This is a genomic window from Enterocloster sp. (genome assembly GCF_057861365.1).
Genome location: NZ_DBMACH010000007.1, coordinates 1 through 57671, shown reverse-complemented (window position 1 = coordinate 57671; position 57671 = coordinate 1). Strand labels below are relative to the sequence as shown.

57 protein-coding genes and 1 pseudogene (1 of these 58 running past the window's edge) are annotated in these 57671 nt (G+C 43.7%); 46 read left to right on the top strand and 12 right to left on the bottom strand.

Going from position 1 to position 57671, the window contains the following annotated elements; all coding sequences use genetic code 11:
- From ACZM6M_RS09260 to ACZM6M_RS09250, 3 genes are all read left to right on the top strand, one after another.
- Positions 1–667 carry the 3' portion of a metallophosphoesterase gene (locus tag ACZM6M_RS09260; protein ID WP_118542820.1) on the top strand. The gene continues 74 nt to the left of window position 1, outside the view, so 667 of the gene's 741 nt are visible here — the last part of the coding sequence; its start codon lies beyond the left edge, outside the window; its stop codon occupies positions 665–667.
- A 456-nt stretch (positions 668–1123) separates the two neighbouring features.
- Entirely contained in the window at positions 1124–1966 is an 843-nt protein-coding gene (locus ACZM6M_RS09255) for a hypothetical protein (protein WP_118542821.1), read from the top strand.
- A 20-nt stretch (positions 1967–1986) separates the two neighbouring features.
- Positions 1987–2424, top strand: coding sequence for a DUF1810 domain-containing protein (locus ACZM6M_RS09250; protein ID WP_118542822.1), 438 nt, complete (start codon positions 1987–1989; stop codon positions 2422–2424).
- Positions 2425–2812: 388 nt separating this feature from the next.
- Here the strand turns inward: ACZM6M_RS09250 and ACZM6M_RS09245 are convergent, their stop codons facing one another.
- Together ACZM6M_RS09245 and ACZM6M_RS09240 are read right to left on the bottom strand one after the other, a co-directional pair.
- Positions 2813–3313 carry a hypothetical protein gene (locus tag ACZM6M_RS09245; RefSeq protein ID WP_489490212.1) on the bottom strand — a complete coding sequence of 167 codons (501 nt, stop codon included), beginning with the start codon at positions 3311–3313 and terminating at the stop codon, positions 2813–2815.
- Between the two features lie 26 nt (positions 3314–3339).
- On the bottom strand, positions 3340–4731 hold the full coding sequence (locus tag ACZM6M_RS09240; RefSeq protein ID WP_118656564.1) for a hypothetical protein: 1392 nt from the start codon (positions 4729–4731) through the stop codon (positions 3340–3342).
- Between the two features lie 678 nt (positions 4732–5409).
- Between ACZM6M_RS09240 and ACZM6M_RS09235 the strand changes: the two genes are divergently transcribed.
- The 21 genes from ACZM6M_RS09235 to ACZM6M_RS09135 all read left to right on the top strand — a co-directional run bounded on the left by ACZM6M_RS09235 (position 5410) and on the right by ACZM6M_RS09135 (position 26295).
- Complete coding sequence (locus tag ACZM6M_RS09235; RefSeq protein WP_489490210.1) at positions 5410–8025, top strand: ATP-dependent helicase; 2616 nt, start codon at positions 5410–5412, stop codon at positions 8023–8025.
- A 163-nt stretch (positions 8026–8188) separates the two neighbouring features.
- Positions 8189–8629, top strand: coding sequence for a hypothetical protein (locus ACZM6M_RS09230; protein WP_118542827.1), 441 nt, complete (start codon positions 8189–8191; stop codon positions 8627–8629).
- Positions 8630–8727: 98 nt separating this feature from the next.
- Positions 8728–8952, top strand: coding sequence for a DUF3791 domain-containing protein (locus ACZM6M_RS09225; RefSeq protein WP_118656560.1), 225 nt, complete (start codon positions 8728–8730; stop codon positions 8950–8952).
- Positions 8953–9018: 66 nt separating this feature from the next.
- On the top strand, positions 9019–9498 hold the full coding sequence (locus ACZM6M_RS09220) for a DUF3990 domain-containing protein (RefSeq protein WP_243032091.1): 480 nt from the start codon (positions 9019–9021) through the stop codon (positions 9496–9498).
- Positions 9483–9719, top strand: coding sequence for a hypothetical protein (locus tag ACZM6M_RS09215; RefSeq protein WP_118542829.1), 237 nt, complete (start codon positions 9483–9485; stop codon positions 9717–9719). The genes ACZM6M_RS09220 and ACZM6M_RS09215 overlap by 16 nt, the downstream gene beginning before the upstream one ends.
- 309 nt (positions 9720–10028) lie before the next feature.
- A complete protein-coding gene (locus ACZM6M_RS09210) occupies positions 10029–11726 on the top strand; it encodes a hypothetical protein (RefSeq protein ID WP_118542830.1) in 1698 nt (565 codons plus the stop codon).
- The gene (locus ACZM6M_RS09205) at positions 11723–12709 is read left to right on the top strand and encodes a hypothetical protein (protein WP_118542831.1); all 987 of its coding nucleotides are present in this window, start codon (positions 11723–11725) and stop codon (positions 12707–12709) included. The genes ACZM6M_RS09210 and ACZM6M_RS09205 overlap by 4 nt, the downstream gene beginning before the upstream one ends.
- Positions 12694–13605: an AAA family ATPase gene (locus ACZM6M_RS09200; protein ID WP_118542832.1), complete on the top strand. Its 912-nt coding sequence runs from the start codon at positions 12694–12696 to the stop codon at positions 13603–13605. The genes ACZM6M_RS09205 and ACZM6M_RS09200 overlap by 16 nt, the downstream gene beginning before the upstream one ends.
- Positions 13602–15203: a DNA polymerase III subunit gamma/tau gene (gene dnaX, locus ACZM6M_RS09195; protein WP_118656558.1), complete on the top strand. Its 1602-nt coding sequence runs from the start codon at positions 13602–13604 to the stop codon at positions 15201–15203. Before ACZM6M_RS09200 ends, dnaX begins: the two co-directional genes overlap by 4 nt.
- A gap of 108 nt (positions 15204–15311) precedes the next feature.
- Positions 15312–15557, top strand: coding sequence for a hypothetical protein (locus ACZM6M_RS09190; protein ID WP_118542834.1), 246 nt, complete (start codon positions 15312–15314; stop codon positions 15555–15557).
- Between the two features lie 305 nt (positions 15558–15862).
- Positions 15863–17269: a hypothetical protein gene (locus tag ACZM6M_RS09185; RefSeq protein WP_118542835.1), complete on the top strand. Its 1407-nt coding sequence runs from the start codon at positions 15863–15865 to the stop codon at positions 17267–17269.
- Between the two features lie 1139 nt (positions 17270–18408).
- Positions 18409–19440, top strand: a complete 1032-nt coding sequence (locus ACZM6M_RS09180) for a hypothetical protein (RefSeq protein WP_118542836.1) — start codon at positions 18409–18411, stop codon at positions 19438–19440.
- A 967-nt stretch (positions 19441–20407) separates the two neighbouring features.
- Entirely contained in the window at positions 20408–20965 is a 558-nt protein-coding gene (locus ACZM6M_RS09175; RefSeq protein ID WP_118542837.1) for a DUF4313 domain-containing protein, read from the top strand.
- Between the two features lie 330 nt (positions 20966–21295).
- Entirely contained in the window at positions 21296–22024 is a 729-nt protein-coding gene (locus ACZM6M_RS09170) for a hypothetical protein (protein ID WP_118542838.1), read from the top strand.
- Between the two features lie 25 nt (positions 22025–22049).
- Positions 22050–22487 carry a single-stranded DNA-binding protein gene (locus ACZM6M_RS09165; protein ID WP_118542839.1) on the top strand — a complete coding sequence of 146 codons (438 nt, stop codon included), beginning with the start codon at positions 22050–22052 and terminating at the stop codon, positions 22485–22487.
- Entirely contained in the window at positions 22465–22716 is a 252-nt protein-coding gene (locus tag ACZM6M_RS09160) for a hypothetical protein (protein ID WP_118656554.1), read from the top strand. Before ACZM6M_RS09165 ends, ACZM6M_RS09160 begins: the two co-directional genes overlap by 23 nt.
- Positions 22682–23062: a YodL domain-containing protein gene (locus tag ACZM6M_RS09155; protein ID WP_118585007.1), complete on the top strand. Its 381-nt coding sequence runs from the start codon at positions 22682–22684 to the stop codon at positions 23060–23062. Before ACZM6M_RS09160 ends, ACZM6M_RS09155 begins: the two co-directional genes overlap by 35 nt.
- Before the next feature lie 78 nt (positions 23063–23140).
- The gene (locus ACZM6M_RS09150) at positions 23141–23926 is read left to right on the top strand and encodes a phosphoadenosine phosphosulfate reductase domain-containing protein (protein WP_118542841.1); all 786 of its coding nucleotides are present in this window, start codon (positions 23141–23143) and stop codon (positions 23924–23926) included.
- A 175-nt stretch (positions 23927–24101) separates the two neighbouring features.
- Positions 24102–25364: a Y-family DNA polymerase gene (locus ACZM6M_RS09145; protein WP_118542842.1), complete on the top strand. Its 1263-nt coding sequence runs from the start codon at positions 24102–24104 to the stop codon at positions 25362–25364.
- Between the two features lie 18 nt (positions 25365–25382).
- Positions 25383–25697: a hypothetical protein gene (locus tag ACZM6M_RS09140; RefSeq protein WP_243032085.1), complete on the top strand. Its 315-nt coding sequence runs from the start codon at positions 25383–25385 to the stop codon at positions 25695–25697.
- Positions 25698–25707: 10 nt separating this feature from the next.
- Positions 25708–26295, top strand: coding sequence for an SOS response-associated peptidase (locus ACZM6M_RS09135; protein ID WP_118563161.1), 588 nt, complete (start codon positions 25708–25710; stop codon positions 26293–26295).
- 37 nt (positions 26296–26332) lie between these two features.
- On the opposite strand, the gene ACZM6M_RS09130 is transcribed toward ACZM6M_RS09135, so the two are convergent.
- The 3 genes from ACZM6M_RS09130 to ACZM6M_RS09120 form a co-directional block, all read right to left on the bottom strand.
- On the bottom strand, positions 26333–26470 hold the full coding sequence (locus ACZM6M_RS09130) for a methyltransferase (protein WP_489490204.1): 138 nt from the start codon (positions 26468–26470) through the stop codon (positions 26333–26335).
- A 167-nt stretch (positions 26471–26637) separates the two neighbouring features.
- Positions 26638–28008, bottom strand: a complete 1371-nt coding sequence (locus ACZM6M_RS09125; RefSeq protein WP_118542845.1) for a hypothetical protein — start codon at positions 28006–28008, stop codon at positions 26638–26640.
- A 112-nt stretch (positions 28009–28120) separates the two neighbouring features.
- Positions 28121–28387 (bottom strand): hypothetical protein, encoded by a 267-nt coding sequence (locus ACZM6M_RS09120; RefSeq protein ID WP_489490202.1) that lies wholly within the window; start codon positions 28385–28387, stop codon positions 28121–28123.
- Between the two features lie 226 nt (positions 28388–28613).
- Between ACZM6M_RS09120 and ACZM6M_RS09115 the strand changes: the two are divergent.
- Positions 28614–28940: pseudogene (locus ACZM6M_RS09115) on the top strand (PTS sugar transporter subunit IIB); the annotation flags it as partial.
- Between the two features lie 183 nt (positions 28941–29123).
- Here the strand turns inward: ACZM6M_RS09115 and rsiV are convergent.
- Together rsiV and ACZM6M_RS09105 are read right to left on the bottom strand one after the other, a co-directional pair.
- Entirely contained in the window at positions 29124–30020 is an 897-nt protein-coding gene (gene rsiV / locus ACZM6M_RS09110) for an anti-sigma-V factor RsiV (RefSeq protein WP_118542847.1), read from the bottom strand.
- A 20-nt stretch (positions 30021–30040) separates the two neighbouring features.
- Positions 30041–30538 carry an RNA polymerase sigma factor gene (locus ACZM6M_RS09105; RefSeq protein ID WP_118696812.1) on the bottom strand — a complete coding sequence of 166 codons (498 nt, stop codon included), beginning with the start codon at positions 30536–30538 and terminating at the stop codon, positions 30041–30043.
- A gap of 339 nt (positions 30539–30877) precedes the next feature.
- Between ACZM6M_RS09105 and ACZM6M_RS09100 the strand changes: the two genes are divergently transcribed.
- The 11 genes from ACZM6M_RS09100 to ACZM6M_RS09050 all read left to right on the top strand — a co-directional run bounded on the left by ACZM6M_RS09100 (position 30878) and on the right by ACZM6M_RS09050 (position 39733).
- A complete protein-coding gene (locus ACZM6M_RS09100) occupies positions 30878–31138 on the top strand; it encodes a hypothetical protein (RefSeq protein ID WP_118542849.1) in 261 nt (86 codons plus the stop codon).
- Between the two features lie 13 nt (positions 31139–31151).
- Positions 31152–31853 carry a hypothetical protein gene (locus ACZM6M_RS09095; RefSeq protein WP_118719065.1) on the top strand — a complete coding sequence of 234 codons (702 nt, stop codon included), beginning with the start codon at positions 31152–31154 and terminating at the stop codon, positions 31851–31853.
- Between the two features lie 3 nt (positions 31854–31856).
- Complete coding sequence (locus ACZM6M_RS09090) at positions 31857–33647, top strand: Mov34/MPN/PAD-1 family protein (protein WP_489490199.1); 1791 nt, start codon at positions 31857–31859, stop codon at positions 33645–33647.
- 16 nt (positions 33648–33663) lie between these two features.
- Positions 33664–34122, top strand: a complete 459-nt coding sequence (locus ACZM6M_RS09085; protein ID WP_118542852.1) for a hypothetical protein — start codon at positions 33664–33666, stop codon at positions 34120–34122.
- A complete protein-coding gene (locus tag ACZM6M_RS09080) occupies positions 34112–35533 on the top strand; it encodes a ThiF family adenylyltransferase (RefSeq protein WP_118542853.1) in 1422 nt (473 codons plus the stop codon). Before ACZM6M_RS09085 ends, ACZM6M_RS09080 begins: the two co-directional genes overlap by 11 nt.
- Positions 35517–36218, top strand: coding sequence for a hypothetical protein (locus ACZM6M_RS09075; protein WP_118542854.1), 702 nt, complete (start codon positions 35517–35519; stop codon positions 36216–36218). Before ACZM6M_RS09080 ends, ACZM6M_RS09075 begins: the two co-directional genes overlap by 17 nt.
- Positions 36212–36697 (top strand): hypothetical protein, encoded by a 486-nt coding sequence (locus ACZM6M_RS09070; RefSeq protein WP_118542855.1) that lies wholly within the window; start codon positions 36212–36214, stop codon positions 36695–36697. The genes ACZM6M_RS09075 and ACZM6M_RS09070 overlap by 7 nt, the downstream gene beginning before the upstream one ends.
- Positions 36685–37464: a hypothetical protein gene (locus ACZM6M_RS09065; RefSeq protein ID WP_118741123.1), complete on the top strand. Its 780-nt coding sequence runs from the start codon at positions 36685–36687 to the stop codon at positions 37462–37464. Before ACZM6M_RS09070 ends, ACZM6M_RS09065 begins: the two co-directional genes overlap by 13 nt.
- A 65-nt stretch (positions 37465–37529) precedes the next feature.
- Complete coding sequence (locus ACZM6M_RS09060; RefSeq protein WP_118741124.1) at positions 37530–38450, top strand: DNA polymerase III subunit delta; 921 nt, start codon at positions 37530–37532, stop codon at positions 38448–38450.
- Positions 38451–38714: 264 nt separating this feature from the next.
- Complete coding sequence (locus tag ACZM6M_RS09055; RefSeq protein ID WP_118542858.1) at positions 38715–39035, top strand: helix-turn-helix domain-containing protein; 321 nt, start codon at positions 38715–38717, stop codon at positions 39033–39035.
- A 182-nt stretch (positions 39036–39217) separates the two neighbouring features.
- Positions 39218–39733: a cysteine hydrolase family protein gene (locus ACZM6M_RS09050; RefSeq protein WP_118656540.1), complete on the top strand. Its 516-nt coding sequence runs from the start codon at positions 39218–39220 to the stop codon at positions 39731–39733.
- Positions 39734–40106: 373 nt separating this feature from the next.
- Here the strand turns inward: ACZM6M_RS09050 and ACZM6M_RS09045 are convergent, their stop codons facing one another.
- On the bottom strand, positions 40107–41768 hold the full coding sequence (locus tag ACZM6M_RS09045) for a hypothetical protein (protein ID WP_118656538.1): 1662 nt from the start codon (positions 41766–41768) through the stop codon (positions 40107–40109).
- Between the two features lie 294 nt (positions 41769–42062).
- Positions 42063–42467, bottom strand: coding sequence for a PaaI family thioesterase (locus ACZM6M_RS09040; protein WP_118586754.1), 405 nt, complete (start codon positions 42465–42467; stop codon positions 42063–42065).
- A gap of 246 nt (positions 42468–42713) precedes the next feature.
- Here ACZM6M_RS09040 and ACZM6M_RS09035 point away from each other — a divergent pair, with 246 nt between their 5' ends.
- The 9 genes from ACZM6M_RS09035 to ACZM6M_RS08995 all read left to right on the top strand — a co-directional run bounded on the left by ACZM6M_RS09035 (position 42714) and on the right by ACZM6M_RS08995 (position 53529).
- On the top strand, positions 42714–43898 hold the full coding sequence (locus tag ACZM6M_RS09035) for an acyl-CoA dehydrogenase family protein (protein WP_118586757.1): 1185 nt from the start codon (positions 42714–42716) through the stop codon (positions 43896–43898).
- Between the two features lie 161 nt (positions 43899–44059).
- On the top strand, positions 44060–45295 hold the full coding sequence (locus ACZM6M_RS09030; protein ID WP_489490195.1) for a CaiB/BaiF CoA transferase family protein: 1236 nt from the start codon (positions 44060–44062) through the stop codon (positions 45293–45295).
- A gap of 34 nt (positions 45296–45329) precedes the next feature.
- A complete protein-coding gene (locus ACZM6M_RS09025) occupies positions 45330–46472 on the top strand; it encodes an acyl-CoA dehydrogenase family protein (RefSeq protein WP_118586763.1) in 1143 nt (380 codons plus the stop codon).
- A gap of 24 nt (positions 46473–46496) precedes the next feature.
- Positions 46497–47285 (top strand): electron transfer flavoprotein subunit beta/FixA family protein, encoded by a 789-nt coding sequence (locus ACZM6M_RS09020; RefSeq protein WP_118656534.1) that lies wholly within the window; start codon positions 46497–46499, stop codon positions 47283–47285.
- A 21-nt stretch (positions 47286–47306) separates the two neighbouring features.
- Positions 47307–48317, top strand: coding sequence for an electron transfer flavoprotein subunit alpha/FixB family protein (locus ACZM6M_RS09015; protein WP_118542900.1), 1011 nt, complete (start codon positions 47307–47309; stop codon positions 48315–48317).
- Positions 48318–48449: 132 nt separating this feature from the next.
- Complete coding sequence (fadK, locus tag ACZM6M_RS09010) at positions 48450–50087, top strand: medium-chain fatty-acid--CoA ligase (protein ID WP_118656532.1); 1638 nt, start codon at positions 48450–48452, stop codon at positions 50085–50087.
- A 6-nt stretch (positions 50088–50093) separates the two neighbouring features.
- Positions 50094–50645 carry a hypothetical protein gene (locus ACZM6M_RS09005; protein WP_118531927.1) on the top strand — a complete coding sequence of 184 codons (552 nt, stop codon included), beginning with the start codon at positions 50094–50096 and terminating at the stop codon, positions 50643–50645.
- A gap of 82 nt (positions 50646–50727) precedes the next feature.
- Positions 50728–52020, top strand: coding sequence for a hypothetical protein (locus ACZM6M_RS09000; protein WP_243036762.1), 1293 nt, complete (start codon positions 50728–50730; stop codon positions 52018–52020).
- A 207-nt stretch (positions 52021–52227) separates the two neighbouring features.
- Positions 52228–53529, top strand: coding sequence for a GntP family permease (locus ACZM6M_RS08995; protein ID WP_118656530.1), 1302 nt, complete (start codon positions 52228–52230; stop codon positions 53527–53529).
- A 3-nt stretch (positions 53530–53532) separates the two neighbouring features.
- Here the strand turns inward: ACZM6M_RS08995 and ACZM6M_RS08990 are convergent, their stop codons facing one another.
- Positions 53533–54420 carry a LysR family transcriptional regulator gene (locus ACZM6M_RS08990; protein WP_118656528.1) on the bottom strand — a complete coding sequence of 296 codons (888 nt, stop codon included), beginning with the start codon at positions 54418–54420 and terminating at the stop codon, positions 53533–53535.
- 242 nt (positions 54421–54662) lie between these two features.
- A complete protein-coding gene (locus ACZM6M_RS08985) occupies positions 54663–55556 on the bottom strand; it encodes a LysR family transcriptional regulator (RefSeq protein WP_489490190.1) in 894 nt (297 codons plus the stop codon).
- Positions 55557–55729: 173 nt separating this feature from the next.
- On the opposite strand from ACZM6M_RS08985, the gene ACZM6M_RS08980 reads away from it, so the two are divergent.
- Positions 55730–56758: an MBL fold metallo-hydrolase gene (locus ACZM6M_RS08980; RefSeq protein ID WP_118656524.1), complete on the top strand. Its 1029-nt coding sequence runs from the start codon at positions 55730–55732 to the stop codon at positions 56756–56758.
- Here the strand turns inward: ACZM6M_RS08980 and ACZM6M_RS08975 are convergent.
- The gene (locus tag ACZM6M_RS08975) at positions 56712–57476 is read right to left on the bottom strand and encodes an ABC transporter ATP-binding protein (RefSeq protein ID WP_118656522.1); all 765 of its coding nucleotides are present in this window, start codon (positions 57474–57476) and stop codon (positions 56712–56714) included. The genes ACZM6M_RS08980 and ACZM6M_RS08975 overlap by 47 nt on opposite strands.
- Positions 57477–57671 lie beyond the last annotated feature (195 nt).

Here is a 57671-nt window from a genome sequence, read left to right as displayed (position 1 = left end):
CTGGAAAAAGCATGAAGAAAAACTCGAAAAGAATTGCAGAAAACTGATTGGAAATGAAGATACATTTGTCATCACTGGAGATCATTGCTGGGGCAAAAATCTGTCCGAAGCAAAAACAGATCTTGCTTTTATCGCAGATCTTCCCGGAAATAAGATTTTGCTGCGGGGAAATCACGATATGTTTTGGGATGCCAAGAAAACTGCAGTTCTAAATCAAGAATATGAACCACAGCTGCATTTCCTGCAGAATAATCACTATCATTACCAGGATTATGCCCTTGTAGGAACAAAAGGATATACCTTTGAGGGACCATTCTACATCAATTCAAAAGGGCAGATTGTCGGATGGGATGAAGCCAATGAGAAACAGGCCAAAAAGCTGGTAGCGCGGGAAGCGGAACGATTGCGGATTTCTTTTGAAAGCGCCAGAGAGGCCGGCTTCCGTAAATATATTATGTTTCTCCACTATCCGCCAACAAATATCGTGGAAGAGGAGAGTATCTTCACGCGGATGGCCGAAGAGTACGGAGTGGAGCATGTTGTATATTCCCACTGCCACGGAGAGTCCCGTTACGGCGACAGTATCCACGGAGTTCACCATGGGATCCGGTATCACCTGGTTTCTGGAGACTACCTCAATTTTAAGCCTGAAAAGATCCTGGATTAGATCTTCCACTGGAACGGTAGAATAGCATTATTTATGGAATTTTTCTTTCTATATGCTATAATCGTTGCTCATCTCCATAAAAGTTTACGTTTACGGCGTAAACGTAAACTTTTTGTTCTAAAATGCCTAAACAACTCCAAATCAAAAATATTTGCCGTACTTGTCTGCTGAATTATCACATGTGGGAATCAGTGACCACGTGCACTTTAAATTCAACATATATCGTGAAATTCATTGTGTATTCGCCTAATTGCAAAGTAAAATTGATGCTGCATGATATAGCCTTGGGCAAAAATGTCCAGGGCTATTTTTATTTACATTTCTCGCAATAAAAAGTTTACGTTTTTCACTAAAAATAAACTTTCTATTGTTATGTGGCCTGTATGATGCTATAATACAATTAAAGTAAACGTAAATAATGTAAACGTAAACATTTATATCAATCAGGAGCATCCCATGGAAGAAATCAAAGAAAAATCTGCCAAAAAGCCGGTCAGCATGCGCTTGACCGCAACAGCATCGGAACGGCTGATGCACATCATTGATCTGTATAAAAATCTGGAAGACCCAAAAGGCGAGCAGCAGGAGAATGCTATTCTGCGCATTCTTGATATTGCAGAGTCCGACAACATCAGAGGGACACATCCTGAGTTAGAAGGCCCCTTACTGGCAGTTGAAGCCACGATCTCTACATTAATTAAACAACTTAATGGTATAGCAGTCGGCCAGGATGCCAAAATTTCTAGGCTTCAGGAAGCATTAAATGCTGCGATTACAGAAAAAGAACAGGCTATTGCAAAGGCCCAAATTGATATGGATAGGGCCCAGCAAAATACTGATTTGGCTAACAGACTCCAAAAAGAGGCCATGGATACGATGAATAAAGCAGAGGAGGATGCCGCTGCCCAGATTGAAGCCATAAAAAAAGAAACCACTGCTCAAATTGAAAAAGTAATGAGTGAAAAAGAGCATGCATGCCGTGAGCGTGATGATGCCCGCACGATTGCCAATGAAAAAACTGCCAGCAATGATCTTCTTCTCAAAAAAATGACTGGTATGGAAGCCGATCTGGAAAAATACAAGGATTTACAGGAGCAGTACAAAGAGCTCCAGGACAAATTTTCAGCCCTACAGTCTCAGTTAAATGAAAGCAAATTGCGTGCGGAAATTGATAAAGAGCGCGCCGTCATGGATAAAGAGCGTGAAATGCAGGAGCGTATCAGAGAAGCGGATAGAGAAAATGCAAAGCTGCAGGCAAAAATTGAACAACTGTCACCTGCAGAAGCCTCGCCAAAGTAAATATTTTTAAGGAGCCATTCATGAAAAAATCATTAGATCGTTTCCTAATAGCACAGCAGAATTACTATCATGACGCTTATGAGGAATTAAAGGTAGGTAAAAAGAGAAGCCATTGGATGTGGTTCATATTCCCCCAGATTCGTGGTCTCGGATACAGTAATATGGCGATATACTATGCCATTGAAAGTCGTGAGGAAGCTGAAAACTATATTACGGATCCAACCCTCGGCCATAATCTGATTGAAATATCCACTGTCCTGCTGGAAATTAAAGACAACGATGCAAAGAAAGTAATGGGTGAACCAGATGATAGAAAGCTCCAGTCCTGTATGACCCTATTTGATACTGTAGCTCCGGAAATTGATGTATTTGAAAAAGTACTCAAAAAATTTTTCGGTGGAGAAAGAGATAATAGGACCCTGGAAATTCTGCAGAGTTGTGATCATAGGAATGAATAACTGAGTCAATCAACATATAAAAGCACATTTTCATTCTTGCATAAGCAAAGGCTACCGCCTAACAAATACCAGGACGGCAGCCTTTGCGATTATTCCTAGAAGCCCACTTTTTATCATTTATTGAATTTTCTTTTCTCAATGTAATAACACAAACTTATTAGGTAACCAACCACTCCAAAGGAGAAACACTTCATTATTCCGTATGGGAGTCGTCTCAAAAGATACGTCGGAATTTCAGATAATCTGAAAAAGGTGAAATGCCCCGTCATAAATATCATAAATAGATATAGCAACATTCCACATAGAAATCCCTTAGCTGCACTCTTCAATTTCTTATTACAAGAAATCATCTTAACTGCCTCCCTTCAAATTTGAAGTTGCTGAGGTTTCAGTTAAGTTCATTTCCTTCAGCATCAATAAAAACGTACTCCGATGGGACAGATGAACAATAGAACACATACGGATAGGCATCTTTTTCTATCATTTCTTCATGTGTACCTGCTTCATCCGTAATTTTTACAGAAACACAATTTGGATTGTTCACAATAAAGGCATACCCACGATTCCAGTTCAAAACAGCAATATCCATGAAAGGAGACATCGGTTTGTATGTCCGAACATAAGCATATTCTGCTTCTCCTTTGATTTCTACTTCCATAGGAAGGTAGTAATGCGTCTGATATTGATTGCCAGAAATAAACCAAACGAGTGCCGTATCATCTACGGTACACATACCTCCATACTGCATATCAATCGTATCCGCATCGGAAACTGGAATTTCTTCTCTGGCTTTTTCTATCAGTTCATCCGTACCTTTATATGTCTTTGTACAGCCTGAAATAGAAAGACATAATATGCAAGTCAGTAAAATGCATGTGATTCTTTTCATAAAAAACACCTCTGCAACTCCCTATTTTACATTCCTAAGCCGACAGAATTCTCACGTTCTCCCTCCGGTAACACCTGCAGCGCATCCTGCACAGTACTGAACACACGCTCATTCAGCCAGCCTCCCTGTTTTCTGTTCTGGGCCGCAGATATCACTGGGTACTGCCAGATGGTCTTTTGATGGGTGTAATTGAGCCAGGAATCAATCCACCAGTCACTTTCCTTTGCCTTGATTTCGTAAGCCACGTATCCGCGGCAGTTTTCCCCGCGATGTGGCATGGAAAATTCTGCAAAAATGCTGGCATACTGCTGGCTTCCGTAAAATGGAAAATTCTGGTTGGTATCGTATGCTTCATTTTGTAAAGACGCATACTCTGCGGTGTAAGAAGTCCCATCCTTATCGTAAAGGACCTGGCCGGTAAGTTCTCCCTGGGCAGTCCAACCGCCGTTCAATTCCTGGTATGCAGGATTGATCTGCACTGCCTCTGTCCCGCGAAAGCCCGAATTTCCGTTCCATAAGAAATGATGGATTACCTTCCACTGCCCTTCCTGTTCCAGTTCCACTGCCACGCCGTCAAGCTGCAGCCGCTCATCCCCGTCCCGCAGCAAATCATCGCTTTGATTCAGCAAAATCTGTCTGGCATTTTTGCATGCCAGAATATCTTCTTCCTTTAAATCATGCAAAATCTCTTCCGGAAAACCCAGGGATAACAGATGTGCTTTGATTTCTTCACTCGCCGAATCCTGCGTTTCTTTTGCAGTTGTCCACGCCATGTGATAGGAACCAAAACATGTATAGCCGATGAGCAGGCCTGCCGCAGTCAGAATTGCTGCTCCCGCTGCGTATCTTCCATCTGAAATCCGCACCGGATGCTCTTCCAGTACATATTCGGCCTGTTCCAGTTTTTCTGCTATATTCTTTAACTCCACAAGGATTCCAATATATGCGGCAACGATCGCCAGGCCAAGAATCCAGCCCTCATATTCCCGAACCGCAAGCACGGTCACCACCACATACCAGATGATGATATGGAGCAGGACCTCATTTTTTATTTCCGCCTTACGCTTTTCCAGTTCCTCACGCATACCAAGGAAGAGACAAACCATCAGAAAAACCGGCAAAATTCCGCCACAGAAAACAATCACTTTCCATACATATGAAACATAAATTTTCTCCCGTTCGAGCACACTTCCAATCACAATGTTCACGATGGTAATCACAACTTTGAGCGCGGCGCCTGCGTATCCGGCTTTCAGCCAGCGGTTTTCCAGTCTCAGTTTTCGGAATCCCGTAAACAGCAAAAGGGCACCAAGGAAGGGAAGAATCTGATTGAGAAAGAGAAAATTCAATGTAATCCCAAAGAGACCCATTCCAATCAGAATCTTCTCATATGTCTGTTTCCAGAAACTCTCTTCCATGTAATCGCCCCTTTTTCAAATTATTTGTTATAAATATGGTAGCACAAAAGTGAACCTTTATCTTTAATTCTCCATTACAAAACTATTAATTATAACAAACGATAACCAGATATTCATACAGCGATAAACGGGCATTCATAGGAATATTGACTTTTCGATGAAAATATAATAAAATGTAGGCAGCTAAGAAATGTGATGATTTCCCATGCGGCAAAACGAAAACCCCAGAGGGTGCCTCCTCTGGGGTTTTCTTGTTCATTACGGCGAACCGACCGTTTAGGCTGTTGCTGCCTATTTATCTCTGTCCAGCCATTTGCATATGTAGTAGCTAACTACACCTGCTAAAACAGAGACAAAAAATGTGATGATAAAATCTCCCATCCGACTCACCTCCTTTCTGCTGGAGGTTCGGCAGCCTTTTTAGCATAGCACATTTCTTCCCATTAATCTACATAAGTTGTCATACCATCATCTGATAATCCTTGATTTGCCCCAAATCCAATGGTAAAATACTCATAGATTCTTTCATTTCAACAACATTTGTCTCTGACAAAGCGCACGCCATTTTATGACCGAATGAGTGGGGGAATTCTGGAAAAATAAACAGAATAATATGTACGTTGGAGGAACTTCCTTTGGGAGGTTCCTTTTTTCGTGCCCAAAAGGAGGACTTAGCCTATGAAACTTACAATCAGGGATCTTATCCGGCTTCGCCACTGCGAAAGCCACTACCGTCTCGGAAAGCTGGGATTATATGCTGCATCAAAACGTACCCAGTTTTTTTATCAAAAGAAGGACTCTTTAATTTTAGCATTATCCAAAGGGCCTACTTCATTTTCAGAAGCACTCGAAAAAGCATTTCTGGAATACAGCAGAGACTGGTTCCTTAATAACCGCCAGTATGAAACCTGCCGGGATCAGGACCTTGCCAGGTGGCATCGCTTTGCTGACTGGTTCTTTGAGCAGGGTTATCAGATTTTGAAGACCAGGCTCTGCTCAGCGATTTCAGTCAATACAAGCTGCAACCACGTAGCGGTGTCTGAATTATCTGCACAAGCAGATCTGGTTCTTAAAAAGGGGGAGCATGTCTATGCTTTAAGTATTTTCCCGAATGAACCACAGTATTCTGTGAGAGCCAGGAAGCAAGAGACCCAGGCATATTACAGCCTGGAACTGTTATCACAATACCTGATCAGCGCTCCAGCCTATGGACAGGAAACGATTTCCATGATCTGCTACTTAAAATCCAAAGAGGATAAGGCTGATTTTCTGGCCTCACAGTATACGGAAGGGAAATGCTATCTTCAAATGGGATACGGCGGGATAGCGGAGGCCACCCAGGCTCTCCTGAGCACGATCCAGCTTTCCGTACCTCAAAAATGTGAATACTGCCGCTATACAGATGTATGCCATCAGCAGAATACTTCCGCATTGGCACCGGAAAAACAACCAGAAGAAACTTCCATCCCTGTTCCAGCGGAAACAGTCGATTTAGAGAAAGGACTGACACCGGAGCAGCGGAGAGTTGTTGAACACATGGATGGCCCTATGGCAGTCATCGCGGTACCTGGTGCCGGCAAGACTCACTGTCTGATTGCACGTATGGTACGAATGATCAAAAACGGGATTTTGCCGGAACAAATTCTTTTTGTCACCTTCACCAAAAAGGCCGCTGGCGAAATTCTGGAACGTGCCAGACGGGTGCTCGGTGAAGAAAGTGCATTGCCGGCCATCTTTACCTTCCACAGCCTTGGCTACACGATTCTTCGCAAACATGAGGACTTCATAGGAAAATCCTTAAAAATTGCAGAGAAGGTAGACTACTATCGTCTGATTTTGCAGATCATTGATGAAATCTCTCCATTGTCCGGCATTGACTATGACGGACTCACCGGTGATTTCGGCCTGCTGAGCAGGATTTACAACGCTGTACTTTCCATTGAGAAAGACGGACTGGAAGAGTGGAAAAAACATGCGGATTTTCCTGATCCGGATGGTTTAGGGTGCCTTTATCAGAAACTGAAGGAACGAATGAAAGAAGAGGGGTATATCTGCTTTGATGAACAGATCCAGCTTACCAACCAACTGTTTAGCGAATATCCAGATGTATTAAAAAGCTATCAGCAGCGTTTTCGCTATGTAATGATTGATGAATTCCAGGATATCTCGTCAGATCAGGTCGATCTGGTATACGCCATCGCATCCCATGAAAATATTGTGGTTGTGGGAGACGATGATCAGAGTATTTATTCCTGGCGCGGAGGAAGCAACTATTACCTGCTTCATTTTCAGGAGATGTGGAGCAACAGTAAAATCGTGATTCTTCCAGATAATTTCCGGTCGGTAGACCACATTTTGGAAGCTGCAAATGCGCTGATTGCCAATAATACGAATCGGTATCGCAAATCTCTGCGTTCCCATCACCGCGCTACGGTTCGGCCGATTTATCGGAAAAATGTTCTGGTAGATACCATCCGGGATCTGGTTGCATCCGCAGAACGCTCTGGTTATAAACCTGGAGATATTGCCATCATTGCGCGCAAAAATAAAGCGCTGGAAAAGATCAAAAAAAGTTTAGATGGTTTTTACCTTGCAACTTCACCCAAAACATTACTCATAAAGGATGAGGTATTTATTGCCATTCGTGACACATTTTCTCTCTACGTGACCAATTTTCATGATCCACTGGCGCTTTACAGACAGCTGAAACGTAATGGATATGAACTGGACATTCCTGTCGAGCGAGACCACATGTTGGAAAGCTTCTTAAAATATTTCAATCTTCCAGAACCAGATTTATATGATCCGGATCTGCTTGAAATATATGAAGCATCCGGCAGTCCCGGTATCGCACTTGCCAGGACACTTTCTTCCTGTAAAAAACTTCTGTATGCCCAGGATCTGTCCGATGCCGTTCGGTCCATTTACCAGTTTCTCTGGCAGAAGAAGGAACATCCGGCAGTAGAAGAGTTGTGCTCCCGCATCGAAATGCGGGCTATCAATACGGCTTCCGAATTTCTTAACCATATGAATGCCATGATCGAATTTTCTGATACAGCAGAGGTTGAATATCCCGCAAGCCCCGATACGATTACCCTTCTTACTGCTCATAAATCAAAAGGGAAAGAATTTCCCACCGTAGTAATTTATGGAGTAGAAGAGTTTGAAGAATCAGAAGAGGGCCGGAACCTACTGTATGTTTCCATGACCCGGGCCAAACGAAACCTCTTTCTTTTGCAGGGTAGTTTTTCCGATGCCCCACTGTATCCGGAGTTTAAAAACTATGTCGATTGACCGCTGCCGCGGCATCTTGTTCACGCACAGATATTGTGTTAAGATGGGGTATGGAAATAGTGGGGGGAGAATTACATAGCTCCCGGTCACCATAGAACCCTTGATCAAAAAAAATACTATATGGCATATACGGAAAGTAAAAATAACCAGGAGGAAAAGGATTATGAAATTTGAGTGGATTGAAGAAGGGGACGGCCGTTACCGTGTCCAGTTTTTTGACATGGATGAAAAGAAGGTATTCGACATTAAGATTACCGACTATAGTGATCCGTACTGGCAGCAATCAGACCTGGAACGGAAGATTCGTCGCGAATGCTGCTATGACGTTATCTTCTATGCCGGACACCGCAAGAGCTACTCTGACAACCCGAATTACGAAACGGAATATGGTTTTCAGGGTAAATCAGAACATGACATAATATATATCCGGGAACTGTGCAAAAATTTTATAGCAGATTCCTATGTTTTTGATTACGAAAAAGCATTGCGCGGCCTTCAAAAGAGGAAGGCAATGTCAGATTGGTTTCTGGCCAGTGGTTATACCGGAGATTATGAAGGAAAGCAGGAATATAAAAGATCTATTGTAGTTGACGAGCTTGACTAAAAAGCTTACTAAATTGGTTGCCACATCGTCATCTTGTTCACGCGCAGATATTATGTTAATATGGAGTATAGAAATAGCTCGGAAAGGAGGATTTCGCGATGAGCGAAAAAGAAGAGATCATATTCATGCAGACCCGATTGGTACGTTTAGCATCAAAGGAATGGCATCTTCCTGTGGATGAGATTTTTAACATCTTCGGAAAAGCAGATGTACTTGGCTATATCGAAAAATGTTATGGGATTTTTCACTGCGAAGGAGATGATGCTGTATTAGAAGACATCACGGAATTTCTTCAAAGAAAGGGGATCCAAATTAGTGCTTGATTTTACAGATGGGCTTATCCTTTACCATGGCAGCTATTGTGAGGTAAAGAAGCCTTTATTGGAAAGATGCGCCAGACGAAAAGACTTTGGACCACCTCCAAGGACCAGGCTATTCGTTTTCTCAAGACTTCCATTGCTAAAGCATTCGCAAATGGAAGCATTAAAGAGAATCAGGATTATGGCTATCTTTCCATCTTTCAGTTAAGACCTTCACCAGAATTATCCACATATGCATTTGATGATGCAAATGTGGAATGGCTGCACTGTGTTGCGGCTCATCGAAAAAGACTTTTGTTTCTGGATGTTGAAGATACTATGGCAAAATATGATATTATTGCTGGGAAAATTGCGGATGACGCGACAAATGCAACGCTGGCTGCATACCTAGTCGGCGCCTTTGGAATAGCCGGAAGCAAAGAAGCTGATGATTTTTGTATTAAACAGCTACTTCCGAATAAGTTAAAGGATCAGTATTGTTTTAAAACAACTGCAGCGCTTGATTGCCTGCATTTTGTGGAAAGCGAGAAAATATGGCTGAAGAAATGATTTCAAAAGAGCGAATAGACTATACGATTGACCTTCTTATTACCATGGCCGTCGAAGAAATTGCAGAAGATACAGGAAAAAGTCCAAAGGAAATATTGCCGGAATTTTATTCTTCCAAAACCGGCAAGGCACTTTACGATGAGCAGACCCGATTATGGTGCAATGGCCCATCCTATATTGCCGAATTATACATGGACGAACTCTCCAAAAGAAAGATTTGAGAAAAAGCTGTTTCTAACGTATTATGCGTTTGAAACAGCTTTTCTGATTAACAGACCTCCCGGCACTAAGGCTCCTTCTTTTCTGTCCATTCTTAGCTCCTTCTTTTCTGTCCATTCTTGGCGTTGCGCTCACCTTTGATCTATGTTAAACTATCCTTGATAAAATTTATTTCAAACACAATAGACTCTGTCTTCGTTTCAAGCACATTGCTTATTAAAAGGGGATGAGTCTGCACAGATGCGGACCAAATTAGAGGAATTCTAATTTGGTCTTTTTTTGTGCATTCACAACAAAGAGAGGAGGAACCTATGGCTATTTTACAACTGCCGTACAATTTGTCTGCGCTATTCAATTTCAATGAACCAGACACAAATGAGGGGGCGATGGAATCTTCGGATGAAGATTTTTTCGACCTTTTTGATTTTCTGCCAGAAAATACGGTGACTACCAATTATCTGGCCAAAGGAGAGGACCGGATCCAGTCACTGCTCCGGATCAAAACCCGCCGGACTTATTCCATGAATGACTTTTTCAAATTATTTTCCAGAGACCAATTCTGGAAAAAGAGCAACAGCCGAAAAGATTTCACGGAATATCTGATCAAGACCTACTGGAAAAAGGTGATCGATCCTTTTGTAAATACCCTTTACAAAGATTTTCTGGCCGGTCAGATCACGGAACAGGAGATTTCTGAAAAACTGCAGGAGATTCTGGGATTTAGCATTTCTCTATCGCAATGCCATGATGAGCAGGTAACGAGGCTGGTTGGAGCAACCGGTATGCCAACGGACTGTATTTTTCAAATGACTGTATTTGAAAATGAATACTTTCTGGTCTTCGGAAAACTAAAGCCCAGAAACCGGAACCGCAAAATCTATTTGAAAGACGATAAGAGAAAATGTATCTTATGGGATTCCTATTATCTTGCAACACTGGCAGTCATAGAACGTATCCGGATTGAATACAAGCGCTACATCCATTCCATTGAGTCTAAAGACCATGACCTGGTCTATATGTCCATTCTGGATGAAATTGCCCGTAGATACCAGGCTTTTGGGAAAATGTGTACCGTATATGCTTATGAAAAAGAGCAGGTTTTGTATCCAGAAGTCATGCAATTTTTTGACAAGCTGGAAATTCCTGTAAAGGAGCGAATAGCCGGCCAACAAGCGCACGGAATTATATTTCAATTTTCACTCCTGCAGCAGATCCTGCCGATCTTAAATCAGTATTCTATCAGCACAGTGGATTTTCTATGTAATGATAATATTCCAGAGGGATATCTCATCATTATAAAAGCCCTGATGGAACAGCACAAAATGCAGGAAGCGGATGAGCGCTATCATCGAAATAACACAGAGGTAGCCAATGCATTTATGACCAAAAAGAATATTCCGCCAAAGCATCAGGATTACATGAAAGAGAGCCGTTTCTTAACAGTTTACCGCTATATAGAGGTAGACGAAGACTGTGATCTTGACAAAATGCAGGAACTGGAAAAAGAATTTCTTGCTCTTGGGGATATTTTGGGAAAGCATCCCTATGATGCTTCCATTCGTTTCCGCAAGCTTGGCCGACACCATGCTTCCGGCCTTTATTCCCCGGCCTACCAGTGCGTATGCATTGATGTCCGCTCCCCTAGCAGCTACGTCCACGAATTTCTGCACATGTACGATCACTTTCATGGAATGCTGAGTGAAGGCTATGATTTCAAAGAAATCCGGCTTCAGTATGAGGCCTGCCTGCAGGAATATCTTTCGGATTGTGAAGATCCGGATTTAAAAGCACGGCTGAATGGAAACAGCAAATACAACCTGGATTACTATTTGGTCCCAACGGAAGTGTTTGCCCGCTGCGGGGAACTGTATTTTACGCGTTTTCGTGGTGTAGATAATTCTCTTCTGAAATTTGAAAGAGGATTTGACTATCCGGAAAACGAAAAATTATTGGAGCTGATCAAAAAATATTATGATCAGCATTTTTTAACGGAGGAGATATCATTATGAAGAAATTTTTTATCAAGGACCTGGCCAACATGGTCGAAAAGGAAATTGCAACGGAGTTTTTACTTCGGAATGTCAAATTGTCGATCGCGGATGGCCGGCGCTGGCAGGACCTTACGCTCAGTGATAAGAGTGGTATTGTATACGGAAAATGCTGGTCCGAACACATCTCGGATGAAACGGATAACTATGTTGGAAAAATTGTCCGTGTTGTCGGAAAAGTTGAGCTTTTCCGGGAGCAGTGTACGCTGCGGATTGTCCGGATCAGTCCGGCTGAAACATACGATCCGGCAGATTTCCGGGTTACTTTGTCCAGCTACGATGTAGAACAAAGTATCACCCTCTTAAAAAAACTCCTCGATGAAATTGAGGATCCCAAATTGTATAGTTTATGCTGCGCTGTATTCGGTATGGGGACTGCCAGATACGAACGGTTTTTGGAATTCCCACTGACCGAGGAAGCCACACATCCATACTTTGGCGGTTTTTTAAAGCATACCATCAATGTTGCAAACCTGGCTGATATGGCGCTTACTATCTGCGAAGGCAGCCCAAATGAAGTGATCCGGCCGGATCCATCGCTGGTCATTGCCGGTGCGCTTCTTCACGCAAGCGGCGTGCTTTCCCAGCTCACACTCAGCGCTGCGGAAGGCATCTTCACGGACCGGGCCCGCCTTTTGAGTTCCTCCACAGATGCGGTTTTAATGGCAGTCTGCACAAACAGCCGATTAGAACAGGAGAAACGAGTTACGGATATGTCCGCACTTTTACATATTCTGGAAGCTGCCAATGGAACGACACCGCCTAAAACCAAGGAGGCAGTTATTGTCACCAACGCAGTACGAATGAGCAAAGAGCTGAATTCTATCGATCAGATCTTTTTCGAGTCTGACCGTATGCATCCGACCGATAAGACCCGGAAAGCTTTCTGCGACTATCTGGGTTATGAGGTCTTTCGAGGAGGAGAGGAATGTTTGAAAAACTGATTTTAAACCCATATGTGAAAAATGCTCTGAAGCAATACATGGACAAAGGACAAAAAAATGCTCAGCATTTAATTCTGTCAGGCCCTCAGGGTACTGGAAAGCGGACCTGTGCAGATATCCTGGCACACTTTCTCCTGGACATCAGACTTGATAAGCCACTCCATTCCTGCGCAGATTTTTTCTGTCTGGACTGTGACCAGGCAAGCATCAAATTGTCTGATACGGAGGACCTAAGAGAATTTATTTCCTATTCCAGTACTGTGCGCCGCGTTGTTTTGATTGATAATGCGAATCAGATGACCCCAAACGTGGCCAACAGCCTGCTAAAAGAGTTGGAAGACGGGCAATGTGTATTCATTTTTATAGCACACAAGCCTTTGATCCGCACGGTATGCAGCCGATGCTTTGAAATCCGTTTTCTTCCGGTAAATGAAGATGATATGGCACAGTTTTTTATGGAACAGGGAGATCTTGTATCATTAGAGGTGGTTACAGCTTCTAATGGCTGTCCCGGACTATTCCGACAGCTAAATGCTGATGACGCTTTCATATCTATGACCGCCAGAATGATAAAAGCACTGAACCAACAAAATCATGCGGATCTTCTGTCAACCTTCGGTCTCCTGAAAGAAAAAGACGAATTTGCTTTGGAAGCATTTTCACCGGCCGCCCGTCTGGCAATCGTGAGGCTTTTGGAAGCCATCTATGCAGATCAATACCTGCATAAACTTGTTGGAAGCAAATTATTCCCGTATATGACGGAACTGCCTATTTCTGCTAAACAGGCTTACCAGATTTCTGAACAGGCACACAATATCCGGGGCAAAAAGCTACTCTACACAAAACATGATTTTCTGGAACTCCTGTTCCAGATGATGAAAGAGGGGGAATTATGACTCTTTATACCAAGATACGCCCAAAAACCTTCGATGAGGTAAAGGGGCAGGAATTTACTGTAAATAATCTGAGAATGCAGTCCATCTGCGACAAATTCTTTCAGGTAATTATTCTGGCCGGGCAGTACGGGGCCGGGAAAACAACACTTGCCAGGATCGTGGCCACGGCAGCAAACTGTAAAAACAAAGATAAGAATGGAAACCCTTGCGGTACCTGTGATGGATGCAGATCTGTATCTAGTGGATCTGTAGACTTTCTGGAAATCGACGGTGCCAGTAACACCGGAGTTGATCATGTAAGGGACCTGACAGACTGGCTACACGAGCGCCCACTCGGAAAGCGGAAAATCGTTATCATTGATGAGGTACACATGCTTTCCCGTCAGGCTTTCAACGCCCTTTTAAAAACACTGGAGGAACCACCAGCTTATGCACTGATCATTCTTTGCACAACAGAAGCAGACCGGATCCCGGCAACCATCCGGTCGCGATCTGCCTGCTATACCATCACGCAGATCCCAGAGGCCATCATCTGTGAACATCTTCTTGAAGTTGCGACAGAATTTCAAATCCGTATTCAGCCGGAAGCTGCAGAACTGATTGCTTCCTATTCTGGTGGTGCGATGCGAAATGCCTTAAAACTGCTGGAACAGCTATCAAATGGCGAAGATGAAATCACGGCTGATGTCGTTCGATCTGTTCTCGGGATGTCTGAAAAAGATGAGCTGCTCCGAATCATCCAAGCGATGCTTTCTGGAAATTACACAAAGCTGCTGGAATCTTTAAATTCCATTGCCAAAAGCGGAAAATCTCTTCTAAGCCTTACGGAAGAGCTCCTAAATGAATCCACATCCTTGCTGCTGGCCAAAACAGGGCAGCCATCATCATCTTCAGCTATCGCAGAAAACTATACACTAGAACGGCTTTGCGAGCTGTCTGCTAAAATAAACTGGCTGAATGATGAACTAAAAAATGCTGCCGGCAGCGGAATAGCAGCCTATATCCATGCGACAAAAGATCTGAACACTGGTGAATCAGGTCTTGCTGGAAAATTAAAATCATTGGAAGATCAGATGTTCAGGCTGTCTGCCGAACTAAAGTCTATAAAATCCGTCGGATTTTCGAAACCGGTCGATACGGCTCTGGAAGCAGAAACCAATATCCCGATAACTTCCAATAGCTCTGCTCAGCCCGACTTACCCGAGGAGAGTGTACCTGTTTTAATCACTCCTTCCAAAACCTCTGAAGTTGCGCAAACAGAAACTACAGATTTTGACGCACTTTTTGGTGACTGGGGCTTTGACTCCTTTGATAATACGGACGAACCCGGATTTTTTGAAAGTGCAGAGGAAACTGGCACTTCTTTCCAAGAGACAGCAACAGTTTCTGAAACTTCTGCGGCTCTTTCTGCGGGAGAACTTGCACAAAAAAGTTTGTCCGAGAGAATCAGCAATGACCCTGTCATAAAGGAAAAACTTCTTTCTGCTGAGTGGATCACGCAGGAAGAGAACCTTTTACTTAAGGTGCTGCCAGAATACAAAGAAGATATCCTGTTATTTATTGCTGCAAGTGGCATAAAAAACATTACAATCTGCTAACTACACAGGGACCATGAACCGCAATTGTTTATGGTCCTCATGAATACTTATCACACATGATTACGGAACTATACTGTAAAAAATTTTATTTAGAATAGGGGGATATATATGGATTTCATTGATGATCTGGATGTTTCTATAATCGCAAATATACTTGTAAATATGGGTATTGACATTAGTAATTTAAACGATATTACTGATGCCGATGACTACGAAGATACAATTTCTACCATTACTGCATCACTTGAAAAATTGCGAAACGAGGAAGATCCACTATATGTGCTTCTTGAACTGATTGCTGGAGACAATGAAGAATTGGTGGATTTCTATTTTAAAATGGTTGGATTTCACTAAGGAACCTAGAATATGCACAATGATTGGGAAGCCCATTAACTTCCGGCCTTCAACACCTAAAGTGCATATCATTTCTACACAGCGTTTTCAATAGTTAGTATGTATAGACTGATAAACTGCAGCCAATTATAAAAGCTGCAGTTTATCAGTTTTTCTTTTTTATACCTCTCACAGTACTTATGATACCTTACAAAAGAGTCAATCTTAAACAATTCCCCTTCTACTTTCATTTGTCTTGCAGGAAATCCACTCTTTCTGTATAATATAAGCTAGGGTTTATTTTTTAGCTTTTAGGAGCGTGAATAATGGAAAAAGATTCAGATTTATTAAATAAAAAGAAAACTGTTCAGATTTCAGTAACAGATAAAGATGGAAAAGAGCACCCCATTGATGTTGAAACCGAGATGGTACCTGTTGGTCATGAGATCAATTATCAAACCGAAAATGAGTGGTGGTCAAAGGATCCTGAAACCGGAAAAGTATATGCGCCAATTCCCGAACATTATGCCCTGCACTTTCAGGAACTTCAAGCTCGTATGAAGTCTGGCCCACCTTTGACAGAAAATGAAAATCGTGTATATGAGGCTCTCAAAGTGGTTCTTCAGGAGCTGCCGGTTTTTGCCGCTGATAACGCATACAACGCACAACCTAATGCATCTTCTCTAGAATCCATAGAACACGAAACCAAAAAAAGGACCAACCGAACAAGAAAAAAAGACTATGTCGATACTTCATTGACCAAGCACATCTCCCTGATCATTGATCAGGAGTATGAATCTGGTTTAAGTTTACGCAAAAGCGGAAGTGCATATCTAACACCTCTGGAATCAACAGATGGCCTCAATTATGATGCTAATACCGGAAAACTTTATTTTGAAGGAGTACCTGTATCAGAAGCAAAACTGGAAGAAATTAGTCGTGGTAAGGTTGTTGAAATCGGTGAATTTGATCTGCCCTTATTAAAACTATTTTACAGTATTATTCTTGCCGATATTAAAAATACTATCAACCAAAACCAGTATGCGATAAACGAAAGTTTTACTATTTACTTACCCGATTTGGCCGAACTTATGGGGAAAGGACGTAATTTAAGTGATAATGATATAATCATGCTGCGAAATAAGACAGGAGCATTCCAAACCATCTACGGGATTATTCGCGATCCAAAATATCCAAAACGAATCGGATCCGCTTTACCGCTTTTGGTTTCACTGGGTTATGATGACACCACGAACACAATACGTTTTTCCTCTCCCTACATGCTTCGCTTAATTCAGACACTGTATAATGTAAAGGTACGACAGTCAAAACTCAACTTAAATAAGATTACTGAACCTGCAAAGTTCTTAATATCAGAACATACCGATATCATTTATACATCAATTGCTAAAGAAAGAAATAAACGCGCCGTAGAGATTGTTTTCGCCATTGTGACAATGATTGAGCAATCTACAGACGAAAATGTATGTATCACCGTTCGGGATATTTTTGATCGCTCTCCTCAATTAGTAGAAGCGCTTAACAATACAATCCGTACAGCGAATAAAAATACTCTATTAAAGCGTGCTTTTTCGAAAGCTTATGAGTTGTTGGAAAAAAAGACTACATTGAAAGAGCATTATCCTTATATGGTTTTCTCTGAAGAACTTTTGGGAATTCCAACTGTAAGTACTTTAAACGAAATGAAGCTGCACTTCATCAAAAAAAAGTAACTCGAACCGAGGACATACTGTTCTCGGTTTTCTATCATGTGGTGGCTACATAACTTCAAACCAAATATCTTTAGTAATTTTTAGAAAATGCATTAACCGATCAACTGCAGTTCAAATACAGATACATTTTTGCATAGTATAGTAATTAAACAGCTGCAGCTCAGATACAGCCACTTTTCGGAGAACTGCGCTATCTGAACAGCTTCGACTCAGATACACTACTTTTCGGTAAACTGCGCTAGCCGGTCAATTCCAGCCCAAATGCAGCTATTTTTCGGTAAACTGCGCTATCCAAGCGGCTCTACCTCAGATGCACTACTTTTCGGAGAACTGCGCTATCTGAACGACTCCGACTCAGATGCTCCACTTTTCGGTAAACTGCGCTAGCCGGCCAGTTCCAGCCCAAATGCAGCTATTTTTCGGTAAACTGCGCTATCCAAGCGGCTCCAGCTCAGATGTACTACTTTTCGGTAAACTGCGCTATCTGAACGGCTCTACCTCAGCTGCGTTACTTTTCGGTAAACTGCGCTATCTGAACGGCTCCGCCCCAGATAACCAACTTTTCGGAGAACTGCGCTATCTGGTCAGTTCCAGCCCAAATGCAGCTATTTTTCGGTAAACTGCACTAGCTAAACAGTTCCAGCTTAGATGCTCCACTTTTCGGAGAACTGCGCTAATCGGCCCGTTTCAGCGCAAATACAACTATTTTTCAATAAACTGCAGTAGCCTTTCGGCAAAATACTATAGCTTTTCGGTAAACTGCGCTAAGCTTTTTCGGAGAACTGCAGTAGCTTTTTCGGTAAACTGCGGTAGCTTTTTCGGAGAACTGCGGTAGTTTTTTCGGAGAACTGCGCTATATTTTTCGGAGAACTGCGGTAAATTTTTCGGTAAAGTGCAGTAGCTATTTTCGGTAAAGTGCGGTAACCATTTTCGGTAAAGTGCGGTAGTTTTTCCCGAAAAAACCCTTATTTTACAATACTTCCCCCATTTTCAGTCTTATTTTCCCCATTTATTTTCTCATTAACACATCTCACAAAACAGTCCTTTTTTACCCGTTTTCCCACACTTTGGCAATATTCCAAATTTTTTTATTTCCCTTTATAATTAACATTACATTGCGGAAAGGGGGTGGATCCAGAGTGAAACGTTTTGCGAATGTAAGCATTCCATCCATAAAGAAAATCATTCATACTTCATTCGAGAAGCAGCTATTAAAAAGCTGCTCTGTTCGGCTGTTCATTCTGATCCATTTCTATGCCAACGCAAATACCGGCATCACTTCACCACTCGATTTGGAAGATCTGGCACAAGCACTTGATTGTAACATCAAAACCGTTCGCAGCAATATTCTCCGGTTGGAGTCCTGCGGCTTTTTTGATGTATCTATGGATCCGGTCACAGAAGAGTATACCTTTACAATCCATGACTACACCAAAATGTATAATCCTATCGGTCTTGGCGGTGGTTATATCCAGTGTACATATGATTTGCTTGAGCAGCTCCTGCAGATCAAATCCATTAATGAGCTACGAGTGATCCTTATGCTTCTTTGTGAAGCGATCACCACTGAACTTCAGAGTTCTGCAAAGCTGGCCGTGGCCAAACTCACATTTAAAGAATTACTTGCCGGTTTACCAAAATATGTAAAACCAGGTGTGGTAAAGCAGATTTTGGATCATGCCAACTCCTTCAAAACTATTTTTAAGGAAGAGTACACCAGGAAAAAACGCTATATTGCTGCAAAGCTCAATGATTGTTTTAATGGAGCGACTACCAAAAACCAGGTCCGTCAGGAAGCCTACTCCGAAATTGTTTCTTTTACCACTGAAATGGATGATGTGATCCGCACCTTTAACACTTACCTGTTTGAGGACAAGTTAAGAGAGAGAATGCAGTATGAGGAGATTCTGAAAACAGAATATGGCATTGCCTTCGATCAGACACCTACCCTGGATGCTGAGCATTTACTTCCTATCTATGATTTTGAAGAAACTCAGTATCATGATCTTACCATCATGGCACAGGACTATGAAATTGGTACGGTTCTTGATGCACTGCACCTTTTCTATAACCGTTATATCCTCACAAAACTCTATGATGCAAAGAAAGGGCCTGGCTCGCTCGTTCGATCCATCATAAGGGAATTAATCCAAAATCCACAAATTGCATAAGTTTCGCTTCACCGGCATCCGCTAGGATGCCTATTTCTCGTTCCATTCTGTATTTTCATACCCGTTTTCTGGGTAATTTTTTTCCTATTTATTGCTTTTCAATGTGTATTTTTTTCAGCAATATCTAAATTTCCAGGTCGGTTATCCACAATTTCTTTTATTTGATCCAGAAAAAAATCACCCTTTTTATAAAAAAACCATTCTTTTCATCAGAAAATCATCTTTCTCAAAATAAAAACTGCATTTGCTTCTAAAAATCGGCTGATCCAAAAAATAATGCCTGAAATAGCTCCTTTGACAGCAGAAAATTACTCATGTTTTTACATGTCTTTTATGTCTTTGAATTTTTTTATGTTTTTTAGCTCTTTTAAATAAAACGCGTTCCGCGACTAGCCCCTTACGGAGAGAGTGATTGTGAAGAGGAAATAAATCATCCAAAAGAACCTTATTTCAACTCTATCAGAAAATAATACCTATTGTTTGCAAATATTGCCTGAAATATCTATCGGGAATCCCTATATATACGCCAAAGAGATCCATGTCTTCTATGTCTTTTATATTTTTTATATTTATAGAATGTCAGCTGCACAAGCATATCTGTTTGATTATTTGCTTTTTAGTATAACAATCCTTGCTTTGGAAAGAATTCAATGGTAAAATAATTACAAATTCTTTCATTTCAATTATATTTGCTTCTGGCAAAGTGAGAGTCAGTTAAGACCAAGTAATGGAGGAATTCTGCAAATAAACAGAATATATACACATTGGAGGAACTTCCTGTCGGAGGTTCCTTTTTTCGTGCCAGAAAGGAGGACGATGTCGATGAAACTTATGAAAGTGGATTTTATCCGGTTTTGCCGCGATGGAATCTTTATTTAGTTGTTTCAATCAATATGCAATGACCTGTGAAAAAATGATTTATTTTTAAGAAAACCAGGAAAATGAAAACAGGAAAGAGAGGATAACTATGAAAGAATTTAAAACACTGGGGTATGACTGGGAATGTGGCCATGAGGATTTGATCATCAGAGTATTATCCTATGCTGACAGAAAACGGCTTTATATTGGATTATACAAAGAAGAAAACGGAGAATGGGAGGACTTTGGTAATCTGACTGTAAATCTGCCTCATGAAGATGTAAAAAAGAATGAAGCATTCATTGATCACAATTTTTTCGAGTCCAAATTGCAGTTCATTAAAAAGTATCAGCTGGGAGAAATTTTACCTGAAACAGCCGTATCAGGATACTGCACTTTTTCGAAGGTAGCATTTGATCTTGACCGGCTGGAAGAATTTGATCCGGACGGAGTATGCGCGTACCGGGAACTCCACGGGGAAAAGAGCTCATCAGAGGATGAAGAAGAGGATCTGGATGATTACACGTTAATTAAAAAGATGCATGATTTAACGGAACGTTATCTGACACTGGATGATGGTCTGTCATCTGCAGAAAAAGCAGCTTTCCTTAAGGTGGAGATAGCAGAAGTAGCGTATGCTTTCTATATAAATAACGTTTTCTCCTGAGAGGAAGAAGAAGTATTCCGTGCTATTTCCAGATTAAATACGGATCTTACGGATATAGCGGCTGGCTGAAAATAGTCAGCCGCATTTTGGAAAGCTTCTATCAGAGTCTAAAAATCAAAGCGCAGCACTGAGAGTTTGGTGTGGCCTTAGATCTGTTGACAGGCATTGATGGCAATGTTATACTCCCATTAATAATAGCTTTTCATGTAAGTTATTTTTACAGAGTGTGGGTTTGTGACTGCATCTGTATTGAAATGGGATTCTTAGATTAAGTCAATGTGAATGTTACATTGGCTATTTTTTTTCAAAAATAGAGGAGGAAGGTGTGCGATGAAAGGCACAGTGAATGGAAAATCTTTGGATCAGGTGCTGAGTGAATTGAAGGCACCGTTTCCAGAAGAGGAACTTAAGAAGAATGAAAAAAATGAAACGTATATTCCGGTTGAAAGCCTGGAGAGCCGTTTGAACAGTGTCATCGGGGTTTTAAACTATGATACTTTGGTTACGTATGAAGGTATCCAGGAAGTTCTCGGGCGCTTTGTGGTAGTGGCCAAGACGATTCTGATTATCTATGATGATGAACGGAATGCCTTGATCCGAAAGTCTGCGCTTGGAGGCAGTAATATCATTGTTGTCAAAGATACTGGAAAGCCGTCCAGTTTAAAAACGGATATCGCAGCTGCACAATCGGAAAGTTTCAAAAATGTATGTAAGTTGCTTCAGATTGGTATCAGCCAGATCAGGAGCGGCAAGCAGCGCAGAGGACAGAATGGCACTAAGCAGCGCAGGGAAGAAAAGAATTTATATAAAATTCGTTTTACGTCTTCCCTTTCTGCGGGTAACAAATGCTATAAGGCAGATTGTGTGGATATAGCGACAGAAGAAAAGTTCCTGTTCGTAATTTTTAGTGGTCAGTACTCAAAGATTGAGAAATATGTAGAGTTTTCAAAATTTGTGCGTACCTACCGGGAAGGAAAAGAACTGGCCTTTTATGGACGTAAAGATGAATTTCATGGCCAGCGACGAATTGTTTTTGAGGAACCATCTGTAAAAGAATAAAAAATAATGAAATGGAGGATAGAGCATGAATCGAGTTATATTGATGGGTCGATTGACCAGGGATCCGGAAGTCAGGTACACTCAGGGTGAGCGCTCCATGGCCGTTGCCAGATATACACTGGCAGTTGACCGGAGAGGAGCAAGAAAGAGCCAGGACGGAAATGAGCAGACTGCCGATTTTATTAATATCGTGGCATTTGACAGAGCAGGTGAGTTTGCAGAGAAGTATTTTCGTCAGGGGATGCGTGTACTGGTGTCCGGACGCATCCAGACTGGCAGTTACACCAACAAAGAAGGTCAGCGTGTTTATACCACAGATATCATCGCAGATGATCAGGAATTTGCTGATAGTAAAAATGCGTCCGCTGGAGGAAAACAGGCACCAGAAATGGGAAAGCCGATCGGTGATGGCTTTATGTCAATACCGGATGGCGTAGAAGATGAGAGTTTGCCATTTAACTAAATATGTGCATGCTAGAGGAGGTTCTGATTTTTCAGAGCCTTCTTTATTTTATGAAAGGGAAATGAAAATGAAGCAGTATATACCGGATATTACAGAGCGCTTTCCTGAAGGGTATGGCGGTGTTGATATGACACCGGCCTATTTTGGAGAGCCGGTTGACTGGAGTAGAGCTTATCAAAGAGAAAAGGAAGATTATGAAGATCGAGATATTGATGCTGAAAGAGAATAATGAACGCGGGGTAAGAATGATGTTTCTTTCACTGGAGCAGCTTCAGAAATTGAAGCTTAATCCTACTCGCGCGGATTATGAAATTGCTTATGAGACGGAAGTGAAAGAGCAGGAGGGAACGGCATTGAATGTATCAGAAATTATGGAGGGTCTGTATGAGAGATTAAATCGCCCAGATCGTCCCAATAGAAAAACAATGCGTTCCATGTCGGTAGGAGATATTATTCAGATCGATGGCAAAGAATTATTCTTTTGCGATTCTGTGGGATTTAAGAAAATTTCTTTTGCTGGTACGGGGGAACTCGTTTTGAAGGCCGGGAAAGAGAACTCAGAGAAAGGAAAATAATCAGATCCTGGTAGACCAGGTTGCGATGAGAGTGTTGTACTTCGCATAAAGCACCTGAAAACAGCGTGAGGATCAGGAATGATTAGTAGCATGGGAGGCTACAGGTGCTGCCATATCCAGTTCTGGAATATGGTGATTATGGAAAAAGAAAAACGATATGTTGCCTCCATCTCAGGAGGAAAGGACTCCATGGCAATGGTTTTAGGGCTTATGGAAAAGGGCTGGCCGTTAACGCACTGCGTCTATTTTGATACCGGTATGGAGTTTTCATGCATTCGGAAAAATATAGAGAAAGTCCGACTGGAATTGGAGCAGTATGGGTGCGAACTTGTTATTCTACAGCCGGAAAGGCATTTCCTGGAAGAAATGCTCCTTCGACGGATCAAGTGCCGGGATGGATCATCGCATTATGGAAGTTATTGGTGCGGTGGGCCATGCCGCTGGATGACACGCCTTAAGATCAATGCCTGCGAAAAATATGTAAAATCACTCGGAGCAACTGCGGTGGAATACATAGGGATCGCAGCAGATGAATCTGGCCGAGTAAAGGAAAAGTGCTATCCATTGGTCGAATGGGGCTGGACTGAATATCAGTGCCTTCAGTATTGTTATGCGAAGGGATATAACTGGCTGGAGGGAGGCATAGAGCTGTATTCCATTCTTGACAGGGTAAGCTGCTGGTGCTGCCGGAACAAAAATTTGCGGGAGTTGAATGCAATCTATCATAACCTGCCGCAGTATTGGGACAAGCTTAGAGCTCTTCAGAGTTATATCGAAGAGCCATATAAGCCGCCGTATACGATTTTCGATTTAGAGGAGCGGTTCGCAAAAAAGGGAAGACAGCGGGGACTCTGGGAAGTATAAGGATCTTGCGGAGCAGAGTCTTGGTATAGCAGAATGCTAAATGTGTGAAATAATACCTATGAGCGGTTGATCGAAAAGGTCAGCCGCTTTTTTTGCCTGAAAATCCCATATTGACATCTGGGAATGAAATGCTTAAAATGAAAATAGAACAAATGTTCGATTTAAAGGAGCGGATATGAAAAAAGTTATTTTTCATGTAGATGTGAATTCCGCCTTTTTATCCTGGGAGGCGTGTTACAGGATCCATCATCTGGGGGGAAAGCAGGATTTGCGACAGCTGGTGAGTGCCGTGGGAGGAGATCAGGAGAAAAGACATGGGATCATTTTGGCAAAATCTATTCCGGCAAAGAAATATCATATTCAGACCGGGGAAACGGTTGTTTCTGCAAAGGAAAAATGTCCGGACCTGGTTCTGGTGCCGCCCAATTATGATCTCTATAACCGATCTTCAAAAGCTCTGATAAAACTGTTAAGTGAGTATACGGACAAGATCGAGCAATATAGTATAGATGAGGCTTTTTTGGATATGACCGGCTGCTGCCAGGATCCGATAACGACTGCGTATGAAATAAAAAATCGTGTGCATGCAGAATTAGGGTTCACTGTAAATATTGGTGTTTCCGAAAATAAGCTTCTGGCAAAAATGGCTTCAGATTTTACGAAGCCGGATCACGTTCATACGCTCTGGAAATCAGAAATGTCAGAAAAAATGTGGCATCTTCCGGTGGGTGATCTGTTTTATGTGGGCCATGCCTCTTTATACAAGTTGAAAAAATTGGGATTTCATACGATTGGAGAACTGGCAGCTATGGATCCTGCAATTTTGCGCGCGCATATGAAGTCACAGGGAATACTTATTTGGCAATATGCAAATGGTATAGATGAATCTGCAGTGATCAGCTCACCTCCGCCGGCCAAAGGCTATGGAAATTCTCTCACCACGCCTTATGATGTTATGGATTGTGAAACTGCCAGGCAGTATCTTTTATCGTTATCGGAAACCATTTCAGCCAGGTTAAGGGCAGATGGAGTAAAGATTAGCGTTGTTTCTATCAGTCTAAAAGACTGGGATCTGCGTTTTTACGGACATCAAATTACACTATCTGTTCCAACGGATCTGACCCTGGAAATTTATGCTGCAGCCTGTCGGTGTTTATCTGAATTGTGGAATGGGATTCCGCTGCGGCATCTCGGGATCCATACCAGCCGTGTATCATCAGATCCCTTTCGCCAGATGCAATTTTTTGAAACGATCGACTATGAAAAATACCGGAAGATGGAGAAAACTGTGGATCAGATACGGAAAAGGTTTGGAATGGATAGCATAAAAAGGGCATGCTTTTTGCCATCTGCAGGATCTGTAGAAATAGACCATATGGGTGGAGGCGTCAGCCGGGAAAAGCGGACGGTTGATTATTCCCAGGAGAAAATATTATAATATAAGGGGTTGATGAACGTGACCAGATTTGCGCAAGCAACAAAATATGGAATAGATGTAGATAGCGGGATCCCTAAAGGAAACATGTACCATATCGCCTGTTCGGCATGGTTTACATCAACTGGCCAGACTATGCCAAGATATTTTAAGTTTGAGGATGATGCCGGGGAGGTTCAAACAGTAAAGGACATCCTAGTGAAATATACGGAAGAAAAGAATTATTCTGGCATACCGAGCCGTGAATATGGATGCGAAGCCGTAATTGGTGGGTTGATTCGGGAATTTAAACTGATATTTTTCCTGGAGGCTTGTAAATGGGTGATGCTGGTGTGAGGAGCAGCTTATGTGTGGAAGATATTTTATAGATGATGAAATGTGGCGGGAAATCAGGAAAATCTGCAAACAGATTGATGATGCAAAATTGAAAGTGACAGTGGGAGATGTGCGTCCTACCGATATGGCCATGGTTCTGACTGGAATGAAGAATGTGCATCTGGAGGCAATGCGGTGGGGATTTACAAGTAAGTATCAAGACTGGCTGCTTATTAATGCCAGGGCCGAGAGTATTTTATCGAAGCCTGCATTTCGGAACAGCGTGCGGAATTGCCGGTGTGTAATTCCTGCAGCTGGTTTTTATGAATGGAATAAAGAAAAAGAAAAAATCTCTTTTACCATGCCGCAGTCAGATATTCTTTACATGGCTGGTGTCTGGCAGCCAACAGAAAAAGAAAGCCAGTTTACGATCATAACAACTGTTCCTAACAGCTCTGTATCATCGGTACATGACCGGATGCCACTGGTACTGACACCAGAGGAAATACAGCCATGGATCCAGGACTGGAGCACGGCAGAAAGACTTCTGACGAAGACACCTCCGCTTTTGGAGCAGAGGCAGGAATTCGAGCAGTTGTCTATATTTGATATGCAGTAAGGGGATTTCCGAGGAGGATTCTCCGCTCACGGGCCCATTATCTTTTTTGCGCTTTTACCAACAGCATCATGGGACGGCGTAGTTCATCCTTCATGCCTGGAATATCCAGCATATCTGGGGACGGCATAGCTTCTTCCACAGCCTGTAGTGTAAAGCCATTATGTAGCAATCCCATCAAAATCTGCGTTAAAGTATGGTGTTGTTTCACAACATCGTAATCTAAAAAATTTGTGTGCCGTTCTCCGGGCGGATAATAGTTATCGACCGGCCAGAACTGTGCTGTGCCATCATCGGAATAAATCCAATCCTGATTTATTCCGGCAGTGAAAACCGGATGTTTAATTACTTCAGTATCTGATAGCTCATCATAAAAAGAATAACCATCAGGCCTAAAAATATCTTGACCAATTTCTGATATATCGTTGTTGCTGGATTTATGAGTGGGTTCCATGTTTCCTTTGCGTCCGGTATATTGTTCCTATTTTCTCCAGTTACTTTCTGGGCATAGAGACGGTTTGACGCATAAGAGAGCATTTCCTTGGCTGCTTCGGCCTCATGCTCTGATACTTCAAAGGTTCTGCCATCTGCGAAAGAGAGCATTTTCCATTTGCCTGCTTTCTTTTTCGGGGAGATCCATCCGCTGATGTCTGTGAGAAGTGGAAGATAGTAAACACCGGCGGCGTCCTGTTCATCAATGATAAAATGATAAGTGACCGTGAACGATCTGTTTCTGGAAACCGGCTGCATGAGAAAATATTCCGTGCAGAAAAGCTCTCTGATCTGCTTGCGCTGTCCCCATGAATAAAAGTATGAAAGTGTCCGCATGACTGGACCAATGACGATAAGAACGACAAACACTGCGCCTGTCAGCAGCATAAAGGCTGCGTATATCATAATCGACGAGTAATCGCTGAAAGGCGATGCCGCTTCCCGAAGCATCACTCCACAAAGCGGAATCACCAACGCAGCTTCCAGTAGGGAGATACCACGAAAAATGGCATTCTGGCAAAACAGATAATAAAAGCTGACAAAGGTAACAGCATTCTGCCCACTGTGGTAGCGAAGCGGAATCCGCATAAGCAAAAGTTCAGATAAAAGGCCGACAAGCAGTACCGCTTCCTTACATGCAAGGATATAAATTCCATACATCCATATATGGAGCCAGGTTCCGTAGGAGCCATAAAGGGCCAGTAAATCTCCAACCTTCGCATTTTCCAGAACACTATTCAGGATATTTTCCCCGAAAAACAGGTGATAACCGATGCCCAATATCAATATGATCCATGCAATATAATCAGGAATGCAAGACAGCACCCAGCGTTTGCGGCTGCCGTGCTCATGCCTCCTCTGTCGTAAGAGCCCGATTCCCCATAGAATTGGATAAAGAAATACAATAAGAAGCAGCGCAAGGTTCGTTTGTGGCTGCGTTGTCGTTATGATCAGGCTCAGGCGTTTGGCCTGTGAAGCTGTGCTCTGAAGATTCGGCACATGCGCAAAAATTGATAGCACCGACACAAAGAGTACTGCAAAGACTCCTGGTATCGCCATCAGACTGAATGTTTCTGCTTTTGACTTTCGCTTCACCAGATTATATAGATCGTTAAGATACAGACCTGCATTCAGATAAAGAAGTATCATTGTGAGCCAAAAGTCCGGTAAATAATCGGCATCCGCCGTATACAATCGAAAGAAATTCCAGAGTGTCTCTATCATTTTTCAATTTTCTCCCTATTGAAAGTTATCCTGTTTATTTTTACAGAAATCATATCATATTTTGTCGTAAAAATCCCGATTTGTATTCTTTACGCATTTTGTTAAAATGTCTTTAGTCATTGTAATAATTATCTGGATCTCCGTATTTCAGAACTGCTTCTTGCTGTTCCTCATCATCTAGGTTTCTCATAAACAGCCAGTTTTCCTCGTACATATAATGGGGGTATCTAAATCGTGTTCTTGCAAACGTATTATTTACATAGAGAGCAATATGTTCATCAGACTGCTCCACCTTTTCCTCAAATTGAAAACTATAAAGCAGCCAGTTCCATGCGAGAAACAGGAAAAGAAAAGCTGCGGCCGCGAACATCGGTATCATAACAATTCTTTTCCTCCACCCACAGAAGATTTTATTTACCCGCATTGATAAGAAAAATGTCCCTGTTATCAAAGCAATCTGCCAGAATATGCAGAAAACAAGCGCGATGGTGATTGCCCTGTCAGGTATGTAATACCAGCCGCCACCCAGCCAACTTTCGCCAGTAAAAAAGAGAACAGTAAGTACACCAATCATGCCGACTGTGAGCAGCAATATATGGATGCATTTTTTCCTTACCAAGTTTAATCTGAAGACTCCGGGACGTGAGGATGACGATGCAGATGAGACCAAGGTAACTCTGTCCAATAACAACTTCACGGAAGTAGCAAAGATCGTTCTGGAAGGCGTTGGCGGTCCGGAGAATGTGGCTTCTATTGATAACTGCATTACCAGACTCCGTCTTGAGGTCAAGGATTATACCAAGGTCAATGAAAAGCTGATCAAGTCCGCCGGTGTGGCTGGCGTGATGCGTCCAAGCAAGACCTCCGTACAGGTCATCATTGGAACCCAGGTACAGTTTGTTGCAGATGAATTCAAGAAACTCTGCAAATAAGTACGACCTCCCTGGTTTCATGCTATAGACATACGAAAGGGGCTGTTGCTCCATAGATGAGTGATTATCTATGGAACCGCAGCCCCTTTTGCTGTATGAAAGCGGAAGCTGCAGCGCTATCATCTATTGATGATTTTGCGACAGCTTTTTCTTCCTTATATTAATGAAGGAGTATTTTACCGCTTATTCCAGTGTGCCAGTTACTGATTGCGGGATGGCGAATTCCACCGCGCCCATGTAAGCGGGGGCAACATCCGTTTCATCAAAGGTGATCACAAGTTCGCCTTTTTCATTGAAATAAAAGCTTTCATCGCCTCGTAATTCTTTAAAATCCCATTCTGGCATATCGCTGTTGTAAAAATAGGTGACAGAGGAATCGGCGGCCATTTGTGCCTGCATCTGTTCCTTTATATTGTCGCTGATCGCAGTGAGCATTTCTGGCTTGTTGCGGAAAAGATCAGACAAAGAAATCATTTTGCCGGTGCGTTTATCAATGGTGAAAACTTTGGTATATTCGGTTCCACTGGCCATTACCAGAGTGGTATCAATTCGCAGGCAGAGATAGTTGGGGGTATCCGTTACCACCTGATAGGAAGAAGTGAGCGAGTAATTGCCCTCTCCCTGGGATGAGCGCAGGTCGCTTTCATACTGTGCGATTAAGGCATTGGCATATTCTTCGATGCTCTGGTTGACCTCTGCCGGTGCAGACTCTATTTCTGGGACATCCACTTTAGCTTCAAAGTGATTGGTCTGGTCTTCGTAAGTCCGGAAGGTGACGATTTTGGAGATTGGGCCAAGGATAGGGACATTTTCCATGGCATTTGCAATGGTAGGGTTTATGTTTGTGAGGATTACCAGCGCGGCCATGGCTGCCACAGCAGTTGCACCGGTGTTCCGTAAAATATAAATAATATGTGATTTCTTTTTCCGTTCGCCTGATTTTGTGGAATGTGACTGGACAGCGGTTGCTGCCTTGCCCTGTGCAATTCCAGCTAAAATACGTTCTTTGGCATGTGGAGAAACGGGGATCTGTTCATATTCCTGCTTTAATTCATCAATAGTGTGATTGCTTTCTTTCATAGTAAGAACTCCTTTCCGAATTAGTTGGTGTCAGGTGCTTCCAGGTTGATACGCAGCTTTTTTAAAGAACGGTAAAGCCTGGTTTTTACAGTACTCAGATTTTCATTTACAGCCAGTGCAATATCTTCCAGTTTCATATCTTCGCAATACCGTAGGACGACGATGGTACGGTTTTGAGGTTCCAGGCTCTCTAGGGCATTTTTTAAATCTGTTTCCTGGTAAACATCTTCCGATGCCTGTTCTGGAAGCTCTCCAGGCAGATCTTCTTTTTTTCTGCTTCTTAAAAGATCCATGGTGGTATTTACTACAATCCTGCAGATCCAGGAATAAAGTTTGGAGGGATCTTTTAAGGAGTTGCACTGGCATATCGCTTTGCAGGCGCTTTCCTGAACAATATCCAGGGCATCATCTTCATTGTAAACATAGCTGTAAGCTAACCGGTATAGCCGGTCATATTTTTCAATCAGGACCTGTTCGGTCTGTACGGTAATTGAATCCAGCGCGCTAGAATGGATCATTACATATTTTCCTTTCTTTTTGTTTTCATATATTAGACGGATAAAGAGAAGAAAAAGTTGCAAGGAAATTATAACTTAATCTATATTTTTCGCGCAATGGCTTCGTATATGTATGGGATATGCCAGGAATGGTATCCTGCAGTGAGAAATGTTCCTTGTTAATTAGCCCGGGCAATGTTATAATCAAAACAAGATTATTTCTTTCGATGATAGTGGCCTCTGGCCATGGATGAGATCTTTCATGGATCATTGAAAAGGGGTAGTCTATTTTTTTAGTCAATGCATGAGTGTGCATTGGCTTTTTTTATTTTATAGACGAACCAGGAAAGGAGAGAAACTATGTCCGAGGTTACACGGATGTATGAACTGCTCTATGAAGAGCGATGGGATGAAAAAAAGCAAAAGGAACGACGGAATGAAGCGGCATTTTTTTCACCGGAGAGTCCGATCACCAGAGAAATTCCAATCGAAGAATTGTTTGATGTTCTTGATGCCGGAGTATGGGCATATCAGACGCGGTACAATTCGGAGGCACTGGTGCATAGCTTTTTTGAACAGATCAAGCGCTGTTCTGTAGTGAAACGACGGAGAATGCTGTAAGAGGAGGGAGAAAGTGAGCAATATTGTAAAATGGGCAGCAGTCAGTGATGAGGAAACTTTCGCAAAAGTTCGAGTGGAATTTTCCTTCGGTGACGGAAGTGCTGTTCAAAAAACAGTTACGATGGCCGATTTCATCAGAGCCATGAGCACGATTGAAGCAGAGCAGGAGAGATGCCTTGAAATTGGACAGATACCAAATGGATTTTATGACGGGGTACTGATCCAGAATAAGGAACAGAGTTTTGATGTGATCATCACGGTTTCGGCACATCTGGGGGTTATTTATCTGTTTGGAGTGCCAAAGCAGGTTGTGTTTCCGGATCTGGCATTTCTGTTTAAGGTAAGAGAGGGGATGGTATCCGCCTCTTTTTGTTTTGCCTTAAAGCGGGATGAATCCGGGATGATCGGGCCGGCCAGCAGGTTATGTTATTACCCATTTGGAAATGTATATGATAATGGGAAAATATGTTGGGGAAATACGGTATTTCCGAAAATGACTTCGATCAAAGATGCGGAGAAGCTGATCCAGGCATTTTTTGATGCAGAAACCAATAATGATCTGTACCAGAACCGGATCGCGGAGCATCCGGAATTTAAAGAACAGTCCGGTCTTTTGGAAACACTTAAGGAAATGGAAGTGTTCCCGCAGAAATGGCTGAAGGAAAATGGAAATCAATTAAGCAATTTATGTGTTGCGATAAGAGGAGGAAAATAGGTTATGCAGATGAGTTTTTTTGATTTTGAGGAATTTAATGAGCTGAAGGCTGAGGCAAAGAAGAAAGAGGCACCGAGAAAGAAGAAGGAAGAAAAGCAGAAGAAAAAATCTGCGCCGAAAACGGTTTACAAGCTGCCCCTTACGTTAAAGAGTATTGCTGGTGATCTGGTGATGACGGAGGGAACGGGAAGAGAGGAAGAAGTGAAGCAGTTTCTGGCAGAGCAGGGCCCATTCTTTGCAATCTGTGATGTTTCAAAGAAAGAGGATGCATATTTGTGCCGCCCAAAGAACCATGAAGGAGTGGAAAAAGGAACCATCACGGTTGACGGAATGCAGGTGTTCTTTGGGGCAGAAGCAGTGGATGTTACGGCATTAACAGGTGAGGTGGATCTTACAAATCTGTTTGAGTATGTGTTAAAGAGCAAGGGGCTTAGCGGATTAAAGCTTACTTTGTTTAAAAACGAAAACAATGTTGTGCTCCTTCCGGCAGAATCTTCTGCAATCACCGTACCATTTGAAGATACAGAAGAGATCAGGGTGCTGAAGGCAGGAGAAGAGCTTACCATTGGAATCAGCGAAGAAGCAGAGACACTTGAAGAACAGCTCAAGGAACTTGAGGGTTATGGATCCTTATATGATCTGTACCCGTGTGGCGAAAAATACTATCTTGGCCCGAAGTATGCTGGTGTATCCAGTGCCAGTACGGTTAAAGTGACCAAGTATGCCATTGACGGAGTTAAGTTATCCCTGATGTTTACCTCATATGACTTATCTTCAGAGGATTTTGGCGGTAAAAAGTCCGTCACGGAAGAGGATCTGCTGAATTTCCTGGATGCAAAAGGACATCTGGAATACCGGCTGGCAGGTGCAGTATTTACCTGGCTCGGAAAAGATAAGAACATTCTGTATGTGGGAACAAAGGGCAGCAAAAAAGGTGCGGATGATAAGGAAACATTGGATAAAATGCAGCTTTCTATCGGAAGACAGCGGGTGATGCATCAGGGAGAAATCTATGATATTCTGAACCATCCATGCTTTTACTGCGGAAGCTCATTGGAAAGTGACCAGAAACTCTTTATTTGGAAACTTGAAAAAGTGGATATTTCTTATTGGTTAGCTATATCACGGTTTTTTTGCGAAAACTGTGACAGCGAAGTAGCTGTGCATCTTTTTTATGACCCCAAAAGAAAGAGCTTTAAGTGGTTTGTGCCCTTTCAGCAGGTATATCATGCATCCGTTGAAGCAGAACGGGAGCCTTATTTAGAGTGTTATGAAGTTTCAGGATTGGTAAAGGTTGGAGAATTTCATTCCCATGGCAGGATCCCGGCCTTTTTCTCTGCCACAGATGATGAGGATGAAACATTTCCTGGACTTTACGGCGTGGTATCCTGCGGCGATGACAGGAAAGTTTATCGTGCCGTACTAGGGGCAGATAAACAGATTTTTCTCACAGAAGAACAGATGAAAACCGTTGTGTATGATTCCGATGAGGATCGGCTGTCCTGGGTTTTGGGCTGGTTTCATCAGGTCTACAACAAGAGCATCGGAAATGGAAGCCACTATATTGTGCTGGTGGGGCAGGAAAAGACAAAGGCCATTTATGTTCCATCGTATGAAATGGCACGATTTTTTGAAGGTATTTTCCATGTATATTCCATTGGCCGCGGCCTGCGAAAAGATTACTGTCCGCAGGATCATCATTTTCTGATCTCAGCAGAGGAGCTTACCTGGAGAAAAGGAGATCCTTTGCTGTGTGGATGTGGTTATGCTGATCAGTTGGTCGCATTATTATAATCGGAGAGGTATGTTTATGATAGAAAAATTGGAGGAGTATGGCCGGTTTCTGTTTGGCTGGGCATTCCGGGCGATGCAGAGCGAAATGACAATGCAGGAATCCCTGAATGCAAAGTCAGAGAGAGCCTATCTTACAGGAACAGAAATCGCACTGTTAGAGGATAGCAGTCTTTTTATCATTGGGATTGGTATTCTGGTGCTTATGGAAGCATTTTTTGTTGTGGTAGTTATATCCTTATTGCTGCATGGTGTGATGGAGCTGATTATACGGTGCCTGGTCGAGGGGTATAGCTTTCTTACAAGGGAAAAGAGATCCCGGCAGCGTGCAGCGGCCAGGAGGATCCAGAAGCGCCAGGAAGCGCTTCTTTTACAATACGTTCTGGAGTCTGAAGAAAGGACAAAAGAGATGCCGGATGTGTTAAAACTGCCAGAATTTATGGTAAACAGGGAAAGGAGAAACAAACATGCGTATTAATCTGCATGTAATTGTGATAGGAGCTGGCTTGACCGGCTCCTTCTTTTTAAAGGAAATGATTGCGTATCTTCATATGAAACAGGAAAATTTGATCCGGACGGATATTACGGTTTTTGATCCTGGTTCAATCGGTAAAGAGGACCTTGGCGCGGTATATATCCGGGAAGATCTTGGCCAGAACAGGGCACTTTTATTATCAGAACTTTTGAAAGAACAGTATGACTATGAGGTGACGGCTGTTCCGGGAGATTTTTCTGTAGGCAGTCCGGTATTACAGATTTCCAAACGGGATTATGTTTTTATGGTTGATTGCAGCGATGGGAGCATTCCTGGAGACTACCGAACGGAATGGAAAAAACTGTCTGCGAAAAGAAAGCTGTATCTGAAATTTGCAGATGCAAAGCTGTATTTGGATGACGGAAGCGGAACGGAACCATTTTTTTCAAATACGGAAGAGAAAAGCGAAGATTTTGTCTGGAAGCATTTGGAAAGAATGTTTTTGGTGAACCTTGCCATGTCAAAGATTGTGGCCGTTTATGAAGAAGGACAGATTGAATGTGGGACATTTTGTGTGAATGAAAAAATGGCCCAAATAAGACCACAGCATCATAACGACCAGAAGTTGGATCTTCCCATGGGCCGGAAACCAACCGAAGTTTTTCATTATCAACTGGTTGTGGTAGGCACTGGTGGGACCGGTTCCTATTATCTGAAGGAATTAGGTGCAATCCTTTCATCCTTAACGAAGGAGGAACGCAACTCCTATGCATTATCCATAATCGATGGAGACCGGGTGGAGCAGAAGAACCTTGACCGGCAGAACTTCCTGAAAGAGGATGTTGGCCAGCATAAGGCAATGGTACTGGCACAAGCTCTTAGAGACCATTATGGGATCGAAGTAAGAGCATATCCAATGTACATTGACTCCGCTGAGCAGTTAAAAGTGGTCTTTAAGCAGATGACGGGAACTTATTATAGACGCACGGTCCCGATTCTGATTGGGTCAGTGGATAATCACCGGGCCAGACAGGAAATGGAAAAATGGTTCCGTCAGACGCCTACTGGTATCTGGATCGATGCGGCAAATGAATTTCACACTGGCGAGGTTGTAGCTGCAGTCAAAAAGAATGGAAAGATGTTGTCACCTTCCAGGCCGTACTATTTTCCGGAAATCATGCGAAGCCGGGAAAAGCGGGCAAGTGAATTAAGCTGTGGGGTGATCAACCAGTCTTCACCGCAGCATCGGTTTACCAATATGGCTGCGGCAATGCTGGCTTTATCAGCTACTCTCGGAATTTTAAGAAACGGGTTCCTTCCATATAAAATAGTTTATTTTGATGTGTTTAAGGGAAATGCTATTCCGGTAAATGCGGGAGCGGAAAGGGGAATATTTTTTGAAGATAGTGAATGAGGAGCGTTATCAGCAGCTCTTCGATCATCCGGAAGAACTGCGTAAGATCATTACCTATGCAAAGCGTCTGATGCAGTATGAAAAATGTTTTGATTATTCTTTTCGGGATAACTGCATGAAGATGGAACTTTTACAGGTAGCGGTACAACGCATCCTGCAGGAATATGGGATTGAAGTGGGGGAAGTTTATGATTTATCGATTGAATGGATTGAGTCAGACGATGAAGATGACTTCATCAGTGAAAATGAAGAAGTACTCTTTTGTGTAGAAACTCCATATCCTGGGATTATTGGGTTTACCGATGTGGTTTCTGCCTATGAGGATGATACAGAAACTCTGGAACTTTTTCCAGAAGAAGTAAAGGCAGAACTGAAAGAATACCTGGGGGAATGTGGAACTACGGTACTTACTTTGGACGTTGTGGAGCAGGTAATACGCTGGTATGAAGAATGCAGGGACTGGAGACTTTGTGAAATCGCATTTGAAGCATATGAGTTGTTTTGCCAGTCTTTAAGTGTTTCTTATTCGTCCGGGACAGATTTTATTCAAATTGGTGAGCATTATTACTGGCTGTACAATCCAGAAGAGAACTCAGACTGGGGAGATATGTTTCCGGTATCTCCGGTATGTGACTTATGTGGGATTGTTCTTTATGTGTTAGGAAAGGCAGGAGGAGTATGCTAAATCTGAGCGATTATAAGGAACACTTTTGTGAATACATATTGTTCCGGTACGCATGGGCGAATGAATTTGTGAAAGAACCGTTTCCAGAAAATTTATACGAATATTATGATAGTTTCGCAAAAGCTTACCGGTATCTGATCGAAAAAATAGGATATCCGGTGCTTTACTGCGGAGTGACAACATCTGCAGAGCAGATCCTGGAACCTATTCTTGCAAAATGCAGAATGAAATATGAACAGTACCATAATTTACTGAAGCTTTATGATCAGGATGAGCCGTATCTTATGCTGGTGCTGCAAGATAACCAGCAGACCGATCAAAGAGGCTTAAACGTATTTGGCAATGCGTTTAATGGAGGCGGTCTTTACATTTCCTATGGTACATATAAAGATAATGTGCCGGCCTGGAAAACATGTCTGCTTGCTGCGAAATTGGAAATGTGTTATCGGCTAAAGGAGGAGCGCGCGTGGAAGTATTAAAACAGGTGATCCGGCTCATGAAAAGGATAGAAGGTGCTTTCTGTCCGTGGAGTTATCTGGATCAGATGGACTATTTTCAACAGGGTGGTTGCAACGAAGAAGAGGCATATGCGTATGCAAATTCCAACATGGGCAGATCTGCCAGGTATTATCCACATTATCAGATGTGGGTCAGCCATTTAGTAAACCGGCTGATCAAAGCAGGTATTATAACCTGTGAGTATGAGACGGCAGAACTAAGAATGGAGGATGTACCGGTTGAAAATCTTTTATGTATTGTCAGTGATGAATGCTCTGAGGGATTGGAAGTGGCAGATGGCCAGAGGAAAAGAACGCTAGATGCCATTATGAAGGCATTAGGGTTTGAATTATTGGAATTTGCTGAATTGGAGGATTTGGATCATATATTGTCCAGGGATCAGAAGGCGGCATTTTACAGAGCATTTGATGAATTCCGATGCGATTTTTATGGAGAAGAGCGAGAGTTTGTCATTGTACTCATAAAGGGAGAAAATGCACCGCTTCTTTCTGAAACGGATATTTTCGTGGAACTGGATTATTTTGTGATTTCATTTGAAGGTTTTTTCATTATGATATATCCTTCAGAAACTGGATTTTGCGATGGATATGTGGAAATCACGTATGGGATTGGCTTCTTGTCATGGAATCTTATCCCATTATTACAGATGCTGTATGGAAAGTTAAATGGAAATGTCGAAGAATTTTTCAATCGTTCTGTCATGGAACAGGAAGCGCAGCCATTATAGTGTAACCAATGAGGACATGGCTTCGCTTCATTGAGTACGAATTACTGAGAAAGTGAGTGGAGAAAATGGTGAAAATTGTATATGGAACGGAACCGTACTGCATTGACCATGAAGTACGGAAATTAGCGGAAAATACGACATATTATGTGCAGGTATTTGATGCCATAGATGGAGTGAAAGAATTTCTGCAAAGCATTTCATTCTTTGGGATACCCTGCGCTATTTATAAGGTGGAGGATGTGAAAAAAGAGAGGAAGGAACTCTTGCATCTTATGGAAGAGTGTCCGGAAAGTTCCTGCTTGATCATTCGGACGGAAAAGCTTGACAACAGCAAGGACTGGAATGCATGGAAAAGTAAGCATGGCATATGTTGTGATAAGCTGAATGGAAAGTCTTATCAATGTTGGATCCAAAAAGCTTTTCAGTCCTTAGATTGTCCAATAGCGGAGCCGATGCTGCGATATTTTATCGACAGGAGCGCTTATGCATACCAGGAACGCAGGGACGGGAAAGATGAGACAATAGATCTTTACCAGATAGCTATTTTCATTAAACAGATTGCATTTGCGTCCATGGATGCTGGAGTGAGCAAAGAGACGATTGACCAGGTTGTTCCTGCAGCAGTGGGGAAAAGCTGGGAATTGGCATCAAAGCTTTTACTGGATCCTATGGAAGGTATGAAGCTCGCGGTGGAGTTATTCGATCATGGGAATAATAGCCTTAAGCTTTACGGGATGCTTCTTCGGAATTACCGGGTTGCGAAAAAAGCGTTATTGTTGTCAGATATGAAGGAAAATGAAATTTTAAAGCTTTTAGGCCTTACGGAAAAGCAGATGCGGGGAATACGGGCCTATCGGAAGTTACCGGAAGAGCGTTTGGATACGGTAATGTCGATATTGATAGAGGCAATGAACAGAACGAAAATTTCTTTTGGAAACGAGAGAAATCTGTTTATCCAGACTATGGCAAAATTGATTATATTATAATAGGAAGAAACCCAGACAGAGATCAGTGATGATCGTGCCTGGGTTTTTTATTGTCATGTTTCCAGGAGTCGGATTGCCCGTACATCCCCAATAGATATACCTCCATTTGAAAAATGCTGTGCATTGCTATTGATAATATGAATTAAAATTATATATTGATAATAAAATCATTAGAATTACAATATATTAAATGTAAATTGATAATTTTATAACCAACGCCATCTTCAAATTCATACTAAAATAATTGAAACGGGAGGTGGGAGAATGGCCAATGCGCAGCAAGAGGATTTTGTTCGTAGACGGATTACGGAATTGAGACTAAGCAAAAACATTTCCGAACACAAAATGAGTCTGGATTTGGATAAAAGTGGATCATATATACGTGGCATAACCAGCGGAGCGGCCTTACCGTCTCTGAAAGAACTGTTTAAAATAATTGCCTATTTAGATATGACGCCGGCAGAGTTTTTCGCACCACTGGATGATGAAGATACCACATACAGAAAAGTGTGTGAAAAATTACGGACTATGAATGAATCGGATATTGAAAAGATTAATACTTTTATAGGGTGGATTGAAAAGTAGAGATTGCTTGAAACTTAAGAGGAATGCTTTAGAGGCATCCTCTTTTTTCTTTTGCTAATTAGGAATCAGTAGTATAATGAAAGAAAACGTATTCGGGGGCGCTGCAGATTTTCATCAGAAGTCGAAACGTTCTGATTATAGCAGGGGAAATCCGTAATTTAGGAAAACGGGAGGAAAGAGGAATGGGTAAGGTTTTGATCGTGATCGACATGCAGAATGATTTTGTGACGGGAACTCTTGGCAATAAGGAAGCGCAGGCAATTGTTCTAAATGTGCAGGCAAAAGTAAAAGAGTATGCGGACCGCGGGGATCGGATAATTTTTACCAGGGATACCCATGGGGAGAATTATCTGGACACGCCGGAGGGGAAAAAGTTACCAGTGAAGCACTGCATCAATGGAACGGAAGGCTGGCAGATTGTGCCTGGGCTGGAAGTGGAAAACTGCGAATATATAGACAAGCCGACCTTTGGCTGGCTTAACTGGGAGGGCTTTGGCTCAAACGATGAGATTGAACTGGTTGGAGTATGCACGGATATATGCGTGGTCTCCAATGCGTTGATCCTGAAAGCCAAGTATCCGGAGGCGATAATTTCAGTGGATGCAAGCTGCTGTGCCGGAGTTACACCAGAAAAGCATAATGCCGCACTCGAAACAATGAAGAGCTGCCAGATTGATGTGTATGGACAGGAAGAGTAAAAAGGAGTATATGGAAAATTTTTAGTGGTTCTTTGCCAGAAAATATTCTATAATAATCTTGTATACGCAGTTTTCTCCCCGCCGAAAGGCAAAAAAATTATGTGTATGCAATCAACTTATAAGGCTCTTTCTCAGTTATATTAAAGGGAAAGAGCCTTTAGTATATCGTGGAGAGATAATATAATAAATGGGCTATCGACTATAAGAATTGATAATGTAAAATGTAGGTTTTGCGCTGGTCATATCGGGTAAAGTATTGTATAATAATTAACAAGCACACAATTCTGACATCATATCTTCCTTCACAGGAGGAGCTTTTTTAGGTTAAAAATTATAGAAGCAGTGCTGAGAAAGCGTTTTTGCAATGATATTCCTATCTTTTTTCAAATATATCGTCATAGATTTGAATGATGTTCCGCTCAATATTAACGCCATGCAAAAAGCTGAAAGGAATATGGTGGGATTGGATTGTTTGCATGAATTTGTAATAATTGCTGTGGCCAAGTGTATCCGTAAAGAGGATAACCCGTTCTGCCTTTAAAATGGACATATTATCCACGGTGCTTGATACGGATGCGCTGACAAATTTCCAGTTTGGGAATTCCTGTCGAAGCTTTTTAACCCAGTTCTCGTTGCCGCCAACAATCGTGATCCGTTTCATTGCAATTGCTTTTTTCATTTCTGAAATCGGAATATTTACAGTAGGAGGAGTGTCCTCGGTGCTGTTGTAAACAAATTCCCGCAGAGCCGTGAGCTCCTGTTTCATTGCATCATATTCTTTAAGCCTTTTTTCTAATTCTTCCCGTGAATGTTTTTCTTCCTTATATTGTTCCTGAAAATGTGAACCTATGGAAAGTGCATCACGTAAACGTATCTTTAATTCAGATAGCTCGGCTTCTGATTTGAAAGAAGATTCCATAGGTGCTGGTGTTTGCTGCTGCCGGGATGTCTTTTCTGTTTTATTTGATGAATTAGTATCCAATGATTTCTTTTTCATAGACTGCAGAACTTTTAAATTCTTCTCTTTCGGAATAGTCTGGAAAAGATATTCTTGTGTTTGGGCATGGATGAATCCTAATGTTACCCCCAGATATCTTGCCAGATCACAGATCATCATGTAAGCTTGCAGCTGCTCGGAATCATAGTTTGTCAATTTAATTGTTTTTGTAATCAGGGCCATGTTATAGGCATTAAAAGCTCCGTCACCGCATAGGCCTAAAGTTTTTGGAGAAAGGCCGCTCATTTTGATTATTTCCCGTGCAAGTTTTAAACTGTTGGAGAGTTCATTCCTTTCCTGTTTATCCGTCAGCATTTTAAGCACGGAACCATAGTGCTTTACTGTGTTGGTGATATCTTCTGGATCAATACTGATATGGGTAGTATCCGCAGTATCCTCCAGATATTGTTCCATTTCGTTGTTAAGGTCTGAATAGAAGATGTCACAATCTGAGCTGCAGGAAATATGAAAGAATGGAGCCATGGTCAGTATTCGTGCTAATTTTTCAGTATCCAGGGGCATATCCTCATAGGAAGAGTATTCCAAGGTGCATAAATCCGCTAAATTACGGCTTGTAAGCTTTGGATATCGTTTAAACTGAGAATATTCCTTTTTATGATAAATTTTGTACATACTCTTCAGCAGCTCTGCACAATAGGAATCTCCACTCTGGGCACCGCATAAGATTGATGCAAGGACCCTTTGCTGGTGATTGTCGATGATACTGGAGCAGTTAAGTAAATTAACCAGAGGAATGGCATCTCGGCCGAACTGGGGGAGTTTGGCGCGGCTATGAAAGATGAAATCGGTTTCTATTTCAGGAAAATCTTTTTCCAGTTCCTCAGTCAAGAAGGATGTCAGAAAGAGAACCTCTGCGCCGGTTTTATCAATAGCCTGAGGCTCATTTGCGTTACTGTCTGAAACATTAGCTAAAAAGTCTATAAAATTATCTAATTCTTCCGGCAGTATATCTTCGGCGGAACAACTTAGTATGATTTCTTTTAATAATTCTGCCGTTTCTGAAGCGATTTTCCCCATAATCTATCCTCCGTGCATGTCTGTAGGATAATCATATCATATCATATTTGCTTCGTGAAACAACATACAATTCCCAAATATCTGATATAGCAGTAATCTTTATTTGTTATTGAATGCCAGATTATACCTATTTTTCGTGTATATGATATACTTGTGGTATAATCGCGAGTTTTGCTCGCAGGTCTGGCAATAGGCGGCGGAGCGAATGAAGTACAAAATTCCACCGCATCTGCGGTTCTGTAGGCCCTCCCCGGAACTTCGGACCCTTTCGTGCTATTCCCTTAAATTGCAATTTTATATTTCCTTCCCCAGGAACATTGTAAAGTTTCCCGTCGCCAGCAGTTCTTCTTCCTCTCCGGTGATATCCACCCGGCATACGGCGGTGTGCCTTCCTTTATGAACAATGTTGGACTCCACATAGATCGTCCCGCTGTTTACGCCGCGCACAAAGTTAATTCCGGCGCATTGGGTGACGTTGGTGACTTCGCAGGCGTAGGTGGACATGCCGGCGGCAATGTCGCAGAGAGAGAAGAGGAAGCCGCCGTGGGCATTGCCGTACAGATTCAGACATGCTTCCGTCAGTTCTATGGAAAGCCGGACATGCCCCGGCTCCACTTCTAATATATTCAGGTTTTCCTGCCCTCCGATGGGCTGGATATGCCGTCTGATCCCTTCCATGATTTCCGGTCTTGTAATCATAAGAAACCTCCATTTGTCAAAAATATACAACTTCACACGCTAGACTATAACACCCTCAAAATCCATTTACAAGTCAAAAATCGATTGATAGTTTTTTCCGATTAATTCGATACGTTCGCACGGATACAGCCGATTGGATATTTACGGACAGGCACGTTATAATAACATCATCAAGATTGTTAAAGAAATAGCAACAAAATAAAAAATGAACAATCAAATGATCGACTCAAATAAGGAGGATATCACATGAGCAAGTTAACAAAGGAAGAGTTCCAGGCTTACTTAAAACAGATCCGCGAGCTGGCAGAAGGTCCGTTGGAAGAGATCCAGAAAGAAGTCGAGGTAACCAACAAATTCCCGCAGGAGTTCTACGATCTGGCGATCGAGAACAATTTATACCGTTGTTCCTTACCGGAAGAGTACGGCGGATGGGGCTTAAACGAGCTTGAAATTTTACAGGTACAGGAAGAGTTCTCCAGAGGACCGGGCGGAATGAGAATGCATCTTCACTATGCAATGGATTTAAACTGGAGAATCCTGGATGACTATGGCAGCCCGGAGCTGAAAGCAGAGTACATGTCCAAGTTCCAGAACAAGGAAGTATTCACCTGCTTCGCGCTGACTGAGGCAACCGGCGGCACCGGCGCTGACTTACATACCATGGCAGTGAAAGATGGCGACAGCTATGTATTAAACGGCGAGAAGACCTTGATCTCCCACACCGACTGCTGCGAGTTCGCATACGTTATCGCAGTAACCAATCCGGATTCTGATAAAGATGACAGACTTTCCGCATTCTTCGTACCGATGGATGCACCGGGATTCGAAGTGATCAACATGCCGCATATGATGGGCTGCCGCGGTGCAGGCCATGGCGATCTGAAATTCACCAACTGCCGCATCGACAAGAAATATCTGTTAGGCCGTGAGGGACAGGGACTTGAGATTGCAATGCACTCCTTATCCGTATCTCGTGCCCACATCGCAGCCAGCAACCTGGGTATGGCACAGAGAATGTTAGAACTGTCCCTGGCATACGCACATGACCGTGTAACCTTTGGCAAACCGATCGGAACCCGTCAGGCTATCCGTGTAAAGATCGCAGATATGTCCATGATGGTACACGCACTGCGCTGCATGGTTTACGATTTCGCAAAGGCTTATATGGAGAACCCGACCGGTGAGTACATTGAGGAGAAGGCTGCTATGTGTAAGCTCTTCAGTATTGATACCACCAGAAAAGTCAGCGATGAGATGCTTGAGATCTTCGGCGGCGTAGGCTACTTCGAGGACTGCAAGTACGGCCCGGTTGAGAGACTGTACCGCGACTGCCGCGCCATGTGGCTGGAAGAGGGCGCTCCGACCGTTCAGAGAATTACCATTTCCAGAAATACCATCAAACACGGTGCTCATATGGAGTACGTGCTGTAAATATTTTTTCCTAAACAGGGTCGTCAGGTTCCTACTTGGGCCTGGGGACCCTGTTCCCCCTAAATGACAGGCGCTGCTGTCTGCGCAGCGCGTAAACAGCAATGCAATGATCGGACTGCAGGACGGGTACCCCGGAATGCAGAGAGATGGAGGAATACTTTATGAGACCTTTGGAAGGAATCAAGGTCGTTGATTTAACGACTTATCTGGCCGCGCCGACTACGGTGCGTGTACTGGGAGAGTGGGGCGCTGACTGCGTGAAGATCGAATCCGCAAAAGGCGATCCGGCTAGAACCCAGGGGGCAGTGTTCAATATGCCTTATAACGATGATGAAAACCTGGCCTTCGATGTAGCCAATTTAAATAAGAAATTTATCACATTGAACTTAAAAGATCCGAAGGGTCTTGAAATTGCCTACCGCCTGTTAGCGGGGGCCGATGTGTTTGTAACGAATACAAGAACAAAGTCCTTAAAGAAACTGGGACTGGATTATGATACCTTAAATGAAAAATTCCCGAAACTGATCTTCGCACAGGTGCTGGGCTATGGCGAGTACGGACCGGAGAAGGATACCGCCGGATTTGACGTAACCTGCTACATGGCAAGGGGCGGCGTATTCGGAACCACCGTAAACCGCGGCGACGCGCCGATGATCCCGACCAACGGATTTGGTGATTTCCAGGTTTCCCTGGCTCTGGCTTCCGGTATCTGCGCTGCTTTATATGGAAGAGAAAAATCCGGCAAGGGCGATAAAGTAACCGTCAGCCTGCATCACGCAGCTGTCTATGCCCTCAGCACCGGCCTGATTTCCGCACAGTACGGCAACCAGTATCCGAAGAACCGTACGGAGGTCGTAAACCCGTTCAATGATGTATTCCGTACCAGCGATGGCAAATGGGTATGCATCTGCTGTCCGGAATATGACCGTGATTACGAGAAGATGTTCACCGTGCTGGACGCTCCGGAGATGTTAACGGAGGAAGCGAAAGAGAAGTACCGCCGCTGCGAGAGCATCAACGCAAACGGACTGAACCAGGAAGTAGTCGCAGCGTTAGACCGCGCGATCGCAAAGTTCACCAGAGAGGAACTGATGGAGCGCCTGAAAGCGAACGACATGCCGTGTGAGGCCTGCATGGAGCCGGAGGATATTTACAAGGACGAGCAGGCAGCAGCCAACCACATTCTTGCAAAGATCCCGTACCCGTCTGGCGAGCGCTTTATGCCGACCAACCCGATCCGCTTCGGCAGCATGGGCGAGCCGGAATATGTGATCGGCGGATCACAGGGCGCGCACACCGTAGAGCTGATGAAGCATGTGGGCTACAGCGACAAGGAAATCGAGGAAGCCATTGCTTCCGGAGCCGCAACCGGTGAGACAAAACTGAAAAAATTATAGGTTTAAAAATAAGAAAGGGGAAGGTGACACAGATATGAGCTTAATGTACACCGAGGAACAGAAAGCGCTGATTGCTCTTGTAAAAGAGATGGCAGAGAACGAGATCAAGCCTTATGTGAAAGATGCGGATGAAAAAGGCGAGTGTCCGAAAGAACTTTATAAATGGGGATTTGACATGGGACTTCATATGCTGGAGGTTCCGGCCGAGTACGGCGGAGCTGGTTTAAGCTATGAGACCACCGCAATGATCTTCGAGGAACTGGCCAAGGTGGATGCCGGTTATGCCATCACCTTTGTCACTTCTTTCGTAGCATTAAGAAACGTCATCCTGGCAGGCACCAAGGAGCAGGGCCAGTATTTCGCAGATAAAGTGGCTCCGGGCGCATTCGCAGGTTTCGCCCTGACCGAGCCGAACGCCGGTTCCGATCCGGCAGCGATGCGCGCGACCGCAGTAAAAGATGGCGATGAGTACATCTTAAACGGAACCAAGACCTTTATTACCAACGGCGCGGTAGCAAGCGTTTTCGTAGGTTTCTTCAAGACCAACCCGGCAGCAGGACACAAGGGAATTTCCGCTTTCATCATCGATGCGGACGCTCCTGGCGTAACCGTTGGCGCTCACGAGAACAAGATGGGCCTGCGCCTCTCCAACACCACCGACCTGATCTTTGAGAATGTCCGCGTAAAGGCATCCGCCATGGTAGGACCGGAAGGCAGCGGATTTAAGCTGGCTATGAACGCCCTGAACTTATCCCGCGCGTTCGTGGCAACCCTGGCAGTCGGCATCATGCAGCGCGCACTCGATGAGTCCGTGAAGTACGCAAAAGAGAGAAAACAGTTCAATACCCCGATCATCAAATTCCAGATGGTACAGCAGATGTTAGCCGATATGGCTATCAAGATCGAGGCATCCAGATGCCTGGTCAACAACACCATGAAGATGATGGATGCAGGTATCATGGTTCAGAAAGAGGGCTCCATCTGCAAGACCTTCGTTTCCGACTGCGCCCAGGAGGTTACCTCCAATGCAGTTCAGATCTTCGGCGGATATGGCTACAGCAAAGAGTACCCGGTTGAGAAGCTGATGCGCGATGTCAAAGTATTCCAGATCTTTGAGGGCGCAAACCAGGTACAGAGACTGACCATCGCCAACGTATTAAATAAAGAATACAAATAGGAAAAACTGACAGGAGGATTGAAGATGAATATCGTTGTTTGTATCAAACAGGTTCCGGATACCACAGAGATCAAGATCGATCCGGTTAAAAATACACTGATCCGTACCGGCGTGCCGAGCATCATGAATCCGTTCGACAAGAACGCTCTGGAGACCGGACTTTCCTTAAAAGACCGGTATGGCGGCAAAGTAACGGTTATTTCCATGGGACCGCCGCAGGCAAAAGCTGTTTTGAGAGAGGCACTGGCTATGGGTGCTGATGAGGCTTATCTGGTAACGGACCGCGCATTCGGCGGATCCGATACCTACGCTACCAGCTACATCTTATCCCAGGCAATCAAGAAACTGGGCGCTTACGATGTCATCCTGGGCGGCAAGCAGGCAATCGACGGAGATACCGGCCAGACCGCACCGAGTATCGCAGAGCATCTGGGCGCAACTCGTCTGACTTACGTTCTGAGCTTAAAGGTTGAGGGCGACAAAGTCATTGCAGAGCGCCAGGTAGAAGAGGGCGTGGAAGTCATCGAGACGAAGTTCCCGGTACTTTGCACCGCAACCAAAGAAAGCAACAAACCGCGTTACGCAACCGTAAAGGGCGTTATGAGATCCTTCAACACCGAGATCGGTCAGATCACCCTGGCAGACCTGCCGGACGCAGACACCACCAAGATGGGACTGAAGGGATCCCCGACCAAAGTAAAAGCAACATTCACTCCGAAGAGAACCGCAAACTGTGTGAACATCGAAGGCGTAAGCCCGGTGGAGATTGCGGACAACCTGATCGGAAAGCTGGTTGAGGCAAAAGTACTTTAATAAACAGAGGAGGTCGTCAAGATGAGTTTTGATACATGCAAGGACGTATGGGTATTTATCGAGAGCTTCCAGGGTCAGCCGAAGAGTGTCGGCCTGGAGCTGTTAGGACAGGGAAGAAAGCTGGCGGACGGACTGAAACAGAAGCTCTGCGCCATTGTTATCGGCAAGGATGTAGACGCAGCTGTAAAAGAATCCGCAGCGTACGGCGCCGACAAGATCTATGTGATCCAGGGCGACGAGTATGAGAACTATTCAGCTGACGCTTACGGAAACGTATTCTTAAAGCTCTGTGAGAAATATGATCCAAACACCATTTTAGTAGGCGCAACCGTAAACGGAAGAGACTTGGGATCCAAGATCGCAGTCAGCCTCCGCACCGGCCTGACTGCCGACTGTACCGCGCTGAGTGTCGATGAGGACACCGGAAATGTAGTATGGGAGCGTCCGGCATTCGGCGGAAACTTATACGCGCAGATTCTCTGCAGCGAGACCAGACCGCAGATGGGTACCTGCCGTCCGGGCGCGTTCAAGAAGCCGGAGCGCAACGAGAACAATCAGCCGGAGATCATCAAAGAGGATATTCATACCCCGGAGAGCGAGATCCGCACCAAAGTGCTTGATTTCATCAAGGCATGTGAGGACAACGATATGCGTCTCGATGAGGCAGATGTCATTGTATCCGGCGGCCGCGGCATGAAGAGTGCTGAGAACTTCGGTATCTTAAAAGAGTTGGCAGATGTGCTTGGAGGAACCGTAGGATGCTCCAGAGCAGCCGTTGACGCAGGCTGGATGCCGCAGACCAAGCAGGTTGGACAGACCGGCTCCACCGTAACCCCGAAAATCTACTTTGCATGCGCCATTTCCGGTGCAGTGCAGCACGTAGCGGGCATGAGCGGATCTGGTACGATTGTAGCTATCAATAAGGATGAGACCGCACCGATCTTTGAGGTTGCGGATTACGGAATCGTTGGCGATGTTTTTGAGATCGTTCCGGCTCTGGTAAAAGAACTGAAAGCAAAGCAGCAGGCGTAATACCAAAGAAACAGGAAGAAAAGGCTGCCGACAAAAGGATGGAATGGTCTCACTTTTTGCAGCAGCCTTCCGCGTGTAGAAGCGGGAGTCTGGCGGGACAACGGCATGCTGGCGGATGTAAGGAGGCACGTTATGTTTGAGGAAAGGAAGATCAACCCGAATCTGCAGAAACAGTACCGGGAGCAGGGGTACTGGAAAGATGAAACGCTGCTGGACTGCTGGGACCGGACGGTAGAAACGTATCCGGAACGGGAATATGTGGTCGACGACCGTGGTAACCGTTATACCTACCGGGAACTGGATGAGGCAGCAGGCCGGGTGGCATCGTATCTGATAGGACTGGGAATCCAGCCAGGCGAGGTGGTCTCTTTTCAGCTTCCAATCTGGAGTGAGTTTGCCATGCTGACCATTGCCTGCTATAAGGTGGGAGCGGTGGCCCATCCCATTGCCATGTCCTATGAGGAGAAGGAACTGGCAAGAAGCTTAAACATAACAGAATCCCGGTGTTATTTTGGACCGACATTCTTCTACAAGACTGATTATGAAGATCGGATCCTTGCAGTGCGGGATCAGGTGCCGCTGTTAAAGGATATCGTGCTGATCGACAGTGTGAAAGAGCGAAAGAGCGATGTAGCTTTGCTTCGGGAAATTCTTACTTCTTATGGGCCACTTCCGAAAGAGCGGTGTGTACATACTAAAAACGGACAGGATATCGCGGTTATTCTTTGCACCTCCGGCACAACTGGAGGTACGAAGGGAGTTCTGCTGACTCATGATAATGTGCGTTATGCGGAAGAAACATTCAACCGGGAGCTTGGTCTTACCGAGGAAGATATCATGTTCATGCCGGCACCGCTTCATCACGCGACTGGATTTCATCACGCGATCATTGCGCCGATGCTTCATGGTGCGAAAGTGGTACTGCAACAGAAATATCAATGTAGATTGGCCATTGAATTTATGAACCAGGAAAATGTTACTTATTCTATGGGAGCAACCCCTTTCATCTACGATATTTTAAGGGAGCTGGAGACAAATGGCGGTGAAATTCCGTCTCTGAAGTTTTATCTTTGTGGCGGTGCGCCGGTTCCTGGGTATCTGGTACAGAGAGCAAAACAGTACGGAATACTTCTCTGCGAAGTCTATGGATCCACGGAAAGTGTGCCACACGCATTTGTTCGTCCGGATGAGGCGCTTGCGCTGAATGGAACGACATCCGGAAGGGCAATGGAAGGTGTGGAGATCCGGGTGGTAGACGAAGATGGGAACGACGTAGGTGTGGGGATCCCGGGAGAAGAGTTGTCAAGAGGACCCAGTGTGTTTGTCGGGTATTTAAAAGCACGGGAGATCACGGATGAAGCTTTGGATGACGATGGCTGGTTCCACAGTGGTGACCTTTGTATCATGGATGAGCATGGAAATATTCACATTATTGGACGAAAAAAAGACATGATTGTCCGGGGCGGTGAGAATTTAAATACCAATGAGATCAATGATACTTTAGAGGGATGCCCTGGAATGGGTGATCATACCATTATCGGAATGCCGGATGATCGTCTCGGAGAACGGATCTGCGCATTTGCGGTCCCGCTTCGGGGATATGAAAATCTGAAGTTGGAGGATGTACTGGACTATTTGCATTCGAAGAAAATTCCAAGGCGTTTTTGGCCAGAGCGGCTAGAACTAATTGACCGCATTCCACATACGGGAAGCGGAAAGGTGAAAAAATATCTTCTGAAGCAGGAACTGGAAAAGCGTTTGAAGGGATGATTCACTATGATTGAACAGAAATTTGGACCGCGCAGATGCAAGGATACCAGAAAGCCACTGGAAAAACAGTGCCCAGATGTTATATTTTACCGCTGCCCGGAATGCGGAGCTCTTTATCCGGTGACAGGAGGAACGAACCTGGAGGAAAAAGAAATTCTGTGCTGTGGAAAAAAGGCGGAAAGGCTGATTCCTGAAGAAGCCGACTCCACGCGGGATGTGATGGATATTACCTATCAGATCACAGGCGGCTATAATGATAATGCTGTCCGCGTATCGTGGAAGATGAAGCCGTATGGACGTCATCCAGAGTGGATTTATCTGAAAACATTTACGGGGGGATATTTAAAATACGTAATGGAAGGAAAACATTCGCCAATGGTATTTGCCCTGGCGGATACCGATGCCTTTTGTTACTGTGATGAAGATCCATGCCTGGAATGTGTATTTCGGTGTAAGAGAGGATTTATCATTTATGTTTATGATAGACAGACCGGACTCGTTGCGGTACCCCTGGATAAGATGAATGCCCAGTGGCAGAGTGGAGCAAATAAGATGTGAGATACTGTAATTTTTGACAATAATATGTTAAATTAGTAACGAAATCTGTATATGGGGATGTACAGATAATGGGGGATATTCTATGGGAAAAACAACAAATGTGGAATGCAAAGTAGACTGGAAAACCGTTCTTGTTTTTGTGTCGATAGCATTTAGTTCGCAGTGTGGCGGCGGATTCGCGTCTGGATCTACGCCATGGACTTATTTTTTTAGAAATACGGGGTTTTATGGGATGCTGCCGGTTGTTGCGCAGCCGTATTTTTGTCTGTTTATGCCGTTTATTGTAGCGGCAATCAACTGTTTTATTATCTATTTCTTTATGAAATTCGCTATGGATTTCCGTACATTTGATTACAGCAGTTTTTTGAGGCGGTATGGTTCGCGTTTTTGCAATGGGATTTTTGCCAGACCGATGCAGTACATTTATGAATTTAATTTCAACTGGCTTCTGATCGTATGTATGGCGCTTGCCTATTCCACCTCTGGTTCAGCATTAAAAGAACTGACGGGAATTCCATATCTGTATTCTACACTTATTATCGGTGTTCTTATGTTTGTTCTGTGTATGAAAGGCACAGATCTGGTCCGGAAGAATGCAGTGTTCATGAGTGCTGTTATTTTCATTGCGCTGATGTCAGTTCATGTGCCTAATATTCTATATAATGTCACATCCGGCAGGTTGTCTTCGGAACTTGGCATCATGTCCCAACAGCTTCACAACGATATTGCCGCAGGTGCAGGAAGCTTTTTAAAGTATCTTCTGGTCGCTTTTTGCTGGGCGTATATTTTTTCAGGACAGAATCTGGCAGGTTTTGGAGCCTATGTTAATCATGCGCAGCTTTTTACCAATAAAAAAACACTCAGATGGGCTGTTGTGCTGTCTGTGATTGCAAACTGGGCATTTCTGGAAATGAATGTGATCAATCTGGCTGCAAATTATTCGGCTGTTTATGAAGGATGGTCGAATGGACGTGCGGTATATACCATTCTTGTTGTACAAAATGGCGTTGGAAGTGGAGCGATAAAGACCATCCTTCTTACGCTGATCACTGTGGCCATATTCTTTGCAACCATTTCAACGGCAATCAATTACGCGCAAGGCTTCAATGACCGTATTTTAAACTGGTATCAGAAAAGAAAACAGGAAGCCCCGGAAGTTTCCGCGGCAAAGAGAAACAAGCGGGGAGCAGTATTAACGCTGGTTTATATTGTGTTTACATGGGCAGTGTCCCAGATGGGACTGACTGCGCTGGTATCGAAGGGACTTACATTTGCATCGATCATCACGTTGTTTACTCTGATCATACCGACCATTATCAATGTCATCCGAAAGTGGCCGGATGCAGATTATGCACACATGACAAAAGAAAAATAGTAATGGTTCAGCCGGTCTGCGTATTCACTGTGCTGACCGCATGCAAACATGGATTACAGGAAAAAATTCCATTGTCGAAGGGTGCTGTGTGCCAGCGGCACACAGCTCCGGTCGAAGCGGAACGGAGACATTTTCAATGTTTTTTTACTGTGTCTGTGAAGGTACAGAAACGTTACGAAAGATGATGAAATACGAGGGGGAATCGATATGTTATCTGCTATTGGATTAATCATAGCGATCGCGCTGCTGATTGTTATGATCGTCAAAGGTGTTGATATGATTACGGCATCGGTAGTAACAGCTGCAATTATTCTTGTAACAAGCGGACTTGATTTTTGGGAAGGTTTACTGAAAACGTTTTCAGAAGGAGCTGGCTCGTTCTGCAGCTCCTGGTTTTTAATCCTTGCTCTGGGTGGCATTTTTGGTGAACTGGTCAATCAGACAGGGCTGGCTACCAAGGTCGCAAAATCTTTATCTGCTGCACTTGGAGCCAAAAGAGTGGGGCTGATCATTATGATCTGCACATTCTTTATCACACTGCTGGGTATTAACGGCTATATTATGGTATTTGTTCTTTATCCGATCGCAGACAGCCTGCTTCGTGAAAATAAGATGGATCGCCGGCTGCTTCCGTTTTTGATGATCGCGGGAGGTGCGAATGCGAATGGATTTGCGTTTTCCATGGATATCTGTAATGTAATCCCGAGTAATTTCCTTGGCACTTCACTTGGTGTAGCTCCGGTCCTGGCGGTGATTTTCTCAGTAATCACCTGCACCTGGTATGTAATATATTTCAACTATGCGCAAATGAAGAGCATGGAAAAAATGTCGGAAGCAGAACTGATGGCACTGTACAAAACAGAAAAGAGCGTCATGGGGGATAACGAGCTTCCTGGTCTCTTTATGTCTCTTTTGCCGTTTATCCTGGTACTGGCAGTGGTAGTGGTAACTTCCGGTATGGGAACGTCAACCAGCTTGAGCTGCGCGCTTTTGACCGGCGTTCTTGTGATTATTGTGACACAGTTTAAAAAAATCAAAAACCTGAAGGGATCTCTGAAAGGTGGGGCAATGTCAGGATTAAGCACAATGCTGACGGTAGCCGCAGTCATTGGTCTTTCCAAGGTCCTGACCCAGGCACCGGCTTTCCATGCTGTACAGGAGTTTGTATTAAATATTACACTTCCGATTTACTTAAAGACCTGGCTTGGAACCATGATCTGTGGAGCTATGACTGGTTCTGCGATTACAGCGGAAACCCTGTTTTTGGAGAGCTTCGGAAAACAGTTCCTTGCAGCTGGCGCGAATATCAATGCCCTCCACAGAATTGTGGTAGAGGCTGGTATTACTCTGAACAAACTTCCGAATGCTTCACCGGTAGTTATGGAAACTTCTGTCTGTGAATGTACGCTGGCGGAAAGCTATAAGCATATTGTGCTGGGGTCTACGATTCCATGTGTGATTGCAGGCTTCATTATTACAATGATGGCGACCGTTGGAATTATTTTTTAAAAGTTAAAGGTTCTGCGATACGGTTTCCAATACAAAATCATGGAAATTCCGGACAACCGGCGGCATATAAAACTGATTGCTGCTTATCATATAAATGTTGCGCTTTACGATTGGATGAAGGATTTCGATCACTTTAACATTCAGGCTGGAGAGCAGTTCCATTTCCGGGACAATGGCAATGCCGAAGCCGTGGGCTACAAGACCGGCCGTGACCTGGTCCTCTACAATCTCATAAGCGATATGAGGGCGTTTTCCCAATGCCTGGAACATTTTATCAACTTCATAGCGAATGCCGGATGCTTCGGAGAAATAAACATACGGATATGGCAGGGTTTGCTCCAGGTTTACGGAGTCAAATCTTGCCAATTCGTGATTTTGGGGTACGATCAGCACCAGCTTTTCCCGATGTACGGTTTGGGATGTCAATCCGTTCTCTTTTTGTGGGTGTGAACAGAAGATCAGGTCATAATGATGGGCATTTAAGTCATTTACCAGATTCTGGGTCACGTCAGTCTGAAAGGAAAAATGAATATCGCGGTCAGGATGTAGCCTGAGAAAATGGCGCGCCAGAGAAGGAATCAAATCCACACCCAGAGGACGCACAAGACCGAGACGGATCACCCCTTCGCCGCGGGCAGTGCGCTGAAGAAAATCAATGCCATCATCCAGTGTTTTTAAGGAATTTTCAACACTGCGCAGAAATTGTTCTCCGAACACAGTCAGCACGGTATTTTTTCCGTTTTTCTCAAATAATGGAACACCGAGTTCTTCTTCCATTTTAAAGATAGCATGACTGAGGCTGGGCTGGGTAATACACAGATTCTGTGCGGCGCGTGTATAGTGGTGCGTGTGTGCCAGTTCTGCAAAATAACGCAGATGAGTCAGGTTCATGGGTGGACTGCCTTTCTTAAACTATGTGATGATGTATGATAGACAAAATCTATTATAACATAAAAATAATTGATTTGAATATAGGATAAAACTGTTTTATACTAAAATCGGAAGGTGTCATAAGACATTTTTCAGGTTTTTTCTTATAGAAGATACGGCTTCTTTTATGTCGTTCCCATAAAAAGAAGCCGTAAATCCCCTTGTGAATATTCCATACAATTCTGTATAAAAATCCCGATATTTTAAGATTCCGGAGGCAAGTCAAGGCAGTGCGCTACGATAAAGTTTGCGAACGATTCCACGGTTGCCGTAATAAAATTTTTTTTGCTGTAGACCATATAGATCATGCGGGTGCCCAGAGGAACGTCCGTCAAATGGATTTTTTTTAGATTGTCAAACTGTTTCAAAAACGGAGTGTTCGCAACAATGGCCACCTTGGAGGAACGGTTGATGCGCCCGGCAATAGAGATTTCATCGTCATAGGAATAAGCGGCTTCCAGACCTTTGTCTTTCAAAATTTTCCGGATGGTTTTGCCAATGGGAATCGTGTCCCGGTAGGTGGACAGGGTATAGTCTTGCAGATCGGAGAGCTGGATGGAATCGTGCGATGCCAGCGGATGGTTATTTCGCACAATAACGATCAGTTCCTGGAAGGTGATAGGAACAAAGACAAGATCCGACTTGTTTTCTACCATGGAACAGAAGCCGATATCATAGTTACCGGTGGAGACTCCCTCTGCCACCGGAATGGACTTTTCATGAAAAATATTAAAGCTGACCTGCGGATGCTTTTCGTGGTACAGATCCAGCGCATTCGGAAGAAAATCCCCCAGTAGGGTGGGAATACAGCCTACATCAATGGTTCCGGTCACCAAATCGGATTTTTCTTTCATAATGGCAATGCCGTGTTCCAGGATCCCCAGTGCCTGGTTCACGTACTCATAGAATTCCTGACCGTATTTGGTAAGCTGGACTCTGCGGCCCTTTTTCTGGAATAAGGAAACGGAAAGTTCATGCTCCAGGGAAGCAATGGAATCGCTCAGGCTCGGCTGCGTGATATAAAGTGCTTTGGCTGCTTTGGTATAATGCTGAACTTCAGCCAGTTTTCGAAAGTAATAAAGCTGTTGTAAATTCATAACCTTTCTCCTTTGCCATCATACATTCCATTATACAGGATGAACAGGAAAAATTCCAGAAGAACGCATAAAAAGTGTTAATAAAATATCAGAAACAGGGCGAAACGGGGTTTGACAATTTCAGAAAAACTGCCTAGAATAAAGGTGAGTGTCAGCACATAGGAGACTGAAGCATGAGGGAAATCAAGAAGCATATATTTCTGGAGACAATTTCATATGAGAACCGCCATATGAGCCCCCGCAATCTTTATATCATTCGGGGAGAAGAGCGGAGTCTGATGGTCGATACATCGAACAATACTGAACGGGACTGGACCATCTTAAAGGGCATGATCGATGCGCTGGGGATTGATTGCAGAAAGCTGGATATTTTTATTACCCATGAGCATCCGGATCATACAGGCCTGGTACCGAAGCTGCAGGAGCTTGGAGCCAGGGCATTTATGAATCCGGATGAGACAAGAAAGCGGGTGGATCTGCTGCACAGCTATCTGGCAGATGAGCGTGCCCGGATTGAAAATCTGCGGATCGTCGGGGTAACCAAAGAGGAAACACCGGAGGTATATGATACCTTCATGGAATATACGACAAAAGCTTACGCATCCGAGAAGAGTCCGCTGGAGCTTTCCTTTATTCCGATCCACCCGGGAGATATCCTTTCGTATGGCGGATACCATTTTGAGGTGAAGCTGTTAAAGGGACATACCTTCGGACAGTGTGGTCTGTACGAGCCGGAGAAGAAGCTTATGTTTGTGGGAGATCAGCTCATGACCACAATTGTCCCGATTGTAGGAACACAGGAGACAGATCTCGGTATGCTGAAATGCTATCTGGATTCCCTTGGAGATCTGAAGCATAATTACAAAGACTGTTATTTTCTGCCCTGTCATTATGGGGAGATTAGGAATGTTGAAAAAGAAGTAAACCGCATTATTCTGGGGTATCTGGAAAAATGCGAGATCATGAAGCATGTTCTGGAGGAAGCGGGAACGGCGCTGACCACGCGGGATATTGGTGTACGGACTTATGGACGGAGCCAGGGACCGCCGGATTACGCGCATTTTGCCTCCTGTACCTATATCTGGGCCAAGACCTTTTCCTGTATGGAATATATGATGGGGGAGGGCTTTGTCGAGAGATCTGAGCGGGACGGCATTATCTACTGGAAAGCGCCCTCCATACATTTTGAAAATAACCGGTAAATTCCGGCGCATTTCTGCGCTTTAAGGGACTGTCATACTGAGGAGCAAAGGTGAGGGAAATCTCTGCCTTTACCTGTCCGGGTCTTGCAGAAAGAATCAGCACACGGTCAGCGGTGCTGATGGCTTCTGCAAGGTCATGGGTGATCAGGATGGCGGTCTTTTTTGTTTCCCTGATGATCGTGGCAATGTCATCGCACACGGTGAGCCTGGTCTGGTAATCCAGAGCAGAGAAGGGCTCATCCAAAAGCAGCAGGTCCGGTTTTAAGATGAGTGTGCGGATCAGGGCAGCACGCTGTCGCATACCGCCGGAAAGTTCGGAGGGATGAGCGTCCGCGAATTCAGCCAGTCCGTAATTTTCCAGCATTTCATCAAGTGTTTTCATGGCGGCCTTTGTTTTCCGGTGCCGGATCTCCAGACCAAGGGCAGCATTTTCACGGATCGTACGCCATTCAAACAGATGATCCCGCTGGAGCATGTAACCGATCCCTGCCTGAGCTTCCTTGAGCGGAGCGTCACCTATATAGACAGAACCTTCTTCCGGAGTCAAAAGGCCGGCGAGAAGGGAAAGCAGGGTTGACTTGCCGCAGCCGGACGGGCCGACAATGGCAAGAAATTCGCCCTTGTTTACGGTAAAAGAGATGCCGGAAAGCGCAGGGGTCGCACCCAGCGGAGAGTGATAAGCATAGCTGATGTCACAGACGCGTAAGAAAGGTTCCATGGCCGGTCCTCCCTGTTTTTATACCATATTTTATGAAGAAAAGAACGAAGAGTTCCGGAAAACCCTTGCATTTACGAAAAACAGGTGCTATAATCACGGATACAGCCGATTGGATATTTACGGACAGGCACGTTATAATAACATCATCAAGATTGTTAAAGAAATAGCAACAAAATAAAAAATGAACAATCAAAT

Coding starts and splice junctions, on each gene's coding strand:
- ACZM6M_RS09040 (WP_118586754.1), bottom strand. CDS start 42,467: ATGATTACAAGACCGGAAATCATGGAAGGGATCAGACGGCATATCCAG.
- ACZM6M_RS09020 (WP_118656534.1), top strand. CDS start 46,497: ATGAATATCGTTGTTTGTATCAAACAGGTTCCGGATACCACAGAGATC.
- ACZM6M_RS09090 (WP_489490199.1), top strand. CDS start 31,857: ATGCAGATGAGTTTTTTTGATTTTGAGGAATTTAATGAGCTGAAGGCT.
- ACZM6M_RS09215 (WP_118542829.1), top strand. CDS start 9,483: ATGGCTGAAGAAATGATTTCAAAAGAGCGAATAGACTATACGATTGAC.
- ACZM6M_RS09205 (WP_118542831.1), top strand. CDS start 11,723: ATGAAGAAATTTTTTATCAAGGACCTGGCCAACATGGTCGAAAAGGAA.
- ACZM6M_RS08975 (WP_118656522.1), bottom strand. CDS start 57,476: ATGGAACCTTTCTTACGCGTCTGTGACATCAGCTATGCTTATCACTCT.
- fadK (WP_118656532.1), top strand. CDS start 48,450: ATGTTTGAGGAAAGGAAGATCAACCCGAATCTGCAGAAACAGTACCGG.
- ACZM6M_RS09060 (WP_118741124.1), top strand. CDS start 37,530: ATGGTGAAAATTGTATATGGAACGGAACCGTACTGCATTGACCATGAA.
- ACZM6M_RS09200 (WP_118542832.1), top strand. CDS start 12,694: ATGTTTGAAAAACTGATTTTAAACCCATATGTGAAAAATGCTCTGAAG.
- ACZM6M_RS08980 (WP_118656524.1), top strand. CDS start 55,730: ATGAGGGAAATCAAGAAGCATATATTTCTGGAGACAATTTCATATGAG.
- ACZM6M_RS09130 (WP_489490204.1), bottom strand. CDS start 26,470: ATGGGATTGCTACATAATGGCTTTACACTACAGGCTGTGGAAGAAGCT.
- ACZM6M_RS09235 (WP_489490210.1), top strand. CDS start 5,410: ATGAAACTTACAATCAGGGATCTTATCCGGCTTCGCCACTGCGAAAGC.
- dnaX (WP_118656558.1), top strand. CDS start 13,602: ATGACTCTTTATACCAAGATACGCCCAAAAACCTTCGATGAGGTAAAG.
- ACZM6M_RS09025 (WP_118586763.1), top strand. CDS start 45,330: ATGAGCTTAATGTACACCGAGGAACAGAAAGCGCTGATTGCTCTTGTA.
- ACZM6M_RS09135 (WP_118563161.1), top strand. CDS start 25,708: ATGTGTGGAAGATATTTTATAGATGATGAAATGTGGCGGGAAATCAGG.
- ACZM6M_RS09125 (WP_118542845.1), bottom strand. CDS start 28,008: ATGATAGAGACACTCTGGAATTTCTTTCGATTGTATACGGCGGATGCC.
- ACZM6M_RS09105 (WP_118696812.1), bottom strand. CDS start 30,538: ATGATCCATTCTAGCGCGCTGGATTCAATTACCGTACAGACCGAACAG.
- ACZM6M_RS09120 (WP_489490202.1), bottom strand. CDS start 28,387: ATGATACCGATGTTCGCGGCCGCAGCTTTTCTTTTCCTGTTTCTCGCA.
- ACZM6M_RS09240 (WP_118656564.1), bottom strand. CDS start 4,731: ATGGAAGAGAGTTTCTGGAAACAGACATATGAGAAGATTCTGATTGGA.
- ACZM6M_RS09145 (WP_118542842.1), top strand. CDS start 24,102: ATGAAAAAAGTTATTTTTCATGTAGATGTGAATTCCGCCTTTTTATCC.
- ACZM6M_RS09255 (WP_118542821.1), top strand. CDS start 1,124: ATGGAAGAAATCAAAGAAAAATCTGCCAAAAAGCCGGTCAGCATGCGC.
- ACZM6M_RS09030 (WP_489490195.1), top strand. CDS start 44,060: ATGAGACCTTTGGAAGGAATCAAGGTCGTTGATTTAACGACTTATCTG.
- ACZM6M_RS09220 (WP_243032091.1), top strand. CDS start 9,019: ATGCGCCAGACGAAAAGACTTTGGACCACCTCCAAGGACCAGGCTATT.
- ACZM6M_RS09080 (WP_118542853.1), top strand. CDS start 34,112: ATGCGTATTAATCTGCATGTAATTGTGATAGGAGCTGGCTTGACCGGC.
- ACZM6M_RS09160 (WP_118656554.1), top strand. CDS start 22,465: ATGAGAGTTTGCCATTTAACTAAATATGTGCATGCTAGAGGAGGTTCT.
- ACZM6M_RS09230 (WP_118542827.1), top strand. CDS start 8,189: ATGAAATTTGAGTGGATTGAAGAAGGGGACGGCCGTTACCGTGTCCAG.
- ACZM6M_RS09050 (WP_118656540.1), top strand. CDS start 39,218: ATGGGTAAGGTTTTGATCGTGATCGACATGCAGAATGATTTTGTGACG.
- ACZM6M_RS09005 (WP_118531927.1), top strand. CDS start 50,094: ATGATTGAACAGAAATTTGGACCGCGCAGATGCAAGGATACCAGAAAG.
- ACZM6M_RS09210 (WP_118542830.1), top strand. CDS start 10,029: ATGGCTATTTTACAACTGCCGTACAATTTGTCTGCGCTATTCAATTTC.
- ACZM6M_RS09245 (WP_489490212.1), bottom strand. CDS start 3,313: ATGAAAAGAATCACATGCATTTTACTGACTTGCATATTATGTCTTTCT.
- ACZM6M_RS08995 (WP_118656530.1), top strand. CDS start 52,228: ATGTTATCTGCTATTGGATTAATCATAGCGATCGCGCTGCTGATTGTT.
- ACZM6M_RS09150 (WP_118542841.1), top strand. CDS start 23,141: ATGATTAGTAGCATGGGAGGCTACAGGTGCTGCCATATCCAGTTCTGG.
- ACZM6M_RS09225 (WP_118656560.1), top strand. CDS start 8,728: ATGAGCGAAAAAGAAGAGATCATATTCATGCAGACCCGATTGGTACGT.
- ACZM6M_RS09035 (WP_118586757.1), top strand. CDS start 42,714: ATGAGCAAGTTAACAAAGGAAGAGTTCCAGGCTTACTTAAAACAGATC.
- ACZM6M_RS09190 (WP_118542834.1), top strand. CDS start 15,312: ATGGATTTCATTGATGATCTGGATGTTTCTATAATCGCAAATATACTT.
- ACZM6M_RS09170 (WP_118542838.1), top strand. CDS start 21,296: ATGAAAGGCACAGTGAATGGAAAATCTTTGGATCAGGTGCTGAGTGAA.
- ACZM6M_RS09250 (WP_118542822.1), top strand. CDS start 1,987: ATGAAAAAATCATTAGATCGTTTCCTAATAGCACAGCAGAATTACTAT.
- ACZM6M_RS09155 (WP_118585007.1), top strand. CDS start 22,682: ATGAAGATCGAGATATTGATGCTGAAAGAGAATAATGAACGCGGGGTA.
- ACZM6M_RS09085 (WP_118542852.1), top strand. CDS start 33,664: ATGATAGAAAAATTGGAGGAGTATGGCCGGTTTCTGTTTGGCTGGGCA.
- ACZM6M_RS09055 (WP_118542858.1), top strand. CDS start 38,715: ATGGCCAATGCGCAGCAAGAGGATTTTGTTCGTAGACGGATTACGGAA.
- ACZM6M_RS09100 (WP_118542849.1), top strand. CDS start 30,878: ATGTCCGAGGTTACACGGATGTATGAACTGCTCTATGAAGAGCGATGG.
- ACZM6M_RS08985 (WP_489490190.1), bottom strand. CDS start 55,556: ATGAATTTACAACAGCTTTATTACTTTCGAAAACTGGCTGAAGTTCAG.
- ACZM6M_RS08990 (WP_118656528.1), bottom strand. CDS start 54,420: ATGAACCTGACTCATCTGCGTTATTTTGCAGAACTGGCACACACGCAC.
- ACZM6M_RS09165 (WP_118542839.1), top strand. CDS start 22,050: ATGAATCGAGTTATATTGATGGGTCGATTGACCAGGGATCCGGAAGTC.
- rsiV (WP_118542847.1), bottom strand. CDS start 30,020: ATGAAAGAAAGCAATCACACTATTGATGAATTAAAGCAGGAATATGAA.
- ACZM6M_RS09070 (WP_118542855.1), top strand. CDS start 36,212: ATGCTAAATCTGAGCGATTATAAGGAACACTTTTGTGAATACATATTG.
- ACZM6M_RS09045 (WP_118656538.1), bottom strand. CDS start 41,768: ATGGGGAAAATCGCTTCAGAAACGGCAGAATTATTAAAAGAAATCATA.
- ACZM6M_RS09015 (WP_118542900.1), top strand. CDS start 47,307: ATGAGTTTTGATACATGCAAGGACGTATGGGTATTTATCGAGAGCTTC.
- ACZM6M_RS09185 (WP_118542835.1), top strand. CDS start 15,863: ATGGAAAAAGATTCAGATTTATTAAATAAAAAGAAAACTGTTCAGATT.
- ACZM6M_RS09000 (WP_243036762.1), top strand. CDS start 50,728: ATGGGAAAAACAACAAATGTGGAATGCAAAGTAGACTGGAAAACCGTT.
- ACZM6M_RS09175 (WP_118542837.1), top strand. CDS start 20,408: ATGAAAGAATTTAAAACACTGGGGTATGACTGGGAATGTGGCCATGAG.